The sequence below is a fragment of the Nocardia sp. NPDC059691 genome, from assembly GCF_042733915.1.
Classification (GTDB): domain Bacteria; phylum Actinomycetota; class Actinomycetes; order Mycobacteriales; family Mycobacteriaceae; genus Nocardia; species Nocardia sichangensis.
The window spans coordinates 284,341-342,011 of record NZ_JBHWFB010000006.1 but is presented as its reverse complement, the minus strand read 5'-3'; the positions used below and the strand labels follow the sequence as shown (position 1 = coordinate 342,011).

Sequence of the window (57,671 nt, the reverse complement as noted above, 5' to 3'; positions counted from 1 at the left end):
GCCTTGACCCGCACGACGTCGCCGTAGCCGTCCAGCAACGCGCCCACCGTCGTCAGCGGGTTCTTCGCCAGTTTCGGTAGCATGCGTCCGGTTTCCACCAGACCGGGCCCGGGTGCTTTCATGGTCCGACCTTTCACTTCAAGAGCTTGGCGTGCTTGCGCAACTGGTTCACGTAGTCCTGTTTCTCCACCACCAGCGGGTACTGATCGCCGTGATAGAGCCGCAGCCCGGCGTACAGGTCGGGCTGGCGGCCCTGGGTGGCGCGGTCGAAACGCTCGACCCGCACCGGGCCGTTCGCCTTGGCGCGAAGATATTCGGCGACCAACTCGGCCTGCTTCTCGTAGACGTCCCAGTGCGAGCCGATCGGGCGCACCATCCCGATCACGAACAAGTCGCGGGTGTGCGGCGGAAAGATGTTGAGATACAAATCCGGTCGCAGGCTGCCGTCGGCCCAGTTCAACAGAGTTCGATCGACGACGGGGTAGTTCGGCACGAACCCGGTGGCCAGCACCACCAGGTCGACCTTCTCCTCGGTGCCGTCGGCGAACGTCACCCGGTCGTCGTCGATCGATGTGACGTCGGGTTTGGGTGTGATGTCGCCGTGCGTGTAGTAGTGGTGCAACTGGTCGCCGAGCATCGGGATGACGATGCCCTCGGCGAAATCGGGCACCGGAAGCCCGAACGAGCGGGAGCGGCCGCGCAGATAGGAGAACAGCCGCTCGAAGGCCCGCTTGCGCAGCGGCCGCCACATCCGGCCCTGCAGCATGCTGTCGGTCGGGCGGCCCAGCATGTACTTGGGCATGCAGTAGAACCCGCGCCTGCTGCTGTGCAGGGTCAGCGCGGCGTTTACCGCGCAGTCGGACAGGATGTCGGCCGCCGACTGCCCGGCCCCGATCACCAGCACCCGCTTGCCGAGCACCTGTTCGGGATCGCGGTACTCGCTCGAATGCAGCACGGGCACCGTGCCCGAGCCGGGGATGTCGATGCGGCGCGGGGTGCGGTCGTGGCCGGTGGCGATGACGACTCCCGCGTAGCGTCGCTCGGATCCGTCGGCCAGCGTCACCGACCAGCCGTCATCGCCGGGCTCGACGTGCTGCACCGCGGTGTTGAACCGGATGCGCGGCCACAGCTCGAAAGCGTCGGCGTAGGCGTTGAGGTAGCGCAGCACGAGTTCGTGCCCGGGATAGTCGGGATAGTCCTCGGGCATCGGAAACCCCGAAAACGCCTGCACCCCTTTGGAAGCGATCACGTGAGTGTTGCGGCTGACCGGCGAGTCCGGGCGCCGGGCGTCCCAGATCCCGCCGATACCGTCGGCCGCTTCGAGTACCTCGAAATCCAAGCCGTGCGCGGCGAATTCGCGTGCGGTCGCCAGACCGGCCGCACCCGCGCCGATCACGCAATAGGTGCTCATGCCGCGGAGACCCGTTCCGTTCGAGGGGAGTCCTCCTGCGGCGGCGTTGCTTCCGGCTCGGTGCCCGCGCTCGCCCGCCAGGCCACGAAGAAGCAGGCCACGTAGATGATCGTCTGCGCCACCAGCGTGAAGTAGACGTTCTCGTTGTAGACCGCGATGATCAGCCAGGCCACGGTCAGCAGGGCGACGGTGCGTTTGCCGCCGCGCATCAGCCCCGCGTACACCGCCAGCATCCACACCGCGCCCACCGCGATGTACACCCACGGCCCGAACGGCGCGCGGAACGACGCCAGCGTCAGCACCGCCAGCCAGATGGCCAGCTGCTCGGCGCGCACCCGCGGCCCTTCGGCCCCCGCCGACAGCCGCCGGTGGATGCGCACCGCGGTGACCGCCACCAGGATCAGCAGCAGCAAGGTGTAGACGTTGGTGATCAGGCGAGCGGGACCGACGGGATCGCCGATGTCCCAGCCCATGATGTTCGCCTTGTAGGGCAGCCCGAACGGCGAATAGTTGACCAGCTGATTGGCGCGTTCGACCAGCACGAACTGGTGAAACTCCCCGCTGGCCAGCCGCTTCCAGGTGCCGTCGGAGAAGAACTGCCGCCACGGCTCCCAACCGAAGATCGCCAACGTCGCCAGCGAATACAGGCCGCCGAACACGGCCGTCCAGGCCGCGGGCCGCCAGCGCCGCTGGACCAGCAGATAGACCAGCAGAATCGCCGGGGACACCTTGGCGACGATCGCGAACGCCAGCGCCGCGCCGCCGAAGATGTTGCGCCGCAGATGGAAAAGCGCCATCGCGCCCGCACCGCCGACATACAGCACCAGCACGTGGACGTTGCCGATCTGCATGGTCGCCAGCGTCGGCAGGCTGATCCACACCACCGGGGTCAGCGCCGCCAGCACCCCGCCCTGCCTGCCGCCGATCCAGCGGGCGATGGCGAACATGGCCACCAGCACGATCGCCACGTACAGCGAGTAGTACAGCGCCCGCAGCGTGGCGAAGTCGTGGCTGAACAGCAGCAGCAATCGCGGCAGCAGCAGGAACGGCGGCGGGTAGAGGTAGGCGTCGCGATCCTGCGGTGTCACCGCGGGCAGGATCGAATCCGCCTGGGGCGACTCGTAGCGGTGACGGTCGTAGAGACCGGCCGGGTCGTGTTCGGCCATGAGCGCGCCGCTGATGTAGCCGGACAGGTGGGTCTTCTTGACCAGGAAGTCGTCGTCGGCCGACAGCGAGGCGTCCACGTTGTCGGCGTCGAGGATGAACTGCGTCAACCGGGCCAGGACCGCGACGACGAGCACGATCACCAGGCTCCACAGCACCCGCACCACGATCGGTTTGCTGCGCACCACCTCCCGCCACTCGTCGGGCACCCTCGGCACGAACAGCACGAACAGCACCGCCGCGCACACGATGCCGAGCACGGCGGTCACGGGGCCCGGTAGGCCGGTGAGCGCGAGCACGATCATCACGACGGGGACGAGAATGCCGACCACGAACACCGCGTACATCGCGGCGTAGTAGTCGAGCGAACCACGGAACCTGGTCCATGTCCTGGATATCATCTGCAACCTACGGCTTTCGGTTCCCGCGCCGCCCGGTTCGGGCCGCGCGGACGGTCTATCTGGTCGCTGCTCCGGCGTGCTCGGCCAGCAGCGGAACAACCTGGGACACCACGTCGCCCGGTGCGGGCGCGGCGCGCAGGTCGGCGCCGATCTGTTCGGCGGCGGCGCGGAAACGCGGCTCGCGCAGCAGCGTGCGGATCGCGGTGGTGAGCGCCTCGACGTCGCCTTGCCCGGCAGCGGTCTCTGCGGTCAGCCCGGCCCCGCTGCGGACCAGGCCCCTGGCGTAATCGAACTGGTCGAACATCTGTGGCAGCACCAACTGCGGCAGGCCGAACCAGCCCGCGGTGAGGCCGGTGGTCGAGCCGCCGTGATGCACGAGCAGATCGCAGCCCGGCAGGAAGAGGTTCAGCGGAACCTCTTCCACGACACGGACATGGTCGGGCAGTTCGCCGACCGTGGCCCGGTCCGGTGCCGAGAGCGCGACGACGACCTCGGCGTCGTCGACGGCGGCCAGCGCGGCGAGCACGGACTCCAGCGGCCGGGGTCCGGTCAGGCCGAGCGTGCTGCCGCCCATGCAGACCGCGATCCGTTTGCGGCCGTGCTCGTTGCGGTGCCACGGCGGCAGCACGCCGGTGCCGTTGAACGGGACGTAGCCCAGCCGGATGCTCGGCGCGGCGTCGGGCGCTTGCAGCCGCGGCGGGCAGATGTCGAGCACGGCGACCGGGTCGGCCAGCCGCGTGCCCGCCTCCTCGGCGAGTGCGGCGGTGCGGTCGGTGAAAGGACCGCCGGTGGGGTCGATGCCCCAGCGGTGCACCAGCACCGGCAGATCCAGTTGCGCGCCGAGCGCGCGGCCGATGGTGGCCAGCGGGTCGGTGAGGATCACCTCCGCGCCCCAGTCGGTGGCTACCGCGGCGAACGTCTCGAGGTACTGGCGGGCGTGGTTGTGCCAGTTCTGCGCGGCGATCTGCCACAGGCCCTGTCCGCTGGACCGGTCGCGGTCGGCGAACAGCGGCAGCGGGAACATGCCCGGGTTCACCTGGGTACGCAACTGGTCCATCGGCACGTTCAGCGCGGTCACCTCGACGGCGTTGAGCCCCGAGCGCAGCGCTGTCGCCGTCACGTCGTCGCGCGAAGCGACCAGCACTTCGTGGCCCGCCTGGCGCAGCGCCCAGCAGAACGGCACCATCGCCAGCAGATGGCCCGACGAGGGCACCGGCACGACTAGAAACTTCATCCGATCACTCCTTCGGCTTCATCCACTCCATCGGATTGGTGTGCCGAGGCACCCATGATGGAGCCGATTGCTCGGCATTGCGGCGTTTTTCGATCACCACGATGTTGTGGTAGAAGTGCAGCGCCCCGATCCAGTCGTCGAAAGCGCCTGCCGCTCGGCCGGATTCCTTCTCGAATTCCTGGTGGTGCAGGGCGTCCACCAGGGTTTTCAGATAACCGATGGTGGTGGCCGGATCGTCGGTCGCGGTGCTGCTTCCGCCCCAGCCCGACCAGTAGGAGGTCTGAGTGTCCTCCACCACGTACAGTCCGCCCGGCCGCAGGTGGGCGAACAGCGCACCGAACGAGGCGATCACGTCGCCGCTGATGTGGCTGCCGTCGTCGATGATGATGTCGAACGGGCCGAGCGAGTTGCCGAGCCCGTCGAGAAACGCCGGATCGCCCTGATCGCCGCGCAGGGGTTGCAGGCGCGGCTCGGCGATGCCGGACTTGTCGAAGTAGTCCAGCCCGAACACCAGGCCGCGGCGGAAGTACTGCTTCCACATCCGCAGCGACGCACCGCCGACGTCGGGGGCGGTGTATCCGCCGATGCCCAGCTCGAGGATGCGGACCCGGCTGTCGCGCAGCGGCGCGAAATGCCGCTCGTAGTGCTGGGTGTACCAGTGCCCGCCCCACTTGTCCGAACCGAAGTGCAGCGACAGCGCGTCGAGGTCGTAGTGGTGGGGACGGCAGGCGGTGACGATGCGGTCGGCGGCGACGGCGGCGGCGTCGCGGGCCAGTCGCCACGGGTCGTCCGGGGCGAAACTGCCCGGCCCCGGCTCGTCCTTGATCGTGATGGCGCGGGTGCCCAGGGCGGCGTCGGGCGGTCCGTAGACCGCGCGCAGCAACTCCACCAGATCCTGGCGCACCACCAGCCACGGATCCTCCAGGGTGCCCGGCGCGATCGCGGGGTCGTCGGCGCCGAAGGTGACCAGGTAGTCCAGCTGTTTGCCCTCGTGGATCAGCTCGAACACCGCGGTCACCGGTTGCCCGGGGCGCGCGCCGTAGCCCGCGCGCCAGGCGATCTCCTTGAGCACCGCGTCGGCGACGGTCTCGGTGCCGATCTCGCCGATCCGGGCGGCGGTCTCCTCGGGGACGCCGTCGGCGACGGAGATCAAGTGGGCGGCGAGAACGTTCTCGTCGTTCAGGGTCACGTCATCCATCCGTTCCGCCGGTGCGTACCGGCCTCGATTGCTCAGCAAGGCGCACGCCCTCGGCGACGAGCATGGCCCGCACCATGCCGTGGAAATCCACCGAAGGGCGCCACCCGGTCCGCGCGCGCAACTTCCTCGCCTCGCCCACTCGCGGTCGCCCGCCGCGGGTGAGCACCGAGGACCGTTCGCGGACATGGTCGTGCCAGTCCAGTCCGGCCATGCCGAACGCCGCCGCGCAGAACTGCGCGACCGTGTGGTGTTCGCCGGTGGCGACGACGAACTCCTCCGGCTCGTCGAGCGCCAGGATCCGCGTCATCGCCTCGACGTAGTCTGGCGCGTATCCCCAGTCGGCGCCCGCGTCCAGCCTGCCCACCTCCACCGTGCCGGTCTCACCGCGCTGGATCCGGGCGACGGCGCGCACGATCTTGCGGGTGACGAATTTCTCTGCACGCAGCGGAGATTCGTGGTTGAACAGGATCCCGGCCGCCGCGAAGACGCCGCGGGCACGGTAGGCGCGGCAGGCCAGCAGGCCGGCCGCTTTGGTCACCCCGTAGATGGAGTCCGGCCGCAGCCCGCTGTTCTCGTCGCACACCGCGTCGCCGTCGGAGCCGAAGACGTGCGACGAGGCCGCGTAGAACAGGCGGGTGCCGGTGCGGTGGCGATCGATCGCCTCCGCGAAATGCTGCACCGGCAGCGTGTTCACGCGATGCGAGGCGCGGGCCAGCTCGTGCGGGTCGCCGTGGTCGTCCTGCGAGGAATGTTGCACCGCCGCCAGCAGGTAGACCTGCCGGGGGCGTTCGGCGGCGACGAGTTCCTCGACCGCGGCGGCGTCGGTGATGTCGACCGGGCCGTCGCGGCCGATGCGCAGCACGCGCTCGCCGCGCCCGGCGAGCAGGTCCGACAGCAGCGTGCCGTCCTGCCCGGCCGCGCCCGTGACGACGATGGTCATCTCACACCACGTCCAGTTCCGGCAGCGGGAACACCAACCGCCCGCCCGCCGCGCGGAAAGCGCTCTCCCGCTCCAGCATCATGGTGCGGAAATGCCAGGGCAGCACGAAGAACTGGTCGGGCGCCATGGCACGCGCCTGCTCCTCGGACACGATCGGGATCGCGCTGCCGGGGGTGAACTTGCCGAACTTGTCGTCGTTGACCTCCGCGATGCACGCCAGATCCTCCGGCCCGATCCCGCAGTGCTGCAGCACCACGTTGCCTTTCGTGGAGGCTCCGTACCCGAGCGTGCGCAGGCCGGCCTTGCGGGAGCGGTCGAAGAACTCCCGGACCTGTTCGCGGTGCTGGTCGACCCGTTTGGCGAATTCCGCGTACGGCTGCGAGGTGTGCAACCCGAGCGCGGACTCCTCGTGGCGCATCCGATCCAGCGCGGCGGCGTCGGCAGGCGAGGCGACTCCTTGCTTGCCGAGTGTGAGTGCGAAGCTGCCGCCGTTGACGGTATTGCGTTCCACCTCGAGCACCACGAATCCGCACCGCCGCGCCATCCACTCGATCTGGTCGAGGGTGTAGTACTCGAGGTGCTCGTGACAGATGGTGTCGTAGGAGGTGGTGGCCAGCATCGCGGGCAGATAGCTCTGTTCGAGCACCCAGATGCCGTCGTCGGCGAGGCTGTCGTACACCGCGCGCATGAACTCCAGCGGGCGCGGGACGTCGTAGAACATGGCGATCGAGGTGATCACCTTGGCCCGCCGCCCCTCGAGCACCGATTCGGCCAGCTCGTGGTCGAAGTAGCCGGTCACCAACCGCACGTGCGGCGGATAGAACCGGCGGAACTTCTCCCCCAGCGGGTCGATGCCCAGAATCGTCGCCGACCCTTCCGGATAGGCGCGCAGCAACGTCGCGTCGTTGCTGCCGATGTCGATCACCACGTCGTCCGGTGACAGCGGCACCCGCTGCCGGATCCTGTCCACCCGGTGGGCGAGGTGCTCGATCATGGATCGATTCAGCCCGGAGCGGTATCCGTAGCCGGGGGAATACATTTCGCCGAAGTCCGCGGTGTGGCGCAACTGCACCAGCCCGCACTCCTCGCTGCCTTCGGGCACGCAGCGCACCAACTCCAAGGGGTAGCGCGGCACCTCGGTGGGATCGGTGGCCGGGAACACTCCCGTCAACGCCATCGTGCCGAGGTCGACGACCGTTTCGAGCCGGGTGTTCCCGCACACCCGGCAGCCCTGCACCGCCACTGCTTGCGTCACGCGTTCTCCATATCGTGGGCGACCATCAACTCGACGAGTTCGGTGAAACTCGTCCGGGGCTGCCACCCGAGCTTCTCGCGCGCCTTGCTCGGGTCACCGGTGAGATGATGCACCTCTGCGGGGCGGAAATAGGTCGGATCGACCTCGACGAGCACTCGCGAGGTTCGTCGGTCGATCCCCTTCTCGGTCAATCCGGTTCCTTCCCAGATCAATTCGACACCGGTGGCGGCGAACGCGGTCTCGCACAGCTCGCGCACGCTGTGCGTCTCGCCGGTGGCGATCACGTAGTCGTCGGGTTCGGACTGTTGCAGCATGAGCCACATCGCCTCGACGTACTCCTTGGCGTATCCCCAGTCCCGGCGGGCGTCCAGGTTGCCGATGAACAACTTCTCCTGTTTGCCCTGCGCGATGCGCACCGCGCCCCTTGTCACCTTGCGGGTGACGAAAACCTCGCCGCGCCTAGGTGATTCGTGGTTGAACAGGGTGCCGTTGACCGTGTACATCCCGTAGGCCTCGCGGTGGTTGACCGTGATCCAGTACGCGTACAGCTTCGCCACCGCGTACGGCGAGCGCGGATGGAACGGCGTGCGCTCGCTGAGCGCCACGTCGTGCAGGCCGCCGTAGAGCTCCGAGGACGAAGCCTGGTAGAAGCGGGTCGCGATGCCGGTCTTGCGGATGGCGTCCAGGATGCGCAGTGTGCCGATCGCGTTGGTCTCCGCGGTGAACTCCGGGATCTGGAACGAGATGTGCACGTGCGACTGCGCGCCCAGGTTGTAGATCTCCGCCGGTCGTACGTCCTCCAGGATCCGGTTGAGACTGCTGGAATCCATCAGATCCCCGTAGTGCAGGAACAGCCGGCGTTGGGAATGGGTATCGGAATACAGGTGGTCTATGCGGTCGGTATTGAAATTCGACGCACGCCTGACAATCCCGTGCACCTCATATCCTTGCTGCAACAGGAATTCTGTCAGATAAGACCCGTCCTGGCCGGTGATGCCGGTTATCAGTGCCTTTCTCATCAAACCTCCAGCCCCGAGACTAACCGGTCGTCAAATGGCGGGCAATACCTATCTTTCGGTCGCCGCCGGTATTAGAATTCGATTGCATGAGCGCGGCCTCCGAAAAAACTCTGGTAATGATTCCGACGTACAACGAGCGTCGCAACGTGGGCCCGTTGCTCGCTCAGATCCTGGAACAGGGCTCCGATTTCGACGTCCTGTTCGTCGACGACAATTCCCCGGACGGTACCGGGAATCTGCTCGATGAGCTGGCCCGACAGCACGCGCCCCGCATCCATGTGCTGCACAGGGCGGGACGGCAGGGCGTGGGCTCCGCACACCAGGCCGGTATCCGCTGGGCATACGCGCAGGGATATGCGCACATCATCACGATGGATTCCGATTTCGCGCATCCGCCGTCGTATCTTCCGGCATTGCGCGCCGCTTCCGACGGTTTCGACATCGTGGTCGGATCGCGCTATCTCAAAGAGGACAGCCTCGCCGACTGGACTCCCTTCCGCAAGGTCCTCACCCGGGTCGGGCATTTTCTCACCGTGACACTGCTGCGGATGCCCTACGATGCCACCGGCGCGTTCCGATACTACCGGTTGGATACGGTTCCGGTGGCGGCTTTCGATCGCGTTCGCTCGACCGGCTACTCCTTCTTCTTCGAAAGTCTCTACATCCTCGCCGCCAATGGTTTCCGGATCGAACAGGTGCCGATCCACGTCCTCAACCGCACCGCGGGCGCGTCCAAGATGCGCACCCGCGATGTCGCGACCAGCGTGCGTTTCCTGCTGGTGCTGTGCGCGGAGAAGTACCTGCGCCCCGGCAGGCATCGCGTCACCTCGCCCGCGCATCGCTGACCCTCCGCCCGGCCAGCCAGTCGATCACCGCCGCCGCCTCCGGCCAGTCCGGGCCGGTGGCGGTGGTCGGGAACTGGTCGTCGACAACATTTTTGGCGAACTGCGAGGACGAGCCCACCGCGTCGCGTACCTCCGCCAGCGTCACGGTGGTGCGTGCGCCGACCTCGCGCAGGCCGGTGTCCTCCAGGTGGGCGGCGATCCAGTCGGCGCACCAGTCCACCGGGGCGAAACTCTGCCGCGAGCGGCCGCTGGCGAACACCGGACGGTCGGCGGCCATGTCGGCCAGCACACCCTTGCGGTAGTCGCCGCCGTACATCGGGCCGAGCCGGACGACGAAAGTGTCGCGGCCGGAACACATTCGCTCGGCTTCCGCGCGATGGCGGCCGTAGACCGTGTCCAGCTGGGTCCGTGCGGAGATGCTGCTGATCTGCACGAACCGGTCCCAGCGCCACTGCTCGCGCAGCAGGCGCGTCTTGTCCACCGTCTCCCGGCGATCGTCGCCGGGATGCTGCTCGGCCCAGAACCGCTTCGACGGGCAGGCGGCGTTGATCAGCACGTCGTAACGACCTGCTGTGCAGTGGGATTCGTGGTCGTCGCGCACCACGGGCACGACCTCCCATCGCCGCGTCCTGCCGAGCGCCTCGACCAGTGCGGCGCCCACGTATCCCGCGGCGCCGAGCACCGCCACCCGCATCCCGCTCATGCGAGGTCCTGTCCGGCACGGGCGGTCGCGCTGGTCGGCCGCACCGATATTCGGCCGCTCACGACTTGCCTTCCAAGGTGTGCGGCAGCGGCGCCACCTGCACGATCGGCGGATCGCACTCGTCCCACGGCTTGGTCAGCATCGCGACGAAGGTCAGCGGGGTGATCGAGTACACAGTGTGCATCACCCCGATCGGCGTGCGCGTGCAGATGCCCTTGCCCACATGGATGAACTCCTCCGGGCAGTCCGGATCCTCGTAGTCGTCCTTGGTCACCAGCACGCCGTTGCCCTCGACGAACAGCAGGTACTCGACGAAATGCGGGTGGTAGTGCAGGCCGCGCACCTTGCCGGGGTGCATGTAGATCAGGTTGAACTCGAGCAGGGGTTCCGGCGGGACCCAGGTGAAAATGCCACCGCGCCCGTCGCGGACGGTGTCGAGGTTGCACGACGGGGTGAGGACTTCGACCTTCATTACTGCATCCCTTCATCAGGCGGATACCGCGTCGGGGCGGACAGCGGCGAGCTTGTCCGCGAGCGAGTCGAGCAGCGCTGCTCGCTGCTCGACGAGAAAGAAGTGGCCGCCGGGCAGCAGCTCGGTGGAGCGCAGTCCAGGCAGGACGTCGCGCCAGGCCTCCAGCTGGGAGGCCGCGACCTGGCGGTCGTCGCGGCCGCCGAACAGGTGGGCCGGGCACGACGGCGCGGCGGCGGGTGTGAATCGGTAGTCGTCGAAGATCTCGAAGTCGCTGCGCAACGCGGGCAGGAACAGCGCCATCACCTCCGGGGTCTCGCGCACTTCCGGCGGGATGCCGCCGTAATGGCCGACCGCCGCGACGAACTCGTGGTCCGGTAGCTCCGACAACCGACCCGGCCTGGGGAGATGCGGGGCCACCGCGCCACCGAGGAACAACGCGCGTGGCGCGATCCCCTCGGGCAGGCGGCGGGCGACCTCGTAGGCGGCCAGCGCGCCGAGGCTGTGGCCGAAGAACGCGAACGGAAGATCGGTCAGCGGCAGCACCGCGGTCAACGCCGTCTCGACCAGATCGGTGAATCGCCGGATCGGCGTCTGCGCCAGATGCCGTTGGCGGGCAGGCAGTTCCAGAACGCACAGCTCGATCCAGTCGGGCAGCTGGCGCCGCCACGGCGTGTAGGCCGCCGCCTTGCCGCCCGCGAAGGGCCAGCAGAACAACCGCAGGCTCGGCGTCGCAGCGCTCTTGCGATGGATGGTCAGCCCTTGCGCCTCGCGAATCGGTTGCGCCGCAACCGCCGTCGGAGAGGTCATCGCGGCCGGACCAGTCGTAGCGGGTTCCGGTGCGACCGGCATAGCCGTTCTCGGTGTGACCGGCGCAGCCGCTGTCAGTGCGGCTGCCGAGGAAATCGCCGAGACCGCCTCAGCCGGAGCGGCTTGCGATAGGGGCAGCGCACGTACGTCAGCTACTGTCGCGATCCGGGTCACCGGGGCATCCAGCGTCGCGAAGAACTTCGACAGCGGTGCCGACGGGCCCACCTCGTAGCGGGGTGTGCCCGAGCGCAGCAACGCTCGCATGTTGGCCGTCCAGCGCACCGGGGCGGAGATCTGGCGGACCAGATGCTCGGCGAGGGTTTCGGGCCGATGGAACTCCCCGGTGTAGTTCGAGGTCACCGCGACCGCGCGCTCAGCCCGTATGCGCGGTGCGCATTCGGCCAGATGCCCCGCGAACTCGTCCTCGATGCCGCGCATCCAGCGGGAGTGGAACGGCGCGCTGACCCGCAACGGGACGAACCGCAGTTCCGGGAAGCGCTCGCCGAGCACGCCACGTGCGGCGGCGACAGCGTCGCGTTCACCGCTGATGACCAGCTGATCGGTGGAATTGTCGTTGGCCACCTCGACGCCAGCCTCCGCCACCAGATCGGCCACCCCCGAATCGGCGATGCCCGGCAGGATCAGCGCGGCCATCGCGCCCGCGCCCTCCGGCACGGCCTGCTGCATCAGCGCGCCGCGCGTGCGCACCAGTCGTACCCCGTCGGCGAGTTCGAAGACGCCCGCCGCGACCAGCGCGGCGTACTCGCCGAGACTGTGCCCGCCGAAAGCGACCGGTTGCCAGCCGGATTCGCTCACCAGCACCCGGTAGGCGGCGATCTCCATCGTCAGCACGCACGGCTGGGTGTACTCCGTGCGATGCAGTCGCGGATCCCGCTCCACGCAGATCCGCAGCAGGTCCTCGCCCACCGCGGCGCTCGCCTCGGCGAAAGTGTCTCGCGCGAGCGGGAATTCGGCGCAGAAATCCGCTCCCATCCCGGTGCGCTGCGCACCCTGCCCCGGGAAGACGATCGTGCAGCTCACCGCAGCGCCTCCGCGGTCGGCTCGGCCCCGCGGGGTGCGGGGATGTAGCCCACCTCGGCGCAATGCGCCAGGTACACCCGCACCAGATCCTCGGTCGGCGGGCAGTCGATGCCCGCCGCGCCGAGCACCCGCCGGGTGTAGGTGCAGTCGGCGTAGGAACTCTCCTCGTAGTGGATGGTGCCGAACAGTTCGATGCCGTACTTGAACATCTCCAGGGTCTGGCTGTCGTACACCTCGTCGGTGCCCAGCCGGTAGATCTGCCGGTCGGTGGCCCTGCGGTGGAATTCCTCCAGCGGCACCAACGCCACCTCGTACCCGGCACGCTGGACGTAGCGGACCACGTCGTAGTAGCGGCGGATGTCCGGATTGGTCAGGTGGTAGGTCTCCCGGTAGGTGGCGCGGCGCGTGGCGATGTGCACGATCGCGGCGCTGACGTAGTCGACCGGACTGATGTCCCAGTGCACCGGCGTCAGCATCGTCTCGCCGGTCTCGATCATCGTCTTGAGGATGTCGTAGTACGCGCCTTTGACGCTGACCTCGGAGAACGGGTACCGGCCGGTCCGGCTGTCGCCCATGATGTTGCCGGGGCGAACGATGTCCCACAGCAGTCCGCGTTCGCTCGCCTCCCGGATCAGCTTCTCCGACTCGTATTTGGTCTGCTGGTAGGGCAGATGGTCGTAGCCCTGGCCCAGTTCGAGGTCCCGCTCGGTGAACGGCGGGTTGTTGAAGTTGAGCCGATCGCCCAGCGCGCTGAAGCTCGACACGTACACCAGGTACTTGCCGCGCGAGCGCAACGCGAATTCCACCGCGCGTCGGGTTCCTTCGACGTTGATCGGGGCCAGGGCGTCGTAGAAGGTGACCAAGGTGGTGCGGCCCGCGGCGTGGATGGTCAAGTCCACGTCGTCGGCCAGCCGCCGCCAGGTGACCTCGTCCAGGCCGAGCCGTTCGCTGGAGACGTCGCCGAGCACCGCGGTGACGCGCTGCGCGAACGCCTCGTCGAGGGTCGACTCTGGGTCGTAGGTGCTCAGGAAGTGCTTGATCCGCCGCTCGGCCGCGGCCACGGTCTTGCCGCGCACCAGGCAGGTCACCCGGACGTCGGTGCGGGTGAGCAGATCGTGCAGCAGCTTGCCGCCCAGCACGCCGGTCACGCCGGTGATGAAGACCGACCGCACCGGGATCGGGACCTCTGTCGTCACCACGGGGATGTCCTGCTGTGCCGCTGTGGCCGCGGCGACCACGGTCGGGCGTGGGGCATCGTCGTGTGCCGTGCCGGAGATGATGCCTTCGGCCACCAGATAGTGCGACAGCGACGCGATCGTCGGATGCAGCTCGGTCGATTCCGCCGGGATCTTGACGTCGTAGTGCTTCATCAGCCGGTTGAGCATCCGGACGGTGGCCACCGAGTCGAATCCGAAGTCGGCGAATTCCGCGTCGAGGTCGAGATCGGCCGGGTCGGACTTGGTCAGATCGGCGAAGATCTCCCGGATGTACTCGGCGAGACGGTCGCACAACTCGCTGTCGAATTCGTCACCGGAGGGCTCGGTGACGGCCGGTGCGGCGACTTCGGCGGTGGGCGTTTCGACCGGTTCCGGCGGTGCCGCAACGTCCTGAAGCGCTGTGCCGTTCGGTGAGTGCCCGTTGCGCTGCTCCGACTGCGGTGGCTCGATCTCCTGCGTGACCACCGTCTTCGCGACCACGTGCGGTGTTCGTCTGCGGTAGTCCTCGGGCACGATCCAGTACCTGCGCCGGGCGAACGGATAACCGGGCAGACTCACGATCCGGCCGAAGGGCTGCTCGTAGCCCTGTTCCCAGTCCACGGTCCATCCGCCTGCCCACAGTTCGGCGACTCGCGGCAGGTTGCCCGACCGCAGCAGGGCGCGCACTTCGGCGCGGTCGGCATCCGATTCGCCGGGCAGCTCGTCGAGGTCGCGGTGGGTGCGGGCCACGCCGCGGAAGACCAGCAGCCCCTCCGCCGGTGCGGGTGCGCCGGCATCTGCTGTGCTGTCGAGTAGTTCGACGAGTTCGGCCGTCGAGGTGGCGACCACCGCGAGGCGATGTTCGAACGGTGTCCGGCCGACGGCCAGCGTCCACGCCACATCGGGCAGCGCGAGCGGGTGATCGCGCAGCCGATCGGCGGTGCGGGCGGCCAGCTCCGCCAGTCGGTCGGCGTCGCGGGCGGACAACACCACGATCCTCGGCCGCCCATCTTCCGGCGTTGCCGCGACGGGCTCGGCGTCGGTGAGGATCATGTGGGCGTTGGAGCCTCCCGCGCCGAACGAGCTGACGGCGGTGACGCGTGGTGTGCCGTCGCCGGGGCGCGGCCAGGGTGTGGGCCGATCGATGACGTGGAACGGTGTCGCCGCGAAGTCGATTCCCGGGTTCGGTGGATCGCTGTGCAGGTTCGGCGCGATGGTGTCGTGGCGCAGTTGTAGCAGCGCCTTGACCACGCCCGCCGCGCCCGCCGCCGCTTCCAGATGTCCGACACTGGATTTCGCCGAGCCGATGCCGCAGTAGCCCTGCTCCGCTGTCGAGCGCCGATAGGCCTTGGTGAGGGCCGCGATCTCGATCGGGTCGCCCAGCGCGGTACCGGTGCCGTGGGCTTCCACGTAGCCGATGTCGGCCGCGTCGACGCGTGCCGCGGTCAGGGCTCGGCCGATGAGGTCGGCCTGGGCGACTGGGTTGGGGACGGTGAACCCGTTGGTGCGTCCGCCGTGGTTGACGGTGCTGCCCCGGATCACGCCGTAAACGCGGTCACCGTCGGCGCGTGCGTGCCGCAGCGGTTTGAGGACCAACGTGACCACACCCTCGCCCGGCACGTAGCCGTCGCCGCCCGCGCCGAACGTCCGGCAGCGGCCGTCGGTGGATGCCCAGCGGCCGTAGCCGAGCAGCAAGTACTTGCCGGGATGGATCGACACGTTGACCCCACCGGCCAGCGCGTAGGCCGCTTCGCCGCGGCGCAGACTCTCGCAGGCCAGATGCAGCGCGGTCAGCGACGCCGAGCACGCCGTGTCGACCGCGAGAGACGGGCCGGTGAAGCCGAAGTGGTAGGACACCCGATTCGCCACGGCGAAATACCCCGAGATCGGCACGCCCACGAACGCCTGGTACTCGGCGTAGCCGACCCCGGCGAAGACGCCGGCATCCGGCAGGCCGCGTGCGGCGGCGCTGCGGCGTACCCGATCGGGCGAGTAACCCGCGTCTTCCAAAGCCGCCCAGGAGGTTTCGAGGAACAGCCGCTGCTGTGGGTCCATCTCCTCGGCGTCTTTGGGGGTGATGCCGAAGAAGCGAGCGTCGAACTTGTCGACGTCGTCGATGAATCCGCCCCAGCGCGCGTAGGTGGTGCCCGGTTCGTCGGGATCGTCGGACAGGTATTCGCGGTGATCCCAGCGTTGCGGCGGCACCTCGACGATGCAGTCGCGACCGGCGACCAGGTTGGCCCAGAACTCCTCGATGTCCCCCGCCATCGGGAACTTGCCCGCCATGCCGATGACGGCGATGTCCTCGGCGTCGTCCGCGTCGTCGGCGGAATGCTCGGCGGGAGCGGTGGGCTCGGAGGCGACCGAGCCCACCGACGCGGGTGCGCCGCCGGATGCCGCGGTTGCGGTCGTCGTGTCGTCGGTGATGGCGGCCAGACGCGGCCCGTGCTCGTCGGCGAGGTAGCCCGCGAGGTCGCGGACGGTCTGGTATTCGAACATCAGCGTGCTCGGCATCGGTCCGAAGTCGGTTTCCAGCCGGTCGTTCATCTTGCTGATCAGCACCGAGTCGATGCCATAGTCCTGCAGCGGGATTCGGGTGCGAATCCGCTGCGGGTCGAGTCGGCAGTACTCGGCGAGCAGGCCTTTGAGGTAGGTCTCGGCGGACTGCCGTCGCTGCGTGGGGTCCGGCGATGTGGGCAGGACATGATCAGACGCAGCAAGTCCACGAGCCCGATCGTCGGCAGCGTTCTGGAGCGCGCTGTTGTCCTGGAGCGCAGCGGCCGTCTGTGTCGCGGGCGCCGACGAGCCTCCGACCGCTCGCGAGGATGTCGCAGGTCCATCGAGTGCCGTCTCGACCATGGACGTGCCGGATGCCACCGCTGCGGCGGTGCTGAGCTCGCGGGGCGCCGCGCCGGTCGATGGGGCTGCGGTGCGCTGCGTCGCGGCGAGGTCCTGGGCTTCGCCGACAACGGAGCTGTGCGACGGGCGCGCCGTGTGCTCGGACGAAGGGACGCTCGAGTCCGGTGCCCAGCACCGTTCCCGGTCGAACTCGTAGCCGGGCAGATGGATACGGCGCGCGGCCGGGTCGGCCCAGCCCGCATGTGAGACGTGCCCGCCCTCGACCCATTGCCGTGCCACCGCCTCCGGGTCGTCCAGCACGGTGGCAGTGTCGCGGTCCGCGGCGGGGGTGTCGGTCGTTCCGGTGTAGACCCCGGCAGGCCGGTCGCCGTCGGCGAAGGCGGCAAGCCGGGCCACGACCGCATCCACCGAATCCCCGACCACCGCGAGCCGATGCTCGAATTCGCTGCGCCCGGCCGCGAGCGTGCGCGCTACGTCGGCGAGCGACAGGTCCGGATGCGCCGCGAGATGCCTGCGCAGCGTCCGCGCCATCCGCGACAGGCTCGTAGCGCTGCGCGCGGAGAGCACCACCACCTGCGGTACCCCGGGCCCCGCACGCCGTGCGGTCGCGACGGCCGGTGCGCCGTCGACCACCAGGTGCGCGTTGGTGCCGCTGAAACCGAAGGAACTGATCGCGGCTCGGCGTGGCGCGCCGTCCCAGGCCCGCAGTTCGGTGTTGACGAAGAACGGCGACTGCTCCAATCCGAGCAGCGGATTCACCGAAGCGACGTGCAGTGACGGCGGCACCTGTCCGGCGCGCATGGCCAGCAGCACCTTGAACAGGCTCGCCATGCCCGCGGCGTGCGAGGCGTGCCCGATGTTCGATTTCACCGATCCCACCGGGATGACGCCGACCGCGTCGGTGTAGCGACGGAACGCCGCGGTGAGTGCCTCGAGTTCGATCGGGTCGCCCAACCGCGTTCCGGTGCCGTGCGTTTCGACGTAACCGATGGTGGACGGATCGATCCCGCCGTCGCGATACACCGCCAGTTCCAGTTCGGTCTGCGAACGAACGCTGGGTGCGGTGATGCCGTTGGTGCGGCCGTCGTGGTTGACGCCGATCCCGCGGATCACCCCGTGGATCGGGTCGCCGTCGCGTTCGGCGGCGGCCAACGGCTTGAGCACCACCACGCCGACACCCTCCGCGATCACGAAACCGTCGGCGTCGGCATCGAAACTCGCGCATCGCCCGCGTGGTGAGAGCATGCCCATCGACGAGGCGAGCAGGTGGTATTCGGGTGTCACGAACACCGCGACACCCCCGGCCAGCGCCAGCTCCGACTCCCCCGCGGCGAGACTGCGGCAGGCCTGGTGCAACGCGACCAGCGCCGAGGAACACGCGGTGTCCAGACCGAGACACGGGCCGGTGAGATCCAGGTGATAGGCCACGCGGGCAGGCAGGATGGCCGGGCTGTTACCGGTGAACACGTGATGGGAGCCGACCGTTCCGCGGTTGCGCAGCAGGGTGGCGTAGTCCGAACCGGGTGACCCAGCGAAGACGCCGCACCGGGTGCGCCGCAACGACTTCGGGTCGATGGCGGCGTCTTCCAGGGCCAGCCAGCTGTGTTCCAGGAACAGCCGCTGCTGCGGGTCCATGTAATCGGCTTCGGCAGGCACTATGTCGAAGAACGCCGGATCGAACTCCTCGACGCCGTCGAGGAAGCCGCCCCACTTGGAGTAGGTCTTGCCCGGCGTCGCCAGGCCGGGACGGAAATGCTCGGCGATCGGCCAGCGTCCGGCGGGGATCTCGGTCACCGCGTCCCGCCCTGTGGCGAGATCGCGCCAGAACTCCTCGAGGTTCGCCGCGCCCGGGAACTGCCCGGACATGCCGATGATGGCGATGTCCATCGATGTTGACCTTTCGCTGGGCCGTGCGGGCGGCGCGGTGGCGGTTCGAGGAGCCGAAGCGCCTTGTTCGGCCATGTGCCTGCTGAGCAGCCGCACCGACGGATGGTCGAACACCACCGTGGGTCGCAGCGTCAAGTCGTAGCAGGCGTTGACTCGATCGATGATCTTCACCGCGAGAATGGAATCGACGCCGTAGTCCGACAGCGGCAGCTCCGCGCGCACCTCGCCGCGCCCGACACCGAGGCCCTCGGCGACGAGGGCGACGAGTTCGGCTTCCAGGGCGGCCGCACCACTCACGGTGGCCGGTTCCGCGTCCGGCCGCGCACCGGCGGGCGGGTTCCCGGTATCGGCGAGGCCGACTCGCGCGGTGGCGGCCTGCACCTCGGTCGGGGGTAAGGCGACAGCGGGCAGCGTGGTGGCGCTGACCGCGGCCAACACCCGGAAACTCGGCTCCGGGTCCTCCGACAGGCCGGGACCCCAGGCGCGGATTCCGGAGAAACCCGCCGCACTCATGGCGTCCCGCCACTGCGATTCGGACAGCAACGGCGAATACGGGAGACGCGCCTCGGGATCGCGATACGCGTGCCAGCCCTCCAGCAGGCCGAACGTCAGCGCGAGAACCTCGAGGTCGGCGGTCGCTTCGGTACAGGCGAGCACGCCGCCGGGCGCGAGCAGCCGCCGGACGTTGCGTAACGTCGCGTCGATCGACCGCGTCGCGTGCAGGACGTTGGCACAGATCACCAGATCGGCCTGGTGTGCGGGGAAGCCTTGCGCGATCGGATCCGCCTCGATGTCCAGCACCCCGAACCGCACGTTCGACCGCGTACCGAAGGTGCGTCGCCCGTGCGCGACGAAACTGTGCGACACGTCGGTGTAGTGATAGTCGAACGCGATCCCGCGTTCGGCGAGCGCGTCGAGCACCGCGTGCGTGGAACCTCCGGTGCCCGCGCCGACTTCCACGATCCGCACCGGCCGGGTCTCGCCGTGCCGCTGCGCCACGGCCGACACCAATCCGGCGAGCAATCCGTTGGTGAAGTCGTAGGCGGCGTTGCCGCGATAGATCGCGCCGACCAGTTCGAGGTCTCCGGCGGGGAACAGCACCTCGGTCGCGGACATCTCGCCGCGCAGGACGCGCGGATAGGCGGCCAGGCAGGCATCGAGCAAGGCCACGTACGGTTCGGTCTCCGGGAAGCGCGCGAGCAAGTCCGCGCGCATCCCGCCGGTGCCCGGTGGCGGGCCGGCGACTTCGATCCGGCCCTCGTGCCATCGCACCAGCCCGTGTCGCCGCAGAATGTCCAGGCAGCTGGTGCGTAGCCGGTCGAATTCGGGCCGCACACCAAGGCGCGCGTCCAGCGACGGCGTGGTCCACTCCCCCGGCGTGAGCCCCATTCCGGCGAAGGTGGCGAACAGCAGCATCGCCGCGTAGCGGCCGAGTTCGGCTTTACCGGGCTCCACTGTGCCCGCGGGCTGGATGGACGCTTCGAAGCCCTCCACCGCGGCGTCGAATCCCGAGAGCGGCGGTGCGATGATCCAGTAGTCGGTGCGCTCGAAAGGATAGCCGGGCAGCGGGATTCGCTGCCGCGGCCCGCCGCGTCCACGCCAGTCGACATCGGCGCCCGCGACCCACTGCCGGGCCAGCTCTCGGTCGTCCGCCGCGGGCGCGTACAGCGGTGGCCGGGTGTGTGCGTCGACGCTGCCGGTGATCACGGGGCCGAGCTGGTCGGCGCCGAACTGGTCGAGCGCGTCGGCCACCTCGAGCGGCGAGGACGCGACCACCGCGAGCCGGTGGGCCAGTGCGGGCCTGCCCACTTGCAAGGTGCGCACCGCGTCGAGGAAATCCGCGGGATCGAGGGTGCGGAAGTGCCGTGCCATGATCTCGGCGTAGCGGCGCAGCCGCTCCGGAGTGCGCGCGGACAACACGAAGATGTCGGGTTCACCGGTGGCGCCCGGACGCACTCGGTCGTCGATGAACTCCGCGAGCACCACGTGAGCGTTGGCGCCGCCCGCCCCGAAGGCGCTGATACCAGCGTGCCGCGCCACCGCGACGCCGTCGACGGTGCGGCGCGGCCAATCCTCCAGTTCACGCGGTAAGCGGAACGGCACCGAGTTGAACGCGATGGCCGGATTGACCTGTGCGGTATGCAATGTCGGCGCGATCCGGCCGTGACGCAGCTGCAACAGCACCCGGGTGAGACCCGCGACGCCCGCGGCCGCTTCCAGGTGGCCGATATTCGACTTCGTCGACCCGAGTGCGCGGGAGCGGCCGTCGCCGTTTCTGCCGAAAGCGGCGGCCAGCCCGGCTATTTCGATCGGATCGCCGAGCGGTGTGCCGGTTCCGTGCGCCTCGAGGTAGTCGATCGCGGCGGGGTCGACCCCGGCGGCGCGCAGGGCCTCGCCGATCACGTCGGCTTGCGCCCCTGGATGCGGCACGCTGTACCCGGAGGTCTGCCCGCCGTGATTCACCGCGCTGCCGAGGATCAGGCCGTGGATGGTGTCGCCGTCGGCGCGGGCGGCCGACAGCGGCTTCAGATACAGCGCCCCGACGCCTTCGCCGGGCACATAGCCGTCGGCGCTCGCGGCGAAGGGCCTGCACCGGCCGCTCTCGGACATCATGCCCAGGCTGTGCAGCAGCAGGAATTTGTCCTCATGCAGCAGCAGGTTCACCCCGCCGACGAGCGCCGCGTCGCATTCGCCGTCGAGCAGGCTGCGCCGCGCCAGATGCAGTGCGGTCAGCGACGCCGAACACGCGGTGTCCACGGTGAGGCTCGGTCCGCGCAGACCGAGGGTGTAGGAGGTGCGGTTGGCGATCGATGACGGGATCGAGGCCACCGCGACCGGATTGCCGTCGCGGCTGGCCGCCACTCCGAGCAGCCGGTAGTCGCTCCAGGTGGCGCCTACGAACACACCAACCCGGCGGTCGCGCACGGCCGGGTCGGTGTGGTGGTAGCCGGCGTGCTCGAGCGCCGCGTACGCCTGCTGCAGGAACAACCGCTCCTGCGGGTCCAGCAGCGGCGCCTGAACCGGCGGGATGCGGAAGAACTGTGGGTCGAAACCACCCACGTCACGCAGGAATCCGCCGGTCATCGGTGGCGCGCCGGGCGTGCCTCGGACGGAGGTGAGCCACCAGCGTTCGGCGGGGACCGGGCCGACCGCGTCGTGTCCGTCGCGCAGATTGCGCCAGAACTCCTCGATGTCCTCCGCGTCGGGGTAGCGGCCGCTGATTCCGACGATCGCGATGGGCTCCTCGACGGACTTGCGATGCTCGTCGACCGGCACGGTCGCGTGATGCGCATCGCCCGGCGCGTGTGGCGCGTCAGACGGTGCGGTTGCCGGTTGTAGTCGTTCTCGCAGGATGTCGCTGTGGCCCCATACCGCGGCCAGTTGTGCGCGGTGGAGCGTCGCGCAGGACAACAGCAGGTCCAGTCCGGTCGCGGTGGGCAGCAGTCCCACACCGGCGCGCCGCAGCGCGGCGATCTGCTCGGCGGGGGGATGCATACCGCCGTCGGCCCACAGCGGCCAGCCGATGCTGATCGTCCTGCTTCCGGCTCGATCGCGCTGTTCGGCGAAGACGTCGAGATAGCGGTTAGCCGCCGCGTAATCGGCTTGCCCCGGGTTGCCCAGCACCGCGGAGACCGAGGAGAACAACACGGTCAGGCGGGTCTCCGGCAGCGCCCGCGTCAAGTGCTCGACGCCGTAGATCTTCGGTGCGAGAACGGTTCTCGCGTCGTCGCGGCTGCTGCCGGACAGCAGTCCGTCGCGCAACTGACCCGCACCGTGGTAGAGCACGTCGACCGGCCCGAAGGTGGCGTGGGCGATCGCGGCGACGCGTTCGGCGTCGGCCGCGACCGACACGTCGGCGCGCACGTGTACGGCTTCCGCGCCGAGTTCGCCGAGCTCGGCCAGCAGTCCCGCGGCCGACGCGTCGAGCGGACGGCGCGATACCAGCACCAGCCGTGCGCTGTACTCGGCGGCGAGGCGGCGGGCCAGGTGACGGGCGATCCCACCGAATCCGCCGGTGACGACGACCACCGATCCCGTGCGCAGCACCGCGTCGCCGGAACTCGGCGTGGCATCGGTGAGCGGGCGGGTCCGGCGGATCCGGCGTTCTGCGCCGTGGTAGCGGATCTCGGTGGCGGGGTCGCGTTCGTCGATGCCCAGCTCCGTGGCCACGATGTCGTCGATCGGACGGGCGGGGTCGCGTTGGATGGCCCGCAGCAACGGTTGCGGCTGCTCGAGCCGCAGTGTGCGGGCCGCACCGCCCAGGAGGGCGCAACTCGATTCACCCGCGGGTGTCGCCGGTGTGAGAGCCAGCACCAGGCGCACCGGCGGTTCGGACACCGCCGCGACCGCGCGCAGCAGATCGCGCAGCGGCAGGTACACCCGTTCGATCAGCGCCTGCGGGTCACTGTCTGTCGTCGTTTCGGGCCACAGGTACACCGCGGCGTCGAAGCGCAGCCGCCGGGCCGTCAGCTGGTCGACCAGCAGCTCCATGTGCCGTGCGTCCGCCGGGTCGACGACGAAAGCGTCTGTACCGGAGACGAACTCGCCACCGGGACGGACCCGGATGACAGTCGCGGCCGCGCCGTGCGGGTAAGGGTGCTCGGCGGTATCGAAGACGAGCAGGCTGGTGGGTTCCCGACGCGTATGCGCGGTGGTGTCGGGCTCCCAGTCGAACCCGAAAACGACGAGGTCTTCCGCCGCTACCGATTCCGGCGACGCGACTTGGTCCACTGTCGGCGGTCCCGCCACCTCTGCGACCACGATGGATTCGGCCGACGTGGCGGGGCGGTAGTTCGCGCCGACGATGTCGGCGAGATGTCCGGCGAGCGCGTCGATGGTCTGGTACTCGAACAGCAGCGTCGGATACAGCGGCTCGCCGACCCTCGCCTCCAACTCGGCGGTCAGCCGCAGCAGACGACCGGAATCCAATCCGAGCTCGTAGAACCCGACGTCGGTGGCGATCCCCGCGGCGTCGGCGCCGAGTTCACCGGCCACGAGAGCGGCCAGATCGGCGGTGATCACCGCACGCGGATCACCCGAGGCCACCGGCACCGTCGTCGGTCGCGGCGTGGCTTGCCCCGGCGATACCGCCTGCGGCCGCGTCAGCAACCGCTGGATATCCGCGCTGCCACGCACACGCTTGGACGTCAGCCGATACCGCGCCACCGGCGCTCCGTCTTGGTCGTAGAGCGCCACATCGGCTTCGAGCAGATCCCCGCCGTGCCCGCCACCGCGGACCGCCGCTCGCACGAGCACCTCCTCGGGCGTCGCGCGCCAGGCGCGGACGTCGCCGAAGAAGATGGGGATGAACGCGCTGTCGTCGTCCACGCCGAGCCGCTGCGGATCGATGAACGGCACGATCGTGGAGGCGTCGAGGAACGTGGGGTGCAGCAGGAAGCCGGGCAGATGCGCCGCGGCCTCCGGACCGAGACCAAGCGTCGCGGTGACCACATCGTCGCGGCGGGCGAAATGTCCGGTGGCGCGCATGAATTCGCGATGGTCGATACCGCGGCCGCCGGTCTGGGCGTACAGCTCCGCCATGCCGCGCGCACGCGACGACGCCCGGAACTCGGCCGCATCGATCCCCGGCGGCTGATCGGAGGAAGCAGACCGCACCACAACGCATTCCGCGACAGGCTCGATCGCGCCGACCGGCACGCCTTTCGCGTCCAGACTCTGGACGTCGATGGCGATCCGGCCGGTCGGACGATCCACGCGGAACGTGATGCGCACCGCGCCGTCGTCGGCGAGGGCGACCGGACGCTGGAACAACGCCTCCCGGATCGTCAGCTCGCCGGGCCGGTACCCCGCCGCCATCGCCGCGCGCAGGATCATGTCGAGATACACCACGCCCGGCAGGATCCGCACACCGTGCACGCGATGGTCGCGCACCACCGGGTCCTCGGCGCGCAGGGTGGTGGCGAAGCTGTCCAATTCGATCCCGCTCATCGCAGCGGCTCCACCTGGAGGAACGACGGTGCGGGCGCGCTGATCGGCACCACGATCCGCGGCGCGGGCTCCGTCGATGTGCTGGGAACCGTTTTCGGCAGCATGAAGCTCCTCTTGCGGAAGGCGGGTGGATCCAGGGGGTGGCGTGTCGGACGGTGCCCATCGGGCGCCTGCTCGACGATGAGGTGGGCATTGGTGCCGCCGAAGCCGAACGAGCTGACGCCCGCCGCGCGGGGCCTGCCGTCGGCCGGCTGCCACGGGCGCAGTTCTCGGTTGACCTGCAGCGGCGATCCGGCGAACTGGAATCGCGGATTGAGGTTGTCGCAGTGCAGCGACGGCGGCAGCGCCGCGTGGTGCACGGCCAGGATCGTCTTGACCGCCCCGGCGATGCCCGCCGCGGACAGCAGATGCCCGATATTGGTTTTCACGCTGCCGACCGCGCACGGCTCCGGGCCGCGCGACCGGTCGCCCAGCACGGTCGCCAACCCCTTCAGTTCGATGGGGTCGCCGATCATGGTGCCGGTGCCGTGCGCCTCCAGATACGACAGCGCGTCCGGGGACATGCCCGCCACTTCGAGCGCCGCGGTGACCACCTCGATCTGCGCCCGCATGTTGGGTGTGGTGATGCCCATCGTGTGCCCGTCGTTGCCGATCGCCGAGCCGCGCAGCACCGCGTAGACCCGATCGCCGTCGGCGAGCGCGTCGTCCAGCCGCTTGAGCATCAGCAGCGCCGCGCCCTCGCCCGGCACGAAACCGTCGGCGTCCTCGGAGAACGTCGCGCACCGCCCGTTCGGCGAGAGCACACCCGCCGCCGACAACGTGACGAACAGCATCTCGTCGAGCAGCACTTCCACCCCACCGGCCAGCGCCGCGTCGACCTCGCCCGCCCGCAACGCCTGGCAGGCCAGATGCACCGACAGCAACGACGACGAGCACGCGCTGTCGAGCACGACATTGCCCGCGTGCCAGTCGAAGAAGTCCGAGATGCGCGCGGCGATGAAGTTCTGCCCGATGCCGATGATGGTGTGCCGGTCGGCGACCGGGATGCGGTTGAAGTAATTCGCCGCCCTGCTGCCTGCGTAGACGCCGACTCGCTTGCCCGCCAACTCTTCGCGCCGGTATCCGGCGTCGGTGGTGGCCAGCACCGACGTCTCGAGCAGCAGCCGCTGCAACGGGTCCATCTGCCAAGCGAGTTCGTCGGTGACGCCGAAATACTGCGGATCGAACAGATCGATGCCGTCGACGAAGCCGCCCCATTTGCTGTTGGTCAGACCGGGTCCGCCGCCCGGGCGGTAGAACCGGGCGGGATCCCAGCGGGCCGGGTCCACCTCCCGGATGCCGGAGGCGCCCGTGGCGAGCAGGCGCCAGAACGCGTCCGGAGTGTCGCCGCCCGGAAGGCGGCAACCGATGCCGACCACGGCGATGGGCTCGGCTGCCCGGCCACGGCGGGCGTCGGCCGCCCAGGTGGCCGCACTGGGACGGGATGTCCCGCGGTCGGATGTGCGTTGATGATCAGCCGGTGGCCGCTGCGGATCGGCCGGTGGATCCGGCGGCGCTTCGGGCGCGAAACGTTCCGGGAATTGCTCGGTCAACAGACCCGCCAAGTCGTCCAGGGTCGGGAACTCCAGCACCAGCGCCGGGTCGAAGGGCGCGTCGACGACCTGCTCGATCCGGCGCACCGCCGAGGCGATCAACACCGAATCCGCGCCGTACTCCTCGAACCGTTTGTCGCCCTCGAAGCGGGCGGGGGCCAATTTCAGTTCGTCGGAGAAGATGCGCAGCAATTCCTGATACGCCGCCGCGGAGCCGTTCGCCGCCGTGGGCCGCGCGGTCGGCACGGGCGCCACCTCTGCTGCAGGTCGATTCGTCTGTGTCGAAAGATGAAGTGCCGCACCGTGGTAGGGCAAGACCACCGGGGCGGGTAGACCCAGTGCCGCGTCGAGTAGTTCGAATCCTTCCGCGGCGCTGAGGGTGGGCAGGCCGGTGGCGCGGTAGGCCGCGCTGGTCACCTCGCCGAACCCGGTGTCACGGAACGACGGCCAATTGATCGACCGGAACCAGTGTCGTCCCAATGCGTGCTGGGCCTCGGCGAAGCGGTCGAGGTGCGCGTTGGCCATCGCGTAGTCCGACAGGCCCACCGACAAGCCGGGCAGCACGGCCGACACCGAGGAGAACAAGACGAAGAAGTCGGGACGGTCGGCGGCCAAGACGTCGGCGAGGACCGCGGTGCCCGCCAATTTGGGCGCGAGCACGGTCGCGACGGCGTCGCCGGTCTTGCGCACGAACGCCGGGCTCTCCGCGGATACGCTTCCCGCGCAGTGCAGCACGCCGCCGATCGGGCCCAGCTCGTTGCGCACTCGATCGAAGAAGCCGGACAACCCCGCCTCGTCGGTGAGGCTGCCGAAGTAGGTGCGCACGGCGACGCCGCGGTCACGCAACTGCACCAGCCGCCGAACCTTCTCCGCCTCGGGGCCGGTTCCAGCAGCGACCCGGTCCCATTCCGTCTGCGGCGGTAGCGGTTCCCGGCCGAGGACGGCCAAGCGGCGCGCTCCGCGTTCGGCCAACGCCGCCGCGAACGCCGCACCCAGTCCGCGCGTGCCGCCGGTCACCACATAGGTGCGGGCGGGATCCACCACCAGACCGTCGCGTGCTGTCGCGTCGGTGAGTTCGACGGCTTCGCGTATTCCACCGCGATACCGCACCCGCGGCGCGCTGTCCTCGGTGGCCGCGCTCTCCGCGCCCAGTATCGCCAGCAATCGCGCGGGATCGGCGCACACCGCGTCGCGCTCGTCACCTATATGGACGCTCCGTGTGCGCACGTCGCGGATCTCCTCGGCGAGCGCGGCGACCAGGCCGCCCAGCGGCGCGGACTCCGGGCCGTCCGCGCCGGGGTGTCCGGCGGCGATGTGCAGCAGCGCGAGCGAACCGGCGCGCGCCTCGATCACGCCTTGGTAGAAACCCATTCGGCCGAGGTCGCCGGTGGGTCGTCCGGTCGCCGCGGGGACGAGGTCGCACACATCGAGGACGCAGTCGGTGTCGGGATAGCGGGCCGCGAGCGCCCGGCCGAGCGCAGCGCCCGCGTCGAAGTCGTCGCGGTGCAGGTCGCCCGGTAGTTCGGAGAGCCGCACCAGGCGGCCCGGATCACCGGTAGCGGCGGTCAGCGCCTCCAGCAGGTGGTGCGGGGTTCGCGCGTCGTATACCAGCAGGGCGCGGCGGGAACGCAGGTCACCGCCGGGCAGCGCGGCTGCTCGCCAGACCGGGACCAGCAACCGTTGCGCTGCTGCCCGGCGGGTCGGCGCGGACTCCCGCATCCCGGCCTCCGTCTCGAATCCGCCCGTCGAAAGCTCCGACAACGGCTCGAGTGCGAGCCATTGCGCTGATACGGGTTGCGGTGCTCCCGATTGGAGCGTGGCCTGCCCATTCAGCGCAGGGAGCGCGACCGGAACAGGTCCCGAAGTCGACGTGGGCTGCGGCAGCGAGGTGTTGTCCGGCGTGAATGTGGACTGGTCACTGTGCCCGGCACCCGGTTCCACGCTGGGCGCGACGTCCGGAATCCAGTACCGCTCACGGGCGAACGGGTACGTGGGCGCGGGAATCCGGCGTCGTGGTCCCGGATCACGGACGGTGGCCCAATCGATGTCCTTACCGCCGAGCCAACGCGCGATCCGGGAATCCTCCGCCGCGTCCCGGCAGGATCTGGCGCCGGGCACGTCCTCGACCCAGGCGCGGACCGCGGCGCGCAGCTGGCCGATGTCGCGCGCGACGAACGCGGCGCGCGCGCTGCCCGCCTGCCGACCCACCTGCATGGTGAAGGCCAGATCGGCGAGGTTCGGCTGCTGCCCGGAGAGGAAACGGTCCAGCGCGGTGACGTACTCCGTGAGCCGCTCGTCGTCACGCGCGGAGACCGGGACGACCTGACCGCCGCTGAACCGCGTCTGCGGCCTGCGATCCACGTACTCCTCGATCACCACGTTCGCGTTGGCCCCGCCTGCCCCGAACGAACTCACCGTCGCCCGGCGCGGCCGCGCCGGATCTCCGCCGGGCCATGGCAGCGGGCGGGACGGGATTCGGAACGGTGTGGCCGCGAAGTCGATGTTCGGGTTGGGCGGCGTGGCGTGCAGCGACGGCACGATGGTCCGGTGTCGCAACTGTAGGAGCACCTTCGTCAGCGCCGCGACACCGGCCGCGGCCTCGAGGTGGCCGACATTGGACTTCACCGAACCGATCGGCAGCTCGGCCACGCCGGACGTGCCGAACACCTTTGCCAGACCGGCGATTTCGATCGGATCGCCCAGCGCGGTGCCGGTGCCGTGCGCTTCGACGTAGGAGACCGACGCCGGGTCCACGCCACCGGTGCGCAGCGCCGAGCGGATCACCGCCGCCTGCACGTCGGGATTGGGCACCGTGAACCCGTTGACCCGGCCGCCGTGGTTGATCGCGGTGCCCTTGATGACGCCGTAGATGGTGTCGCCGTCGGCTTCGGCGTCGGCCAGCGGCCGCAGCACCAGCGCCCCCACACCCTCACTGGCCACATACCCGTCGCCGCCTGCGCCGAAGGAACGGCAGCGGCCGTCGGTGGAGGCGAACTGCCCCTGGCTGAGCGCGACGAACTTGTACGGGTGCAGTGACAGATTGACGCCGCCGACCAGCGCCAGCCTGCATTCGCCGGTCCGGATGCTCTGGCAGGCCAGGTGCAGTGCGGTGAGCGAGGACGAGCACGCCGTGTCCACCGCCATGCTCGGCCCTTGGAAGTCCAGGGCGTGCGAGACACGATTCGGGATGCTCCAGAACGTCGACCCGGGCAGCGTGCCGCGCCCGAGCCGGGACTCCTCGGCCCCGAACATCTGATAGGTGCCCCACATGACACCGACGAACACACCGGCCTGCTCCGGACGCAGGCCGCCACGGGCCAGGTCGGCCCGGGAGTGTCCGGCGTCTTCCAATGCGGCCCAAGCGGTTTGCAGGAACAGCCGCTCCTGCGGGTCCAGGATCTCCGCCTCACGCGGGGAAATGGCGAAGAACAGCGGATCGAAGCAGTCGACGTCGTCGAGGAACCCGCCCCACTTGGTGTACGCGGTGAAGGGGTTGTGGCGGTCGGGGACGAAATAGCGGCTGTGATCCCACCGCTGCCGCGGGATCTCGGTGACGCAGTCGCGTCCCTCGACCAGCACCCGCCAATACTCGTCGAGCCCGTCCGCGCCCGGGTAGCGTCCGCTCACGCCCACGATCGCGATGTCCCCCACCGCGTCGGTGTGGTGATCGGTGTTCGAGATGGCGGCCGCGGTCGGTGTCTCGCGCGATGCGAACGACTCGGCCGACGCATGTCGGGCCTCCTGCTGACCGACGCTGGGCGCGGTCGGCGCGGACGACCCGAACGGGTCTGCCGATGCGTGCGCGGTCACGGGCCGCCGGTCGCGCGAAGCCGAGCGGCCGGCGGCGGCAGCCGCGTCGTTTGTGCCGGTCTGGTGAGTGCGCGGGGCAGTATCCGTCGCCCGCGGCGGCACGGCCGCGACGCCGTTCGACATGGGCACGGTGCCGCCCACGGCCATCTCCACGTTCAGCCGGGGAGCGGGCGTCCGCGCCGCCGTCCGATGGGTGTATGCGCATGTGCTGTCGATCGGCGGCGGCGCGGACGGCGCTTGCGCGGAGGCCAGCCGCACCAGCAGGCCGACCACCGCGCGCGGGGTGGGGTACTCGAAAGCCAAGGTGGCGGGCAGGCGGTGACCGCTCGAGCGCGACAGTTCGTCGCGGATCTCGAGCGCCGCGACCGAGTCCAGCCCGAGTTCGTGCAGCGGCCGATCGAGATCATCGCCGGGCGCCAACCCGAGGCAGCGGCGCACCAGCGCCTCCGTCCGCGCGGACAGGTCAGTGGCCGAATCGGTTGGCGTAGACGTGTTTTCGATCGGCGCGACGAAGTCCAGCAGCACGTCCGGCACGTCGGCGGCGATCACACCCGACATCGTCAACGGCATTGCGGTGACCGCCGGAGCCGCGGAACCGATCAGTTCGGCGAGCGTGCCGAAAGCCCGGTCGGGCCGCAGCAGGCCGTAACCACGGCGGGCCAGCCGTTGCACCGCGCCGCTGCTGAGCCGCTCGACCATTCCCGTGTCCGCCCACGGGCCCCACGCGATCGACAGCGCGGGCGCGCTCGCCGCGTCGCGCGACTCGGCCACGCCATCGAGGAAGGCGTTCGCGGCGGCGTAGCCGGCCTGACCGGGCAGACCGACCACCGCCGCGGCCGAGGAGAACAGCAAGAAGAAACGCAAGGACCGGCCTTCGGTCAGCTCGTGCAGATGCCATGCCCCGAACGTCTTCGGCGCGAGTACCCGCCCGACCCGTGCGGCCGTCTGCTCGGCGATCACGCCGTCGTCGAGCACCCCGGCCAGGTGCACCACGCCCGCCAGCGGCGGCAGCTCATGGTCGATCCACGTCAGCGTGGCCGCCACGGCCGTACGGTCGGCGACGTCGAGCGACCGCACCTCGATCCGAGCGCCGCGCCCTCGCAATTCGGCGATGGCGGACTCCGCTCGAGCATCGGGCGCGGACCTCCCGGCGAGAACCAGGTCCGGCCAACCGCGGTCGACGAACCAGCGAGCCAGCCGCAGACCGACCCCACCCAGGCCGCCGGTGATCAGCACCGTCCCACCCGCGCCGGAGGCGACCGTCGGCGCGCTGGGCACTGTCAACGGCACGAGCCGAGGCACCCGACGACGCCCCTGACGCAGCGCGAGCTGCCGCGGCGACGAGGGTGTCACGAACGTGTCGACCACAGAGCGAACGTCGGCATCCTTATCGAGATCGATTACGTGACAGCCTATTTCGCGGTGTTCGAGCTGCGCGCTGCGGGCGAATCCCCACAGCGCCGACTGCTGCGGCGCCACCCGATCGGAAGGCTCCACTCGCTGACCGTGACGGGTGAGCAGCCACACCGCCGGTTCTCCGGCCAGCGCCGCGGCCTGCACGAGATGCAGCGCGCCCACCACCAGACGTTCCGCGGCCACCGGTGCGGGCGCGTCCTCGTCGGACAACGCGACCGCGGAGACGATCCCGCGCAGCGGTGCGCGACCGTCGTCCACCGCGCCGAGCAACGCCCGCACGGCCGCGGGCACGCCGAGGTCGATCTCGAACTCGTCTTCCCCGCGGAACCTGAACCCGTCACCGGGCCTGGCGACTACACACTCCCCGCCACGTGCCCGCACCTCGTCCGCGACATCGTCGGCGAAGCTTCCGGGCGCACCGATGACGAGCCAGCGCCCGGCCGCGGAGGCCGGTGCCGCCGGGCCGGTCTCCCGCCAGTCGATACGGTAGGTGTCCGCGACCGACCGATCGGGAACCGCCGGGGCGGACGACTGCCCGGCCGAATTCGGCGTGGGCATCACTCGCAATCCGTTCGCGACCAGCACCGCAGAGCCCTCCTCATCGAGCAGTCGAACATCGGCGACACACAGCTGCGGCGTTTGCTCGAGGACGCGCACATGGCCGAATCGAACGGTGCCCGCCACGGCGGAGACGAGTACCTGGTCCACCGCGAACGGCACCCACGTCTGCTCGTCGGCCCGCGGCGACATCGCCGCGTAGGTGGCTTGGAACGCCGCGTCCAGCAGAACCGGGTGCACCGCCCCAGGGCCGGTATCGGTATCGAAATCCGACAACGTGGCCAAGGCTTCGCGCCGACCCAGGCGCAGGCCGACGACACGGCGGAACGCCGGTCCGTAAGGCAGGCCCGCGCGGGTCAGCCGTTGGTAGAACTCCGCTGCGGCCAGGTGTTCCGGGCAGGCGCCGATGATCTCCCCGAGAGAGGCACCATCCGGGATCCGGTGCGTTCCGGTGCTGACATGGGCGCGGGCGTGTGTGCCTGCGCTTTCCGTCCGCACGTGCACCGCGAATCCGTCGGCGGTCGGGTCGAAGACGATTCGTACCTGCTGCGGGCCGGTCAGCGCGAGTCCGCTGGTGATCACGAGGTCATCGATCGCGACGACGTCACCGGCGACGAGTCCGCGCGCGACGTCGGCGATGGTGGCGACGAACCAGGCGCCCGGCACGACGACAGTCCGATCCACGACATGGTCGGCCAGATATGACGGAGAATCCGGCCCGAGCGTCAGATCGAAATTCGTTGCGGTGCTGCTCGATATCGAATGATCTGCCTGCCGGGCCGCAGCCGCATCGATCTCTTGCCGCGTCCGAGGACCCGCATAAGGGACGGCATCCACCTCGGCCGACGGAGGCGCGGCCACGAGGTCCGTCAGAGGATTCGGCTCGGCTGCGACGCCCGATCCTGGGACCGTCTCGTGCCCGCGAGTTGGATGGGTCGTGACGCTGCGATCCGATAGCTCGGCATGCAGATGCGTCGAAACCATCGAGTGTCCTGCGCCTGCGGCCTCAGAGTGCGAAAGGACTGCGTCGACCGGACGCGTCGAGTAGCCCACGGCGGGTGTCGGTGCGGTTCCGGGCTCCGCCGAGACGCTGCCCGACCGCATGGAGATAAGCGTGTGCCCGTCGCCATCGCTGCCCGGTGCCGCCACAGCGGCGTAGGACCGGGATTCGACCCAATAGCGTTGCCGCTGAAAGGGATACGTCGGAGCGAGCGCGCGCCGACGATCGTGCGGACGGTGCACCTGCTCCCAGTCCACCGCCACGCCCCCGACATACAGGCGTCCCAGCGCCGTCATCATCGTCTCGCGATCACCACGGCCGCGACGCAGCGACGCGACGAACCGCGCCGAGTCACCCAGCACGCGCCCGCCGAGCGCGGACAACGTCGGATGCGGCCCGATTTCGAGGAACTCGTCGATCCCCAGCTCGGCCAGCGCACGCAAGCCCTGTGCGAACCGGACCGGCTGACGCGCATGCCGCGCCCAGTACCGCGGGTCGAGTTCGCCCGGGCGCAGCACCGCACCGGTGAGGTTGGAGATCAGCGGAATCGCGGGATCGGACATCGTCGCCCGGGACGCCGCCGCGGCGAGGTCGTCGAGAATCGGGTCCATCGCCGCGGAGTGGAAGGCGTGCGAGACGGTGAGATCGGCGGACCGTATACCGTTGGCCGACAACTGCTCGCGCAGCGGATCGAGTGCGGCTCGCGGTCCGGCGACCACCACCTGAGCCGGTCCGTTGTATCCCGCGATCGACACCGCGGGCGCATACCGTGCGACGAGCGGCGAGATCTGCTCGGCGGGGGCGTCGACGGCCACCATCGCGCCTCCGTCCGGCAGGCGCTGCATCAGGCGACCGCGCACGGCGACGAGCCGCAGGGCGTCCTCCACGCTCATCGCGCCTGCGGCGCAGGCCGCGACGTATTCCCCGACGCTGTGCCCGAGCACCGCCGCCGGGGCGATCCCCCACGACCGCCACAGCTCCCACAGCGCCCACTCGACCGCGAACAACACCGGCTGGGTGAACACCGTGCGACGCAACAGCTCCGGACCGTGATCGCCGTAGAGGGCCTCGATCAGCCCGATACCGTCCGCGATCGGCCCCAGCACCGCGTCACAGTGTCGCAGCGCGTCGCGGAAGACCGGTTCGGAGTCGAACAACTCGCGTGCCATGCCCGGGTACTGCGATCCCTGCCCGGTGAACAGCAGCGCCACCTTCGTGCGCGCGGTTCGCTCTACCCGGCCACGGATCGGAATCGGCCCACGCAGCTCTCGCGCCACGGCGGCGCTGGTGTCGGCGACCACCGCGAGCCGTTCTTCGAAGTGTGTCCGCGCGGTCGCGGCGGTGTAGGCCAGATCGCCGAGTGTCGCCTGCGCCGAGTCGATTCGGTCTGCCCAGCGTCGCGCGCTGTCGGCGAGGGCGGTCTCGTCGCGCGCGGAGAGGACGAGTACCTGCGCGGTCGGCGATTCCGGTCGCGGCGCGGGTACCGGATCACCCTGCGCCAGGATGACGTGCGCATTGGTGCCGCTCATCCCGAAAGAGCTGACGCCGATCGCCGGTTCGTGCCCGGTGCGCGGCCAGTCCCGCGCCTCGCGCACCACTTCCAACGGCAGCCCGGCCCAGTCGATCAGCGGGTTCGGAGTGTGCAAGTGCAAGCTCGGCGGGATCCGGCGGTGCTGCAACATGAGCACGGCTTTGATGACGCCCGCGACGCCTGCCGCCGCCTCGGTGTGCCCGATATTGGTTTTCACCGACCCGATGAGCAGAGGCTGCGTGCGGCCCGATCCGTACACCTCGGCCAGCGCGGTGGCCTCGATCGGATCGCCGAGCGGGGTGCCGGTGCCGTGTGTCTCGACGTAGTCCACGGCGTCCGGCCGCAGGCCCGCCCGTTCCAGCGCGTCGGTGATGACGCGCTGCTGGGCCGGGCCGTTGGGTGCGGTGAGACCGTTGGACCGTCCATCGTGATTCACCGCGACGCCGCGCACGATCGCCAGCACCCGATCGCCGTTGCGCCGGGCCTGCGACAGCCGGGTCAGCACCAGCACGCCGCAGCCGTCGGCGCGGACGTAGCCGTTGGCGTCGGCGTCGAACGCTCGCGAGCGTCCATCGGGCGACAGCGAGGCCAGGCGGCAGAAACCGATGGTGGTCTCCGGAGCCAGCTGGAGGTTCACCCCGCCCACCAGTGCCAGATCGCAACGGCCCGCTCGCAGCCCGTCTTCCGCCGCTTGCAGCGCCACCAGCGAGGAGGAGCATGCCGTGTCCAGCGTCATCGCCGGGCCCTGCAGCCCGAGAACGTAGGCCAAGCGTCCGGCCGCGACGCTCGGCGCCGAACCGATCACCGAGTATGCGCCGATCGCGGTCGGATGGTCGGCACGGGTCGGCGTCGCCGGATACTCGCTGAAGCACAGTCCGACGAACACGCCGGTGCGGCTGCCCGCCAACGCGCCGGGTGCGCGGCCCGAGCGCTCCAGCGCCTCCCACGTGGTTTCGAGCAGCAGGCGTTGCTGCGGGTCCATCGCGCGTGCCTCCGCCGCGCCGATACCGAAGAACGCGGGGTCGAACTCGTCGGCGTCGTCGACGAAACCGCCCCAGCGGGTGTACATCGTGCCCAGGGACGCCGGGTCCGGGTCGTAGTAGGCGTCGATGTCCCAGCGCTGCGGCGGCACCTCGGTGATCGCGTCGTGTCCGTGCCACAGCAGGTCCCAGAAGTCCTCCGGTGTGCGCACCCCGCCGGGGAAACGACAGCTCATGCCGACGATGACGATCGGGTCGTCGTCGGGCCGGTCGCTCTCGAAGTCGATGCCCGGCGAAACATTCTGTCTCACAAGCCGTTCTGGCGGAGCTGCGATCGGGTACCGCGGCGTGGGCGCGACCGGGCTCACCTCGTCAGCGACCGGGGGCGCATCAGCTGCGACCAAGGGCACGTCAGCGGGCACCGGGGACACGTCGGCCGCGACAGCGGACACGTCGAGCCCAGGCAAGAGCACGTCAGCCGCGACCAGAGGCACGTCGGCGACGACCGGGGGCACCTCAGCCCCGGCGGGGGACAAATCGTCAGCCACGGCCAGAGGCAAACCGGCTGCGTACGAGGGCACATCAGCGGCGATCACGTTCGCGCCGCCGGCGGGAGCGGCTGCGCCGGCGCTGGGAGCGGCTGCGCCCTTGCGGTGCAGGAACCGCGCCATCTCACGCACGGTCGGATAGTCGAAGACGAGCCCGGCAGGCAGCGGCATTCCGACCTCGACGGCGAGCGCGGCCCGCAGTTCCATTCCGGTCAGGGAGTCGACGCCCGTGTCGTGCAGTGGCAGATCAGGATCGAGTTCGCCCGCGCGATCGAGTACCCGCATCGCGACGCGCTGGACGAGCGCCTCCCACGGTGCGAGATCGTCGGACGCCGACTGCGTTCGCGGTACCCCGGTGGTCTCCCGTGGAATCGTCGGCGGTACGGCCGGCGCGATCTGCGGCATGCGCTGCGCATACCACCGCTCGGGCACGAATTCGAAGACGCCAGGGGCAGCACTGTCGTGCCGGACGAGGTGCTCCAGCGCCGCGGCCGCGTCGCCCGCGGACAGCGGAGGCAGCCCGCGCCGCACGAGACGTGCTGCGACGTCGGGCCGATCGGCGGCCATGCCCACGTCGGCGAACGGCCCCCATCCGATGCTCAGCGCGGGCAGTCCCTCGGCACGCCGCCGCCAGGCCAGCGCATCCAATGCCGCGTTGGCCGCGGCGTAATTCGCCTGGCCAGGGGTGCCGAGTACGCCCGCGACGGAGGAGTAGGTGATGAAGAGTTCGATCGGTTGATCGCGGGTGAGCTCATCGAGGTGGCGCGCCGCATGGTATTTGGGTCCGAGCACGGTCTCGAACCGCGACCAGGTCTGCTCGCTGATCACGCCGTCGTCGAGCACTCCCGCGCAGTGGACCACGCCGCGCAGTGGCGGGAATCCGGATTCCGAAATGCCTTGCAGCAGTTCCGCGACGGCCGCGCGGTCGCCGACATCCGCCTGCCGCGCCGTCACTCGAGCGCCGGTGCCGCGCAGCGACTCCAGCAGCCGTTCCCCTGCCGGATCCGGCGCGCGTCTGCCTACCAGCACCAAATGCCGTGCTCCACGGTCGGCCAGCCAGTGCGCGGCCTCGGCGCCGAGGCCGCCGAACCCTCCCGTCACAAGATAGGTGCCATCGGACAACCGGTCGCCGCGCGCGGCGACCGGGACGTCTTTGCCGAGCAGGACGACGCGACCGGGATGATCTCGTTGCGACATGGCGCGGAACGCCTCGGCGGCACGATCGATGCCGTAGGCCGCGTGCGGCAGCGTGGTCAAAGCGCGCTGCTCGAACAGCGCCAGCACACTGCGCAGGGCAGCGCCCAGTCGCCGCGGGTCGATAGTGGCCGGATCGAAGGTCCGGTGGTCGACATCCGCATGCCGATGCACCGTTCCGGTCTGCACCGGGTCGACGATCTCGACGAATCGGCTTCCCGCATGCAGGATTTCGGATGCGTGTGCGGCGAAGCCGTCCCCCGAGGTGTGCACGACGACGTCCAGTCCGTGCCCGGCGGTCGCCGCCCGAACCCGTTCGCCCAACTCGTGGCTGCGCCAGGTATGGATCTGTGTGACCGGCAGACCCGCGTTCCGCGCCCAGCGACACAGCGCGGCGGTCGCGCACACCTGCGCTCCGGCGTGCACGGCGAGCTGGACCGCGGCCATGCCGATGCCATCGGCGGGGCCGTGGACGAGCACCCGGTCCCCGGCGCGCAGACCGCCGAGGTCGAACAGCGCGTGCCAGGCGGTGGTGAAGGCGTAGGGCACGGTCGCGCCGTCGGCGAAGGGCAGGTCGTCCGGCAGCCGGGCCACCATGGCCTGGTCCACCGTCACGTGGCGGGCGAAACTGTCGGCCGCCAAGGCGACGACGCGGTCACCGACCGCGAATTGCTCGACCCCGGCGCCAATCGCGGTGATCCGGCCCGCGCACTCGGAACCCAGCGGTCCCGCCCCATCCGGATGGATGCCCGAGGCCACCCAGAGGTCGTGGGCGTTGAGGCCGGTGGCGGCGACGGCGATCTCGACTTCGCCGGCTGCCGGTGGGCGTCGGATACCGGCCTCCAACCGCATCCGTTCGAACTCGCCGGAACGGTGCGCGACCAACCGGTAGTCGGCGGACTCGAGGCCTTCGGCGACGCGCGCGGTCAGCCAACGGCCGTCGCGGAAGGCGAATTCGCCTGCGGCGCGGCCGCTGAGCAAACCATCGACGATCGGGGCGCTGTCCACGATGGTTTCGGCGGGCAGGTCCAGCAATCGGCATCCGAACTCGGGGTGCTCGGTGGCCAGCGTGCGTCCGAAACCCCACAGCAGCGCTTGATCGGGGTCCGGACGGTCGGTCGGGGTGACGCGCTGGGCGTTCACGGTCAGCAACCACAGCGCGGCAGGCCGGTGCGCTGCCGAGTCCAGAGCGCGCGTCAACCGCAGGGCGGCTTCGATGCGAAGCCGGGCGGAAGCTGCCGTCCACGCGAAGACGATGCCCTGAAACGAATTCGCGGACTCGGAAGACAGGATCTCGTCGGCTGCGTGCCCGTCCTCGGGGCGAACCATCACGATTTCAGCGCCCCGCACGCTCAATCCGGCGGCGACGGCGTCCCCGACCGCTCCGTCACCGAAGATCAGCCATCGACCCGCAGGTTCCTCGCGCACGCCGCCCTCGGCAGCAGCCCATCCCACGTGATGCAGCAGGCGTGCGAGCCTTGTCGAGTCCGGCTCCACGGCAGACGATTCCGGCAAGGTATCGAACTTCGCGGCCAGCAGGCTCACACCCTGAACGCTGGCCAGTGGCCGCCCGGACGCCGAGTACAGGGTGGCGTCACCGACGATGATCCGCCTCCCTCGTTCGGTCACCCGCACCCGGCACCGCACGGTCGCATCCCCGGCTGTCGGGTTGCCGAAGAATCGGACACGATCGATCTCCGATGGCAAGAACAACTCCTCGCCCCCGGTAGCTGTCACCACGATGCTGTGCAGACAGGCATCGAGCAGGATCGGATCGAGCGCTGTGCCGTCACCGGGCAACCGGAACGCTGTCTCGGCCTCGGTTTCGCTGATCCGCCGGAACTCCAGGGCACAGCGGTAGTCAGGGCCCAGGTCCAGGCCCAGCCGGGCGAGGGTGTCGTAGTAAGTGGGCCAGATGCGCGCATCGGAATGAGCGGAGTCTGCCGCATACGGTTTCACCGGCTCAGGCTGCGCCGCAGTGAGTGTCGCTTGCGCGTAACCGGCTCGGGCGTCGTCGGAGCCGAGGAAGCGCACATCGTGGCCGTCGGGGCCGGGTTCGACCACGACCCGCACCACTGCTTCGGCGGTGACCTCCAACGGCGTGATCAGCCGCAGCTTCCTGACTTCCCATGCCCCGGGCAGTCGAGTGGCGATCTCGTTCAGCTGAGCGCTCAGCCACGCCGCGGGCACTGTCGGCAGACCACGCAGCCGATGTCCTGCGAACATCTCCGGGGTGAGCCGCAGGGCGCGTGACGAACTCGAGCCGTCCCGGCGCGGCGTCAGCTCCAACCAATGCCGTTTGCGCTGGAACGGGTAGGTCGGGACATCGACATGTCGCCAATGGTGACCGGAATAGACGGCACCCCAATCGATCTCGGCGCCATCGACATACCGTCGAGCCAGTTCGAGCGACCCGCTCGACACCTCAGCGACCGACCCGCTCACTGTGACCCCGGAGGCGACGTTCTCGAGCGCGGCACGCAGCTGTGCGGCAGTGTCGAAACCGATCGCCACGCGCTCACCGAAGTGTGTTCGGCCCAGCGCGGCGCGCGCACACAGATCCACCAATGCGATCTCAGGGTGGGCGACGAGTAGATCCCGGTAGCGAGCCGCCAGTTCGCGCAGGGCATCGGCGCTTTTCGCCGACAGGACCAGCAAATGAGGCCCGGCATCGTCGGGGGCATCGGCCTCCGAGACCTGTGGCGGTTCTTCGATCACCACGTGCGCGTTCGTCCCGCTGATCCCGAAGGCGCTCACCCCCGCCCGCCGGGGCCGTCGAGAACGCCGCCACGGTCGCTCTTCGGCGACCACCCGGATAGCGACCGAATCCCAGTCGATATGCGGATTGCCCGAACGGAAATGCAGCGAGGCGGGAATGCGCTCGTGGCGCATCGACTCGATCACCTTGATGATGTTCGCGATGCCCGCCGCCGCCTGGGTGTGCCCGAGATTCGACTTCACCGACCCGATCCACAGCGGCGTGGTTTCCGTGCGACCCTCCCCTAGGGCTGCGGCCAGGGCGTTCACTTCGATCGGATCACCGAGTGCCGTGCCGGTGCCGTGTGTCTCGACGTAATCGATGTCCCCCGCCTCGACGGCCGCGTCCGCCAGCGCCGCGCGGATGACCCGTTCCTGCGCCGGACCGTTGGGTGCGCTCAATCCCTGGCTGCGGCCGTCGGAATTGACCGCGGAGCCGCGCACCAGCCCCAGCACCCGATCGCCGTCCCGCCGCGCGTCCGCCAGCCGCTTGAGCACGAGCATTCCCGCGCCGTCACTCCAGACGACGCCGTCGGCGCGTGCGTCGAAGCTCTTGCACCGGCCATCGGCGGCCAGGCCGCGCGCCCGCGCGAAGTAGATGTCGAGCGAAGGCGTCAGCACCACGGTGGCGCCGCCCGCCAGCGCCAGATCGCATTCGCCGCTGCGCAGACTGCGCACCGCCGTGTGCACGGTCACCAGCGACGAGGAGCACGCGGTATCGATGGTGAGGCTCGGCCCCTGCGCGCCGAGGAAATACGACAGTCGGCCGGAGGCGACGCTGGAGAGGTTTCCGGTGCCGAACCAGGCATCGGGCGCGAGGTCGGCCCGCGCCATCCGTTCGGCGTAGTCGTTGGACATCACACCGACGAAGACGCCGGTCCGGCTGCCCTCCAGGCGGCTCGCCGGGTAACCGGCGTGTTCGAGCGCCTCCCACGCAGTTTCGAGCAGCAGCCGCTGCTGCGGGTCCAGCATCCGGGCCTCGCCGACGGAGATGTCGAAGAATCCGGCATCGAAATCCTCGACACCGTCGACGAAACCGCCCCAGCGGGTGTAAGTCTTGCCGTCGGCATCCGGGTCCGGATCGAAGACGGCGTCCACGTCCCAGCGGTGCGCGGGTACCTCGGTCACCGCATCGGTTTCGGTGGTCAGCAGGCGCCACAGATCGGCGGGCCCGCGCACGCCGCCGGGATAACGGCAGCCGACGCCGACGATCGCGATCGCGTCGGCGTAATCGTCCGGGGCAGGCTCGGCTTCGCGTGCTGTGAGCTGAGACACGTTCGGTGTACTAGGTGTAACCGGAAGTTTCGTTGGGTATACCGGGGCTGTGAGCTGCTCGGAGATGCGCGTGGTCGGTCGCTGTTCGGCCTGCTGCCCTGCCGTGCGGCCGGGGGCGGACGTGGCGCCGAGCCGGGCGATCTCCTCCGAGACCGCGGCGACCGTCGGATGATCGAACAGCAGCGTCGCCGGAAGTCGCATCCCCAGATCCGCGGACAGCGCGTTGCGCAGCTCGACCGCCATCATCGAATCGAGCCCGAGTTCTCGCAGCGGCGTGCGGTCGGAAACCGCTGTCGTGCGGCCGAGTGCCGTCATGGCGTGGGTGCGCACCAGTTCCCGCAGTTCCGCCGGATCGCGCGAATCCTGGGCTTCGACCGCGGCGACCGGTTCCGGCTCCGCCGGAACCTCCGTGACGGCGGGAAAGACCGACACGACTCCCTCCGCCGACAGCAGCCAACGCAATGCTCGGACACCGTCTTCGGCGGCCAGTTCGCCGACACCGTGGCGCGCCCACGCGCGGCGGGCGGCGTCGCTCAGCCCTTCGGCCATGCCGGTGCCCGCCCACGGCCCCCACGCGATGCTCAGGGCAGGCAGTCCTCGAGCCAGCCGCAGGCGGGCGAGGGCATCGAGATACGCGTTCGCCGCGGCGTAATTGCCCTGCCCGGCGGTGCCCACCACGGCGCTGACCGAGGAGAACAGCACGAACAGATCGAGCGGCTGTCCCGCGGTCAGCTCGTGCAGGTGCCACGCGCCCGCGACCTTTCCCGCGAACACCCGGTCGATGTGCCCGGCGGACTGCTCGAACAACAGGGCGTCGTCCAGAACTCCCGCACAGTGCACGACCCCGGCCAGCCTCGGCAACTCCACGCCGAAGCGGCTGATCAGGCGGGACAACGCATTCCGGTCTTCGACATCGACCACCGCGGTCTCGACTCGCGCCCCCGAAGCCGCGATCCGCGCCATCTCCCGCTCGTCTCGCGAGGTCGGGCCGTTGCGCCCGGCCAGCACGATCGTTCCCGCGCCGGCCTCGGCCAGCGTCCGCGCGGCAGTCAACCCCAGCGCGCCACGTCCGCCGGTGATCAGATACGCACCGCCACGCTTCACCTCGGGCGCCCCGCCCGGTTCGTCGGAGGGCTGCATCCGCGTCGTGTAACGGTGACGCCCGCGCAGCGCGATCGCGGAATCAGTGGCGCCGGAGCGAATCTCGTCCACCAAGCGGTGGTCGTCGCAGCGCGCGTCCGCGGGCAGGTCGATCAGGCGGCACCGCAACTCGGGCAGTTCGGTGCGCGTCACGGCACCCAATCCCCACAGGGTCGCGGCGGCCGGACGCACGGGTTCCCCGGCGAGCGCTCCGGTCGCCCCCATCGTCACCAGGTACAACGGTGCGTCGGAAACCAGCCGAGCCATCCGTTGCACCACCGCGAGCGCGAATCGCGTTTCCACCCGTGCCGATTCGGCGCTGTCGTCCGCTTCGGCATCGGCGATGTAGATCACCGCACGGTCGTCGCCGGGCCACACGTCGGGATCGGTCGTACGCTCCGCGGATACCGCATCGGTACCCGCGGCGCGCAGCGCTGCGGCGAGCCGGTCCGCCTGCTGCCCGACGCCGACCACCAACGCGGCGGCGGGCGCCCGTCCGCTCGGCGACGCCACGACGCGCTCCCAGGTCGGACGGTGGGTAAAGCCGGACATGCTATCCCGATCCTGCGGCTGCCCGGCAGTGCCGGACTCGGCGAACCATACGTCTTCGATATCGCAGACCACCGCGCCCGCGGTATCGAAGACCGTCAGACGAACGGTGCGGCCGGTGCGCTCGGCCAGCGCCCACGCCGTTGCCCCCGCACCCTGGCCGGACAGACGCAGACGGCCGATACCCACCGGCAGACGCGCCGCGTCGCCATCTGCGGACACCAACGCGAGACCGGTCTGGATCGCGGCGTCGAGCAGACACGGCAGCCAGGCGTCCGGTTCGTCGGTGAGTTCCGCCGGGCGCGTCAGTTCGGCGAGCACGCGGCCCTCGCCGGACCACAATCGCGTGATCCAGCGGAATCGCGGGCCGAAAGTCAATCCGGCATCGGCACACCGGCGGTAGAAAGCCGCGACATTCTCCTCGGTGGACAGCGCGAGCCGCGCCGCGGACAGTTCGTCGGAATCGCGGGGTCGATTCGTGGCGGCTCGAACCGTCGCGGACACCGCGGTGACCGCGCCCTCGTCGACGTGGAACCGCACCTCGGCGCGACCGCCCACATCGGAGACCAGCGGCTCGGACAACTCCTCCAGCGGCACCGGTCGCGCGGCGACGAAGTCGATCAGCTCGTGGCCTGCGCCTCCGGCCGCATGCAACGCGCGCAACGCGAGCTCTGCCGCGGGCACCACCGCACGGTCGCGAAAGCGATGCTCGGCGAGATACCCCGTGCTCGGCGACGCGCTCTCGATCGGCACAAAGACCCGCTCTCGTTCGAAGGGGTAGGTGGGCAGGCCGTTGCGCCTGCGCGCGTCCAGCGGAACCACTGCGCTCCAGTCGATTTCAGCGCCCAGGCGATACAGCTCGCCGAGCCCGGTCAACAGCACCTCGTCGTCGGTGGACGTCCGGCGCATGCTCGGCACCCACACAGCGGCGGGGTCGGTGTGCCGCCCGAATTCCGACAGCACCGGATGCGGTCCCACCTCGAGGTAGACATCCACGCCCGACTCGGCGGTCGAGCGCACACCCTCGGCGAAACGGACGGTGCCACGGGCATGCGCGCGCCAGTACGCCGCATCCATGAGGCCCTCGATCCGCGTGCCGGTCACGTTCGACACCAGCGGAATCGTCGCCGCGCGCGGGACGGGAACCAACTCGGCGACCCTGGCTTCGAAGTCGTCGAGCATCGGATCCAGCAGGGGCGAGTGGAACGCCGCCGTCCCGGGCAGCCGCACGGCACGGATCGACCGTTCCTCGGCAGCCCGCACAACCCGCTGCACCCCGTCCACCGATCCCGACACGACGAATTGCCCGGGGCTGTTGACCGCCGCGACCGACACACTCGCCGAGAGCTCGTCCAACAGTGTTTCGAACTCCACGGGCGCGGCGAAGACCGCCGCCATCGCCCCTTGCTGCGCCACTGCCTGCATCAACCGGCCCCGTTCTGCAGCCAGACGCAAACCGGTGGCGAGATCGAACACGCCCGCGACGGTCGCCGCGACCAGTTCACCGAGGCTGTGCCCCAACACGACGTCGGGGCGGACGCCGAACGCCGACCACAGCTCGGCGCAGGCCCATTCGAGCGCGAACAAGGCCGGTTGCGCGTACTCGGTACGGGCCAGCACATCGTCGTCCGCCGCGAACAGCACCGACCGCAGACGCAGGCCGTCGCGAAGCGGTCCCAACAACTCGTCGCACCGGTCGAGCGCCGTGCGGAAAGCCGGGTACCTGCGGTCGAGCGCCGCGCCCATCCCGGCGTACTGTGCGCCCTGCCCGGTGAACAGCATCGCGACCCGCGGCTTGCCCGGATCCGGATCGATGGACCGATCTGACGGTGCCGCGAGATCGAGCGCCGCTTCTTCGGCTGTTCTGGACACGACCGCTCGCCGGTACGCGAAATGCGTGCGTCCCAGCGCCGCGGTGGCGGCGACGTCGGCGAGCGGCATCTCCTGCCGGTCCAACTGCTCCGCATAGCGGTGGGCCAGCGCATCGAGGGCCGACCGGGTGCGCGCCGAAATGACCAACAGCGCAGGCTCATTCGGATCGGCACGCGCCAGGGGCTCGGGTGCCTGCTCCAGCACCACATGTGCGTTGGTGCCCGCGAATCCGAACGAACTCACCCCTGCCAATCGCGGCTGCCGCGTCTGCGGCCAGGCGACGTCGTCGGTCGGCACCGCCAGCGCCGTGCCGTCGAGCCTGATCTTCGGATTCATTGTGGCGAAATCGTGCTGACGTGGAATTCGTTCGTGCTGCATCTGCAGCACCACCTTGATCAGCCCGGCGACGCCCGCGGCCGCCTCGAGGTGCCCGATCTGCGACTTCACCGAACCGAGCAGGCACACCGACCCATCCGCACGTGGCACGCCGACCACCTGCGACAACGCCTCGATCTCGATCGGATCGCCCAGCGGCGTGCCCGTGCCGTGCGTCTCGATGTAGCCGATCCGATCGGCTTCGCACCCCGCGTCGACCAACGCGGCGCGCAGCAACTCGCGTTGTGCCGTCGGATTCGGTGCGGTCAGCCCCATGGAACGACCGTCGTGGTTCACGCTCGAGCCTCGGACGAGCGCCCTGATCTCGTCACCATCGGCGAGCGCTCGCGAAAGCGTTTTGAGCACAACGACACCCGCGCCCTCGCCACGCACATACCCGTTCGCGCGCGCGTCGAAGGGGCGACAGCGCCCATCCGGAGAGAGCGCGCCCATGCGGGCCAGCGCCTCCGAAGTCAGCTCGGATTGCAGCAGATTCACTCCGCCCGCCAACGCGACGTCGCACTCCCCCGCACGCAGACTGCGGCACGCCTGATGCACCGCCACCAGCGACGACGAGCACGCGGTGTCGATCGCCACCGCCGGACCACGCAATCCGAGCACGTAGGACACCCGCCCCGCCACGATGCTCGACATCGTCCCGGTGAGCGTATGCGCGTCCACCGAACTCACCCAGTCCGGGGTGATCGTGCGCTGGTATTCCTGCCAGCTGACACCGAGGAACACCCCTGTGCGGGCCGCGGCCGGACCACCTGGCATCAGTGCGGCGTCTTCCATTGCCGCCCAAGCCACTTCGAGCACCATCCGCTGTTGCGGATCCATCGACGCCGCTTCGCGCGGGGCGATCCCGAAGAACTCCGCGTCCATCGCATCGATCGGACCCGCGAGCAGCCCGGCTCGCCGCCGCGCCCGTCGAGGCGCCGAATCCGTTACCACCCAACGGTTCTCCGGCGCCTCGACGATCGCGTCGCGGCCCGAGGACAGCAGTTCCCAGTACTGCTGCGGGGATTCCGCGCCGCCGGGAAAGCGACAGCCGATTCCCACGATGGCGATCGGCTCGCGCTGCGGCCGCGCCTCCAACTCCTGAATCCGGCGGAGCGCCCGCGTCAGCAAGACCCGTAGGCCGTACCCATCATCCGACATCTGCGAAGCCACCCACATCTTGCAAAAGTTGTGACGTGGAACATACGACGCGCCCGGTTAGGCGTCAATTACCTTCGGTGTGCACAAAATTAACTCAAGTTACCAACTAGTAGCTTGATCTTCCGCTGAACCATGTTGCCCAAGTGAAACATTCACTTTTGAAGGATTCACTTCCGAGCTACTCATGCACCCGCCGCGCGCCGATCCGATCGATCCGCTCCCGCCCCCACGCACCCAGCGGCTCCAGCGCGGCGTTGAGCGCGACACCGATCTCGGTCAACCGGTACTCCACCCGCGGCGGCACTTCCCGATAGACGGTCCTGTCGACGATGCCGTCCTCCTCCAGCTCCCGCAGCTGCTGGATGAGCATCTTCTCCGAGATGCCGGGCAGCCCCTTGCGGAGCTCGCCGAAGCGCCGAACCCGGTGGTTGTCCAACTCCCAGAGAATCAGCGCCTTCCACTTGCCACCGACGACATCCATCGCCGCATCGATCCCGCAGAAGTACGGCCCCGACCGCTTCGAGCCCATCGTCCACCCTCTCCACCTGTTCACAAACCATTCGGTAAGTACCCCACAAAATAGTAGGTACTTGCCCGCCCGCCGGTCGTCGAGCACTCTTGATTTCAGCGCGCTGACCAGGATTTTCTCGACCTCAAAGGAGCTGAACCCGCAATGGCGGAGACCACGAATACCCCGGTGACCATTCTGGGACTCGGCGCGATGGGGCAGGCGCTCGCCGCGACCTTCCTGAAGGCGGGGCTGCCGACCACCGTGTGGAACCGCACCCCCGGCAAGGACGCCGACCTCCGCGGCGCCGGAGCCACGAGCGTCGCCACCATCGCCGAGGCGATCGACACCGACGGCCCGATCATCGCCGTACTGCTCGACCACGCTTCGGTGCACGCCACCCTCGACCCGGTAGCCCACCGACTGGCCGGACGGCCACTGATCAACCTCACCAGCACCGCCCCCAACGAGGCCCGCGAACTCGCCGCCTGGGCGGCCCGCCACGACTGCGACTACCTCGACGGCGGCATCATGGCGATACCACCCATGATCGGACAGCCGGGCGCGTCCATCCTCTACAGCGGCTCGCGGACGGTCTTCGACGCACACCGCGAATCCCTCGAATTACTCGCTGCCGCAGAACACTTGGGCGACGACGCAGGCCTCGCCTCGACCTACGACTTCGCCCTGCTGGCGGCCATGTACGCCATGTTCGGCGGCTTCCTGCACGGCGCGGCCATGATGCGGTCGGTTGGCGTCCCCGCCGCCGAATTCGGCCGGCGAGCCGCCGCATGGCTCAACGCGATGACCCAATCCTTGCCGCACCAAGGCGCCGTCATCGACACCGCCACCTACACCGACCCCATCCAGTCCATCGCCTTCCACAAAGCCGCACTCGACGCGATCAACCGCGCCAGCCGCGACGCCCACGTCACCCTCGACTTCGTCGCCCCCTTGAAAACCCTCCTCGACCGCCAGGTAGCCGACGGCCGAGGAGCCCTCGGCTTCGAACGCACCTTCGAAGAACTTCTCTGAGTCCCCCGCGTAGGCCGCACTCCTTCCACCGGTGCGGCCCACACGCCCGTCGCCCGCAAACGCTTAAGAATCCGCAGGTCAAGCCGCGATTTGGTCCACACGGAGATGATCCGATAATCTTGCTGGGCACACCGGTCCGGGTGGCGGAATGGCAGACGCGCTAGCTTGAGGTGCTAGTGCCCTTTATCGGGCGTGGGGGTTCAAGTCCCCCTCCGGACACAGACACTACGCACACGGGTGGTTGAGGAGCAGTTTTGCCACGACCACCCGTTTTTCGTGGTCGTAGGTGAGCTTCAGGCCGAGTTGCCGGTAGACCTCGAGTTTGTCGGTGGGGTCAGCTGCCTTCAGTATGTGGACCAGGCCGCCCAGCGACGCCACAAGCTGGTGGATCTCCTCCTTGTTCATGTGGTGATCCGCGCGTTGCTCGGCTTCCAGCGCGGTGAGCTGTGCAGCGGTGGCCTGGCGTTCGCGCTGAACTTGTTGGGTCCAGCTCGTCACAAGGGCCGGGTCGGTGCCCGCTTCCAGTGCTGCACGGTACCGGGACAGTTTGCGGTCGTGTTCGGCAAGCGATCGTCGTGCACTCTCGATGGCGGGTGTGTTGTCGGCCTGGGCGTCTTCGAGCATGGTCAGCGAATGCTCGATCCGGTCGGGGTGGAAGATGTCGGCCAACCATGCATCGATCGGGCCGCTGAGCTGGTCTTCGCGCAGGTAGACGGTCGTCGGGTGGTCGAGCTTGTTGGCGAGGGCGTACTCGGATGGATACCGGCAGCGGTAGTGCGGCAGCCCGTGGTTCCAGTTGCCTTGCATGCGGCGTCCGCAGGCGTCGTGGAACAGCAGTCCCTTGAAGGCGTACGGGTGCTGGCGGCGGGTCGTGGTCCTGCCCGTCGATTGCGGGCCTCGGGCGGCGAGCCGTAGTTGTGTCTGCTCGAAGGCGTCCTTACTGATGAGTGCGCTATGGGCTGGCTGGTCGGAGTAGACCCACTCTTTTTTCGGGTTCCACGCCAAGCGGGTGTGATGGCCTAAGGCGACGTCATCGACGTCGATAAGGGACTCCTGCTTGCGTTGTTTGTTCCACACCTCGTAGCCGGTGTAGCGCGGATTGCCCAGGATCGCGCGCACCGCGCTCTTGGACCACGCGGCGCCCGAGCGATGGCTGTTGCGCCTGCGGTCGTAGGCCGACGGGCACAAGATGTTGTCGGCGGTGAGGCGTTGCGCGATAGCGAAAATCCCTATGCCGGATAAGTACTCGCTGAAGATCCGTTGCACCACTGGCGCGGTGACAGGGTCGCGTTCAAGGGTATGCAGCCGTTTACCGTCGGCGGCTTTGCCCGGGTTTGGATGGGGCCCGGCGTCTGCGAGGCGGTACCCGTAAGGTGGCCGACCGCCGAGGTAGCGGCCCTCGACTTGCGCTTGCGCGGCCATGGCGGCGCGGACGCGGATCTTGATGCGGTTGCGTTCGCCTTTGGACATGCCGCCGAACACCGACATGATCAGATCGTGCGCTTCGCATTCCGGGTCGATCGGGCCGCCGACCTCCGGCACCCACAGCTGCACGCCGTAGTGAACGAAGACCGGAAACGTCAGCCCGAACTGGTTGCCGTAGAACGCTCGCTGCGGTTCGCCGATCACGACCGCGTCGAACCCTCGCTCGGGTTCTTTGAGCAGCTCGAGCAGCCGCCCGGCTGCGGGGCGGCGCTTCCACGGGATCGACCGGGACTGCCCGATGTCGAAGAACTCGACGACGATCTGCCCGTGCTGACCGACCAGGGCGTTCGCTCGCCCGAGCTGCCAGTTGCGAGATGCTTCCGGGTCTTGCTGGTCTTCGGTGGAGACCCGCCCGGCGAAAGCGAACCTGATCATTGCTGCGATTTCTCCTGCTGGTTGAGAAAGACATCGGCGTTCGGTGGTGACTTGGCCGAAGTACTCCATCCTCGGGAGTTGAGATGGAGGGAGTCGGCCGTGGTGTTGAGGCTGGACTCGGTCGGGGACTATCGACGGTCTCGCCACGAGTCTCGCGGACGTGTCGGAGAATGATCTCCAGCAACACTTTAGCGGCTATGGCGTTGAGCTGAGGCGGGTCCTCTGGAACGACGACAGTGACATCGTTCGTGCGGCTTCTGGCAGCCTGATCATGCGCGTTGCTGCCATCAGGGCGCACGGCGCACGTCCTCGGCTACGCTGGCCGACTGGTAGCTGACCGATGACGACCGGCACCTCGTTCTGTACCAATCACGAGCCGCGCGCGTTCGGGCGTGGCAATCCCTCCGCCAAGAACGACAGACCGGTGTGCTGGTGCGAGTAGAGGTGAAGGATGAGCGCGCCGCCGCGGGAGACAAAGGCCCAGGACGAACTCTGGCGCCGAGATGGCCAGTAGAGGGCTCACCGTGGAGATCGAAAGGCATGGCTCCTCCAAGCCTGCCGATTCTCCCGCCTTCCATGAAAGCCGAAACACGGCGATTTCGCCACCACCTGTAGCCGAGGGTCTGTCAGAGCACCGACAGATGCGCACTCGAGCTCCATACTCTGTTAGCTCTCAATGGATGCGCGTGGGCGGCGATAAGCGCAGGCTGTGGGTGGGGATTTCGGCCAGGTCTGTGGCGCTGGTGATTCAGGTGATACTGGCGGTGTGAACGGGACGTGGGAGGCGTGGGGTCGGGTCGTGGTGGCCGCGATCGCCGCGATACCGGTAGCCGGTCTCGTGGCCTGGTGGCTGGTTGGGCGGCGCGGGTGGCGGGCGGCGCTGTGCGATGTCGGGATGGTGACGGGTACCGCGCCGTGGTTGTGGATGATTCTCACGCCGACCGGAAGAGGCCGTTCGGTAAATCTCGTGCCGCTGCGTGATCTGGCCGAGCAACTGGCCGACGACCGGGTAATCGAGCAGTTCGGCGGGAATCTGTTGGTCTTCGCCGCACTCGGCTTCCTGTTGCCGGTGCGCCGACCCTGGTTCGCCCGCTCGTACCGCATCCTGTTGGCGGGAGCGGCAGCATCGATCGCGGTGGAGACTGCACAGTTCGCCCTCGCTATCGGCCGTCACTCATCGGTCGACGACGTACTGTTGAACGCGGCCGGTGCATGCCTGGCGGGCCAGCTCTCACGACATCTGTGGGCGTCGCGCGCAATTACCGACCGCTCCGAACCGGCATTACCCGAAGAGCCGACACGGGGCATCGTCTCCGAGGGGGACGGCGTCGGCCAGCCGACTTCCCCGAGTAGGGAGATCACCGAGAAGTGCGTAGCCGCTGGGCGATACCAGCCATCCGCGACGCGCTGCCCCGATCGATAGATCCACACTCGAGACCGATCCCGCTGGATGCGCGGAAATCGGCGTGAGCGGAGATCCTGCGCCGCAGTCGATCTCGTGACGCCGACCACCCGCACATCGGCACTACCGCGTGTCTCGGCACGTGATGGCTGCTCGGCCGAGTCCTTGACCTGCTCTGCCGTCGGCATTCATGAACACTTCCGAAGAGGTATAGGTCGCGACACGCCGCCAGGATTGGCGAACAACTGACGTCACAGTTCGCGAACAGAGCCAGCCAGGCCCATGCAACCCTCAATTCATTCGATCTCACAGAATATTCGAATGCTCAACTCGCAACTAGCATGTGCTCCCACCGCTATCCAACCAACCTCTCGCCAGCCCTTCCGCTAAACTAAAAACCGGCCACTACCAGCACATATGAACAAGAATCTGCCACACCTCATGCTCCCTGGTCGCGGAAACATCACGGTCACTTCGCAATAAGAGCGCGTACGGTGGATTGTGTGATGTCACTGGCAAAGCTCGGCAGTGGCGACGGCTACACCTATTATCTCCGCTCGATCGCCACGCACGACGTGAACGATCGCGGTCCGCAGGACCTTTCGACCTACTACAGCGAGCGCGGCGAATCCCCGGGCCGCTGGCTGGGTTCCGGCCTGCCGAACGTCGGTATCCAGGCCGGTGAGGTGGTGACCGAAGCGCAGATGCGGGCGTTGTTCGGTCACGGTCTGCATCCGAATGCCGAGGCGATGATCGCCGCCGAAGTAAAGGCACTCGCCCCGGAGGGCATCTCGCGCCGCACCGCGCGGGCGCACGCGGTGCGGCTGGTCCGGCTGGGTGCCCCGTTCACGACACACGCGGTGGCGGAGTACTCCTACCGCTACGAGCGGGCCCGCGCCTACGCCGCCTACAACGCCGAGCACGGCCGCGTCGACTACGCCCCGATCCCGGCGGAGCAGCGCAGCCGCATCGCCACCGAAGTCTCCCAACGCATGTTCGCCGAGGAATACGGCCGCCCACCCCGTGACGACCGGGAGCTGTCGGGCTGGGTGGCTCGCGCCGGCCGGGCACCGTCGAAGCGGGTCGCCGGGTTCGACCTCACGTTCTCGCCGGTCAAGTCGGTGTCGACGTTGTGGGCGCTGGCGCCTCGCGAGGTGTCGGAGAAGATCGAGGCCGCCGTCGATGCCGCCCTGCGGGATGTGCTGGCCTATATGGAGGAGCACGCAGTGTTCACCCGGGTCGGGCGGCACAGCCGCCGCCAGGTCGACGTCGTCGGCGGCCTGATCGCGACCGCCTTCCAGCACCGCGATAGTCGCGCTGGTGACCCGAATTTGCACGTCCACGTGGTGATCTCGAATGCGGTCAAACGCCATGACGGGCAGTGGGGTGCACTCGACGGCAGGATGATCTACCAGCACAACGTCGCCGCGTCCGAGCTGTTCAACACCCGGCTGGAGCACTACCTCGAGCAGTCCCTCGGCGTGCAGTTCGCCGAACGCCACAGCAGCAGCCGACGCCGGCGCGGGAAGCGGCCGGTCCGGGAGATCGTCGGCGTCGAGGAGCGCCTGGCTGAGGAATGGTCGAAGCGATCGGCCGCCGTGGACGCCGAGCTGACCACCCGTACGACGCGGTTTCAGGCCGAGCGTGGCCGCGAACCCACACCGGGTGAACTGCACGACCTCGCCCAAGAAGCCACCTTGAAAACCCGCGGCCACAAGGTGGCGGTACGCTCGCGTGCTGAGCAACGCGCTGATTGGCGACGCGATGCCGTGCAGTTGCTCGGCGGTGAGAGCACGGTCGATGCGATGGTCGCGACCGCCCTGGGACAGCCGATCCCGCAGCGGGAGGTCACCGACGCCGCGTGGGTCGCCGCGACCGCCGCGAGAGTGGTGGAGGTTGTGTCCGATTCCCGGGCGACCTGGCAATTCCGCCACATTCGCGCCGAAGCCACCCGCCAGCTGCGCGGCAGCATCGACCCGGCCGATTGGCACACCCTCATCACTCAGGTCACCGACGCCGCCTTGAGCGAGCCGCTGTCGATCCCCCGCGGCACACCAGAGGCCGAAGACATCGCACCCGCCGTCGAGGCACTCACCCGCCGCGACGGAACCAGCGTGTTCACCACCTCCGGCTCCCAGCTCTACACCAGCCCCCAGATCCTCGCTGCCGAGGAACGCCTGATCGGGGCGAGCCTGCTCGAAGGCGGGCGCACTATCCCGGCGGCCGCGGTGGATGCCGCGATCATCGAGCACGCCGCCAACAACAACGGCCAGATGCTCAACGACGGCCAAGTCCAGTTGCTGCGCGAGTTCGCCACCTCCGGACGCCGGTTACATGTCGCGATCGCCCCAGCCGGGACCGGAAAGACCACCGCCATGGCCGCGCTGGTGCGGGCCTGGACCACCGAAGGCGGCACCGCGCTCGGGCTGGCACCGGAAGGACCAGCCGCCGGTGTCCTCGGCAGCGAGATCGGCGCGGACTCCAAGACCGTAGACATGCTCGTCACCGTGATCAACGACATCCGGTCGGGCGAGCGGGCCCTCGACGACGCACCGGACTGGGTGCGAGCGATCGGACCCCGCACCCTCGTCGTACTGGACGAGGCCGCGAAAACACCCACTCTGAAACTGGATTCGACCGTGTCCTGGCTGATCGAACGCGGGGCCAGCGTGCGCGCGGTCGGTGATGACAGGCAACTGTCCTCCGTGCAGGCCGGGGGCGTGATCCGCGACATGGTCCACCACGCCGGAGCCGCCACCCTCACCAGGGTCGTCCGCTTCGACAACCCGAGCGAGCGCGCCGCCAGCCTCGCCCTACGCCACGGCGATACGGCCGCGATCGCCTTCTACACCGACCACGGCCGCGTCCACGTCGGCACCCTCGGCGCCGCCGTCCACGCCGCGTACCGGGCCTGGCGGGCCGACTACGCCCAAGGCCGTGACGTCGCCCTGCTGGCGCCGACCAACGAACTGGTGCGCCAGCTCAACGCCCTCGCCCGCGACGAACGCCTCCGCCGCGAAGGCCTGCACGGACCGGAAACGCTGCTGTCGGACGGGCTTTCGGCCTCGGTCGGGGACATCATCACGACCAGGGAGAACAACTATCGGCTGCGGATCTCGCAGACCGATCACGTCCGCAACGGCTACCGCTGGAAAGTGCGTGCCGTCCACCCGGGCGGGCGGATCACTGCCACCCACATCGGATCCGGCCGCAAAGTCACCCTGCCGACGGACTACGTACGTGAGTGCGTCGAACTGGGCTATGCCCGCACGATCAACTCCGCGCAAGGGCTGACCACCGATACCTGCCACGGCGTGCTGACCGGCAGCGAGGACTGCTTCCAGCTGTATGTGCTGGCCACCCGCGCCCGCGCCGGCGGACACCTTTACCTCGCCACCGCAGGCGACGGCCAGGACGCTCCTGCCCAGACGTGGAGCGCGCTGCACCCGCCCACCGCGATCGACCTGCTCACCCAAATCCTCGGCCGCGATGGCGGCCAAGTCTCCGCGACCACCCAGGCCCGCCAAGCCGCCGACCCGCGACGGCAGTTCGCTGGAGTCGTCGACGCCTACCTCGAGGCGCTTGGGGCGGCCGCCGACGCAGTGCTCGGCGACGAGCACCACGCCGCCGTCACCGCGGTCGCCGAACGCTTGGTGCCCGGTCTCACCGACGAGGAGGCATGGCCAGTGCTGCGCCAGCACCTGGCCATAATCGCCATGAACGGGCGCGATCCGATCACGACGCTCACCGACGCCATCACCGCGCGGGAACTCGACACTGCCGACGACAAAGCCGCCGTGCTGGTGTGGCGCATAGGCCAGCACGCCATCGGCAGCGGCCCGCTGGGATGGATCCCGGTGATCCCAGCCGTCCTGCGCGACGACACCGACTACGGCGAACACCTGCGGGTACGCGCGGTCCAGATCAAGGACCTTGCCGCCCAGATCGGCGCTACCGCCCACGCCTGGACACCCGAAACCGCACCAGTGTGGGCGCGGCAGCTCGTCGAACACGACCCGAACCTCATCGCCTCACTCGCCATCTGGCGGGCTGCACACGCGGTCCCCGACCACGACCGCCGCCCGACCGGCCCGGTGCAATACCCAGTCGACGAACGCCGCACCCAGCTCCAACTCGATGCCGCAGTGCGGTCGCGTCTCGGACACCTCGACACCAACACCCGCCGCTGGAGCCCACTGGCCCGAGAGGTCGATGAGCGGATCACCACAGATCCGTACTGGCCACAACTGGCCGAGGGGCTGTCTCACGCCGCTGACACCGGACTCGACGTAGCGACTGCCGTCCGCACCGCAGCCGCGCAGCGCCCGTTACCGGATGAACAGCCCGCCGCCGCGCTGCGCTGGCGACTGGTCGAAACGCTCGACGACGCGCAGCGCCGCCACGCCGACCAACTCGCCCGCGCGGTCTCTGAACTCCGGGTCGACCAGTGGCGCCGCATGAGCGATCGGGAACTGGAAGACGAGATCCAGTCTGCTCGACGCGATTTCGATCTCGACCCGATCCTGGACATGGGTCTCATCATCGAACGTAGCCAGCGATCTGAGCGTGGCAGCGACGCCGACGCTGTACGCCGCGCTCACGCCGAACTCGATCAACAAGCGGCAGCGATCTACACCGCCCGCACCGCACAGGCCGCAGTCGTGACCGCCGAACACGCCCTCACCCTCGCTCAACGGCAACAGGCGACCGCGCAGAACAACCCACCAAAGATTCCTTGGTGGCGCCCCGACGCCGCACGCGCCGCACGCGCGGAGCACGCTTCTCACCTCGAGCGCCTTCGCCAAGCCCTCAACGACGCCCAACAAAACCTGCTGGCCGCCCGGGAGATTGCCCGCCGCAACCAAGCCGCAGTGCAGCTCGCACAGGACGACTGGAACTCCACCCTCCACCGTGCCGACAACCACGCCGCGCGCGCCGCCGAGCTGACCGCCGCAGGCCACAGCGACAATGCCTTCGCACGGAAACTGGCGCAGGCAGAACAACGCTGGCTTTGCGAAGAGCGCCAACTCGACGACGCGTTCACAGAACAGCACCGCCGCACGCAGTTGACACCGCCGCAACGCGACCTCGAAGACCGGGCTCGGCGCCATCTCGATCGCGATGCGCACGACGGACTGGCCTTTGCGCAGCCAACAGCCCTCACCGAGACCGGGGCGAGCCGCGAAGAGCCAGTCGACACTCCGGAAATAGGCACTGACTACGAATACAGCCACTACGACTACGACTACGACTACGGACTGTAGTACTGCTGCTTCAGCGCCGAGCACACCGAGCTGGTAGCCGCTCGGCCTGACCACCGCGATGGTCGCCGAGTACGACGCACGAGATCATGACACCGCCTGCCAGACTGCGGCATTGTCGCCGGTTCGCAACGATCGGATGCGATGTCGTAGTTCTTCGGCCGCCGCGGGCTTGGTCGGTGCGAGCCGGATGTAGGCGCCGAGCGAGTGCAGTTCGGTGATGTCGCGCAGCAAGGTCCATCCGGGCCAGTCGAGCAGGTCATATCCGTAGGCGGCTGCGAAGCGTGCCCGCTCGTGTTGTGGTTGATGAAAGTGATCGGGCAACCCGTTCACCAGGTCGAGTTCACGTGGCCCGATGCTGCATTGATCCCAGTCGATCAGCACCCACTGACCGTGATCGCAGACGGCGTTCTCGCTGTGGACATCGACATGCACAAGCCCCTCCCCGAGCGGGAACTCGGTCTGCGTGAACTGGCCGACGAGTGCCTCGGCGCGGGCGCGCAGCCACGCTCGCTCAGAGTCGGTGAGTGCGGGTGTCGTTCGCTCGTCCTCGAGAGCTAGGGCTTCGAACAGCCGCCGCAGCGGCTGGTATCGCGGCACGGGGAACGGCGGCTGCGCTACCGAGTGCAGCCGCCGTACGAGTGTGCCGAGGTCGGCCGGGCCCGGCCGACCCGGCGAGGGTCGGTAGGGCCAGAACGTAGCGATCGCGCCGCTGGCGACAACTGGCTGCGTTCCGGACGCCGGAGTAAGGGCGACGGGTAGGGGTTCGGTTGCCAGCCACCGTGTGACGGCGACGGCGGTGTGCGCGCGCTCGCGCCGGTAGGCGGTGTCGGGTGCCAGGCGCACGACCAGATCAGCGTGCGGCAGCAACCACACTGCGTTCGACCGATGATGCAGCAGTTGCGCGTCCTGGTCGTCGACACCGAACTTCTGACAGGCGGCCCGCACTGCTGCGCGACCGGGAAGCTGGCTTTCTGTGGTCATGAGGCCGCTGTAGTGAGGACCGCCCTCAGATCGCCGCGCAATTCAGCAACGATGGGGTCGCCGTCGTGCTCGGTGGCGATGGTGTCCAGGTCGCGGAGGCGGACGTAGCAGCGGGGTGAGGACAGCTCGGTGATCGCCGTGATCGCCTCACGCCCGTACCGGTTGGCCGAGTCGAAATCACCCGCCTGCAAACAGGCGCCGGCAAGGGTGGGTAAGGCGACGGCCCGGCTGCGCGCATGTTCGCTGGCGTGGCCAGGGATCGCTGTGGACAGACGCTCGACCGCCGATAGCGCGAACTTGGGATCGGAGAGCGACAGCAAATAAATCGCATGGCCGTGTTGAGCGGCGATTTCCGCGGGCGTGACGAACCATGCCCAGGAGGGAGTGGTGTCGGGTTCGGCTGCGGCGTAGCGGTCTTCGGATAGCCCGACGGCGCGCTGGGTGGCTGCGGAGTCGTTCAGGGAGGCCCAGCACCAGCCCAT

The 57,671-nt window shown here is 69.1% G+C and carries 21 protein-coding genes and 1 tRNA gene (2 of these 22 only partly in view); 5 read left to right on the top strand and 17 right to left on the bottom strand.

Annotation, left to right across the window (positions count from 1 at the left end):
- The 8 genes in view from ACFV2O_RS16195 to gmd are tightly spaced (at most 55 nt apart) and all read right to left on the bottom strand, a layout consistent with a single transcriptional unit that may run on beyond the window.
- Positions 1 to 122 carry the beginning of a cytochrome P450 gene (locus tag ACFV2O_RS16195; protein WP_379252444.1) on the bottom strand. Its footprint begins 1,228 nt before the window's first position, so the window shows 122 of its 1,350 coding nt (coding positions 1-122); the start codon lies at positions 120 to 122; its stop codon lies off the left edge, out of view.
- Positions 123 to 133: 11 nt separating this feature from the next.
- Positions 134 to 1,411 (bottom strand): flavin-containing monooxygenase, encoded by a 1,278-nt coding sequence (locus tag ACFV2O_RS16190; protein ID WP_379252443.1) that lies wholly within the window; start codon positions 1,409 to 1,411, stop codon positions 134 to 136.
- Positions 1,408 to 2,976 carry a glycosyltransferase family 87 protein gene (locus ACFV2O_RS16185; protein ID WP_379252442.1) on the bottom strand — a complete coding sequence of 523 codons (1,569 nt, stop codon included), beginning with the start codon at positions 2,974 to 2,976 and terminating at the stop codon, positions 1,408 to 1,410. The genes ACFV2O_RS16190 and ACFV2O_RS16185 overlap by 4 nt, the downstream gene beginning before the upstream one ends.
- 55 nt (positions 2,977 to 3,031) lie before the next feature.
- On the bottom strand, positions 3,032 to 4,210 hold the full coding sequence (locus ACFV2O_RS16180; RefSeq protein WP_379252441.1) for a nucleotide disphospho-sugar-binding domain-containing protein: 1,179 nt from the start codon (positions 4,208 to 4,210) through the stop codon (positions 3,032 to 3,034).
- Positions 4,211 to 4,214: 4 nt separating this feature from the next.
- A complete protein-coding gene (locus ACFV2O_RS16175; RefSeq protein WP_379252440.1) occupies positions 4,215 to 5,399 on the bottom strand; it encodes a class I SAM-dependent methyltransferase in 1,185 nt (394 codons plus the stop codon).
- Position 5,400: 1 nt separating this feature from the next.
- A complete protein-coding gene (locus ACFV2O_RS16170) occupies positions 5,401 to 6,348 on the bottom strand; it encodes a GDP-mannose 4,6-dehydratase (protein WP_379252439.1) in 948 nt (315 codons plus the stop codon).
- A 1-nt stretch (position 6,349) separates the two neighbouring features.
- On the bottom strand, positions 6,350 to 7,603 hold the full coding sequence (locus ACFV2O_RS16165) for a class I SAM-dependent methyltransferase (protein WP_379252438.1): 1,254 nt from the start codon (positions 7,601 to 7,603) through the stop codon (positions 6,350 to 6,352).
- Entirely contained in the window at positions 7,600 to 8,622 is a 1,023-nt protein-coding gene (gene gmd / locus ACFV2O_RS16160) for a GDP-mannose 4,6-dehydratase (protein WP_355077957.1), read from the bottom strand. The genes ACFV2O_RS16165 and gmd overlap by 4 nt, the downstream gene beginning before the upstream one ends.
- Positions 8,623 to 8,738: 116 nt before the next feature.
- Between gmd and ACFV2O_RS16155 the strand changes: the two genes are divergently transcribed.
- The gene (locus ACFV2O_RS16155) at positions 8,739 to 9,467 is read left to right on the top strand and encodes a polyprenol monophosphomannose synthase (RefSeq protein ID WP_379252437.1); all 729 of its coding nucleotides are present in this window, start codon (positions 8,739 to 8,741) and stop codon (positions 9,465 to 9,467) included.
- Here the strand turns inward: ACFV2O_RS16155 and ACFV2O_RS16150 are convergent.
- The 6 genes from ACFV2O_RS16150 to ACFV2O_RS16125 all read right to left on the bottom strand — a co-directional run bounded on the left by ACFV2O_RS16150 (position 9,445) and on the right by ACFV2O_RS16125 (position 46,668).
- A complete protein-coding gene (locus ACFV2O_RS16150; RefSeq protein ID WP_379252436.1) occupies positions 9,445 to 10,170 on the bottom strand; it encodes a hypothetical protein in 726 nt (241 codons plus the stop codon). The genes ACFV2O_RS16155 and ACFV2O_RS16150 overlap by 23 nt on opposite strands.
- Positions 10,171 to 10,228: 58 nt before the next feature.
- Complete coding sequence (locus ACFV2O_RS16145) at positions 10,229 to 10,642, bottom strand: hypothetical protein (RefSeq protein ID WP_356966209.1); 414 nt, start codon at positions 10,640 to 10,642, stop codon at positions 10,229 to 10,231.
- Positions 10,643 to 10,657: 15 nt separating this feature from the next.
- Positions 10,658 to 12,490, bottom strand: coding sequence for a thioesterase domain-containing protein (locus ACFV2O_RS16140; protein WP_379252435.1), 1,833 nt, complete (start codon positions 12,488 to 12,490; stop codon positions 10,658 to 10,660).
- Positions 12,487 to 24,381: a thioester reductase domain-containing protein gene (locus tag ACFV2O_RS16135; RefSeq protein ID WP_379252434.1), complete on the bottom strand. Its 11,895-nt coding sequence runs from the start codon at positions 24,379 to 24,381 to the stop codon at positions 12,487 to 12,489. The genes ACFV2O_RS16140 and ACFV2O_RS16135 overlap by 4 nt, the downstream gene beginning before the upstream one ends.
- Positions 24,378 to 46,139 carry an SDR family NAD(P)-dependent oxidoreductase gene (locus ACFV2O_RS16130; RefSeq protein ID WP_379252433.1) on the bottom strand — a complete coding sequence of 7,254 codons (21,762 nt, stop codon included), beginning with the start codon at positions 46,137 to 46,139 and terminating at the stop codon, positions 24,378 to 24,380. The genes ACFV2O_RS16135 and ACFV2O_RS16130 overlap by 4 nt, the downstream gene beginning before the upstream one ends.
- A gap of 178 nt (positions 46,140 to 46,317) precedes the next feature.
- Positions 46,318 to 46,668, bottom strand: coding sequence for a winged helix-turn-helix transcriptional regulator (locus ACFV2O_RS16125; protein ID WP_379252432.1), 351 nt, complete (start codon positions 46,666 to 46,668; stop codon positions 46,318 to 46,320).
- A 144-nt stretch (positions 46,669 to 46,812) separates the two neighbouring features.
- On the opposite strand from ACFV2O_RS16125, the gene ACFV2O_RS16120 reads away from it, so the two are divergent.
- Positions 46,813 to 47,682 (top strand): NAD(P)-dependent oxidoreductase, encoded by an 870-nt coding sequence (locus tag ACFV2O_RS16120; RefSeq protein WP_379252431.1) that lies wholly within the window; start codon positions 46,813 to 46,815, stop codon positions 47,680 to 47,682.
- 134 nt (positions 47,683 to 47,816) lie between these two features.
- Positions 47,817 to 47,901, top strand: a tRNA-Leu gene (locus ACFV2O_RS16115).
- Positions 47,902 to 47,907: 6 nt separating this feature from the next.
- Here the strand turns inward: ACFV2O_RS16115 and ACFV2O_RS16110 are convergent.
- Positions 47,908 to 49,611: a recombinase family protein gene (locus tag ACFV2O_RS16110; protein WP_379252430.1), complete on the bottom strand. Its 1,704-nt coding sequence runs from the start codon at positions 49,609 to 49,611 to the stop codon at positions 47,908 to 47,910.
- 697 nt (positions 49,612 to 50,308) lie between these two features.
- Between ACFV2O_RS16110 and ACFV2O_RS16105 the strand changes: the two genes are divergently transcribed.
- Complete coding sequence (locus ACFV2O_RS16105; protein ID WP_379252429.1) at positions 50,309 to 50,965, top strand: VanZ family protein; 657 nt, start codon at positions 50,309 to 50,311, stop codon at positions 50,963 to 50,965.
- Positions 50,966 to 51,450: 485 nt separating this feature from the next.
- Positions 51,451 to 56,208 (top strand): MobF family relaxase, encoded by a 4,758-nt coding sequence (mobF, locus tag ACFV2O_RS16100; protein WP_379252538.1) that lies wholly within the window; start codon positions 51,451 to 51,453, stop codon positions 56,206 to 56,208.
- A gap of 84 nt (positions 56,209 to 56,292) precedes the next feature.
- On the opposite strand, the gene ACFV2O_RS16095 is transcribed toward mobF, so the two are convergent.
- Positions 56,293 to 57,189: a phosphotransferase gene (locus tag ACFV2O_RS16095; protein ID WP_379252428.1), complete on the bottom strand. Its 897-nt coding sequence runs from the start codon at positions 57,187 to 57,189 to the stop codon at positions 56,293 to 56,295.
- A protein-coding gene (locus tag ACFV2O_RS16090; protein WP_379252427.1) for a helix-turn-helix domain-containing protein crosses the window boundary here: on the bottom strand, positions 57,186 to 57,671 show its 3' end. Its footprint extends 975 nt past the window's final position; the window shows 486 of its 1,461 coding nt (coding positions 976-1,461); the start codon falls outside the window, past its right edge; the stop codon is at positions 57,186 to 57,188. Before ACFV2O_RS16090 ends, ACFV2O_RS16095 begins: the two co-directional genes overlap by 4 nt.

Coding starts and splice junctions, on each gene's coding strand:
- ACFV2O_RS16185 (WP_379252442.1), bottom strand. CDS start 2,976: ATGATATCCAGGACATGGACCAGGTTCCGTGGTTCGCTCGACTACTAC.
- gmd (WP_355077957.1), bottom strand. CDS start 8,622: ATGAGAAAGGCACTGATAACCGGCATCACCGGCCAGGACGGGTCTTAT.
- ACFV2O_RS16120 (WP_379252431.1), top strand. CDS start 46,813: ATGGCGGAGACCACGAATACCCCGGTGACCATTCTGGGACTCGGCGCG.
- ACFV2O_RS16145 (WP_356966209.1), bottom strand. CDS start 10,642: ATGAAGGTCGAAGTCCTCACCCCGTCGTGCAACCTCGACACCGTCCGC.
- ACFV2O_RS16125 (WP_379252432.1), bottom strand. CDS start 46,668: ATGGGCTCGAAGCGGTCGGGGCCGTACTTCTGCGGGATCGATGCGGCG.
- ACFV2O_RS16110 (WP_379252430.1), bottom strand. CDS start 49,611: ATGGAGTACTTCGGCCAAGTCACCACCGAACGCCGATGTCTTTCTCAA.
- mobF (WP_379252538.1), top strand. CDS start 51,451: ATGTCACTGGCAAAGCTCGGCAGTGGCGACGGCTACACCTATTATCTC.
- ACFV2O_RS16180 (WP_379252441.1), bottom strand. CDS start 4,210: ATGAAGTTTCTAGTCGTGCCGGTGCCCTCGTCGGGCCATCTGCTGGCG.
- ACFV2O_RS16170 (WP_379252439.1), bottom strand. CDS start 6,348: ATGACCATCGTCGTCACGGGCGCGGCCGGGCAGGACGGCACGCTGCTG.
- ACFV2O_RS16135 (WP_379252434.1), bottom strand. CDS start 24,381: ATGAGCGGGATCGAATTGGACAGCTTCGCCACCACCCTGCGCGCCGAG.
- ACFV2O_RS16190 (WP_379252443.1), bottom strand. CDS start 1,411: ATGAGCACCTATTGCGTGATCGGCGCGGGTGCGGCCGGTCTGGCGACC.
- ACFV2O_RS16130 (WP_379252433.1), bottom strand. CDS start 46,139: ATGTCGGATGATGGGTACGGCCTACGGGTCTTGCTGACGCGGGCGCTC.
- ACFV2O_RS16150 (WP_379252436.1), bottom strand. CDS start 10,170: ATGAGCGGGATGCGGGTGGCGGTGCTCGGCGCCGCGGGATACGTGGGC.
- ACFV2O_RS16155 (WP_379252437.1), top strand. CDS start 8,739: ATGATTCCGACGTACAACGAGCGTCGCAACGTGGGCCCGTTGCTCGCT.
- ACFV2O_RS16095 (WP_379252428.1), bottom strand. CDS start 57,189: ATGACCACAGAAAGCCAGCTTCCCGGTCGCGCAGCAGTGCGGGCCGCC.